Consider the following 57,671-nt stretch of genomic DNA (forward strand, 5'->3'; position numbering starts at 1 on the left):
GAGCGGGCCGCAAAGGCAGCAAAACCTCCCCGGTTTCCAACAGGCAGCGGAAAAATTTATCCTCCCCCTTCACCTCAACCGCCCCCTGCCGGAACGGGATGCAAAGGTAAAGAGATCCACACAATTTCCAAACAACACTCCCGGTAAAAACACGGTAATTAGGGCCGCCCGGCCCAAGCCCCTGGAACAGAGGACGATTCTTTTCAGTCCCTTGGGCAAGGTGCGCCCGAAGAGAACATCAGGCTCCGGACGCGAAGTTCCAAAGATCAGAGAATTTGATGTAAGTGGCCTGCTCTGACTGAGGAATCTCTGATCAATGTGGCTAAGTTATTTCGGAGCGCACGCTTTAATCAATCCATATATGACCCAAAGCTCTCTGTTATATTAAGCATCACCTTGTTTACTTCTTATTCCACATTGCAGGAATGGGAACAGTTGTTGAAAGCCATTGTAGATTCTATTACCGATACTTCTTCTTGTCTCGGGAGGAAGTCTATCTACATTAGTTCAGATTAGAAATTTCACAGCTCCTGCTGTAAACAAAAGACACGCTTATTATATGCTTATTATATAGAGTGCCTTTCACTTCCAGCTTATGACTTAGTGCGCATCCTGCACGCCTATATATAAGAGCACATCTTAGAGAAGGGGGATGGTTCCTCCATTAGCCTAAACCTTTTCAGTTTCTACACCTCATTTATATATAAGAAGCTCCTCTTGCGGATTAATGGCAACGGGATGATTCCTGCATTTACCTTAAAAACACACAGGCAAACTTTATCCCTTTCATCAACTGTCACCTATCTATAACCCATGTATATTCACTTTATCTCCCGCTATTTTTCACCCGCCACGCTGTCTGCATAGTCCTGCAGATAGCTGTAGCGCGGCGTCAGCTTGCCAGCCTTTGCGATGGTGCCGCGCTCCAGCACACCCTCGGCGTCTCCGTTGAAGAGATGCGGGAACACGTGGTCGATCAACTGGCGCGCGAAATCGCGGGAGGCATTGCGTGGCAGCTCGCACGGCAGGTTGTCCACCGCCGTCACGGTTATGTTTTCCGGGCGGCTGTAAGCGGGCTCCCTCTCCCCTGTCTCCGGATTATAATCAAAGGCGGGCTCCGGTATGGTGGTAGCGCAGGTAGTTAAGGGAATGGAGCCGTTGATGTCGCAGGTAATGTCGGCGATGGTGTTGATCTTAAAATCCGGCTGGCGTGTCTCTTCCTCAGTGAAGAGCCTGGGCGCGCGCGGGTCCCAGAAGGCGCAGGCCAGCAGCAGGTCGGTGACGCGGGTGAACTTGCGGAACGTGCTCCTGTATAAGTGCGGGTTGGCGTAGAAATCCGGCGAGTCCCACACCTCCACGTCGGGGCGGGAGTTGTAGTCGCCGGAGCGCAGCTGGGCATATACCGGCTCCGCGAACTGCTTGTACAGGTAGTCGAACACGCTCACCTTCCGGATTCCCATCTTGTCCAGCACCTCCATGGCCCCGCCCGCCACGCGCCCGCCGCCAGTCACGGCAATCTTGATGGGCGGCAGCTTCACTTTAAAGTATTCTTCCTGCATGTCCTCCATCTCGTGGCACAAATAGGCAGGCTTCAGGTCATACAGCCCCCACTTTTTGCCATAGGTCAGGATGCCGTTGTAGGCGCCCACAATACCCGCGTAGCGCCCGAAGGCCACCAGCCGCTGCCCCTGCCGGTTGGTCAGGGTCTCGTAGTCGATCAGGGTGATGTGCCTGTCCAGGATGGCACGGAGCAGTTTGGCGTTGTGCGGCTGCTTTTTGATGGTGTGGGAGAAGAAGAAGTAGGTTTTGCCGGGGATAAGCTGCGCAATCGGCACCTCCTTCACACCCAGCAACACATCGCATTGGCTCATATCCTGCTGCACGGGTATGCCCAGTTCGGCAAACTCTGCGTCAGAGAAGCAGCAGATGTCGCTGGGCTGCTTCCATATCTCCAGCCCCGGGAACTCCTGCAGCGCCTCCACGCATTTCTTGGGCGTGAGGGGCACGCGCCTGTCGACTGGGATTTTCCCCTCCTTGATGATGCCAACCCTGATCCTGCTCATAAGCCGTGTTGAATTGTTGCGCCTGTCTCTTTGTTACGTTGGAAAGCAAAAAGGGCTTTTGCCTGTTATAGTCTCAAAGCCGCTTCAAGTATATATAAAGGCTCCATTACACTGCGGGCGAAAGCCCTAAGTATTTCGTTTTGATGCCTTAATATAATAAACAATTACTAGTACTTTTGTAGAAAATAGGAGGCTGGCGAAGGCCGTTGCCTCTGCCAGGTGCAGCCCATAATTCCCAACCCATATACTCCCGTTATGATTTTTAAAACCAAGCCTGCCGACGTGTTCAAGGAGCGCCACAACGGCCCTGACAAAAAGCAGATGCAGGACATGCTGAAGACCATTGGGGCCAGTTCGCTGGACCAACTGGTTGAGGAGACCGTGCCGGCCGCCATTCGGCTGAAGAGGCCACTGAACCTGCCGCCAGCGCTCTCCGAGAAGGATTTCCTGAACAAATTCAGCCAGATCGCCCGGCAGAACAAAGTATACAAATCCTATATAGGCCTCGGCTACAACGACACGGTTGTGCCCCCGGTCATCCTCCGCAACATCATGGAGAACCCCGGTTGGTATACGGCCTACACCCCCTACCAGGCCGAGATTGCACAGGGCCGCCTGGAGGCGCTCATCAACTACCAGACCATGGTGATGGACCTGACGGGCATGGAGATAGCCAACGCCTCTTTGCTGGACGAGGCCACTGCCGCCGCCGAGGCGATGGGCATGTTCTTCGCGCAGCGCAAAGGCTCCCGCAAAAACGCCACCCGCTTCTTCGTATCGGATCAGGTGCTGCCGCAAACAACAGACGTACTGTTGTCCAGGGCCACGCCGCTTGGCATTGAACTGGTATCCGGCGACCACCGCGAGGCGAACCTGGGGGACGAGACGCTATTTGGTGCGCTGCTGCAATACCCGGCTGCCGACGGCGCCATATATGATTATACGGATTTCATCAGCAGCGCGCACGCCCAGGACATGCTGGTGGCCGTGGCCGCCGATATCCTGTCGCTTACCCTATTAACCCCTCCGGGCGAGATGGGCGCTGATGCCGTGGTGGGAACGACGCAGCGCTTTGGCGTGCCCATGGGCTTTGGCGGGCCGCACGCCGGATATTTTGCCACAAAGGATGCCTTCAAGCGCGTGATTCCGGGACGTATCATTGGCATATCCGTGGATGCCGCCGGCGACAGAGCCTACCGCATGGCCCTGCAGACGCGCGAGCAGCACATCCGCCGCGAGAAAGCCACCTCCAACATCTGCACCGCACAGGTACTGCTGGCCGTGATGGCGGGCATGTACGCCGTGTACCACGGACCCCGCCGCCTGAAGTACATCGGCCTGAACACGCACGCCCTGGCGCAGCAACTGGAGAAAGGCCTGCGGGCGCTGGGTTTTGAGCAGCAGAACGGGCAGTATTTCGATACGCTGAAAATAGAGGCAGAGAGCCCCGGCCTGCAGCAGGCCATCCGGACAGAGGCCGAGGCGGCTGGCATCAACTTCCGCTACTTCGGGGATGCCAGCATCGGCATCTCACTCAATCAGAACACCGAGTTGCAGGACGTGAAGGATATACTGGCTGTGTTCGCGAAAGTGGCCGGCAAGCCGGCGGAGGTGTTGGATATAAATGCACTGCCGGAGGAAACGCACATTACCTGGGCCGACAGCCTGATCCGGAAGAGCCCATACCTGACGCACGAGGTGTTCAACAAGCACCATTCGGAGCATGAGATGCTGCGCTATATGAAGCACCTCGAGAACAAGGACATTTCACTGGTGCACTCCATGATTCCGCTGGGCTCCTGCACCATGAAACTGAACGCCACCGCCGAGATGATCCCCATCACCTGGCCTGAGATCGGACAGTTGCATCCCTTCGCCCCGGCCGACCAGACGAAAGGCTACCAGCAGATATTCGCAGATCTGGGGGCCTGGCTGTGCGAGATCACCCGCTTTGCCGCTGTTTCGTTGCAGCCGAACTCCGGCGCACAGGGAGAGTACGCCGGCCTGATGGTGATCCGCGCCTACCACGAGTCGCGCGGCGACCAGCACCGCAACGTGGCCCTGATCCCATCATCCGCGCACGGCACCAACCCCGCCTCTGCGGTGATGGCTGGCATGAAGGTGGTGATTGTGAAGTGCGATGAGAAAGGCAACATTGACGTGGCCGACCTGCGCGCAAAAGCAGAGCAATTTAAGAATGAGTTGTCGTGCCTGATGGTGACGTACCCGTCCACGCACGGCGTATATGAGGAGAGCATCATCGAGATCTGCCAAGCCATCCACGAGAACGGGGGCCGGGTATATATGGACGGCGCCAACATGAACGCCCAGGTGGGCCTTACCTCCCCCGCCCATATAGGGGCTGATGTTTGTCACCTTAATTTGCATAAGACCTTCTGCATCCCGCACGGCGGCGGCGGTCCCGGCATGGGCCCCATCGGGGTGGTGAAAGACCTGGCGCCGTTCCTGCCCGGCCACGCGGTGGCGAACATTGGGGATGAGAAAGCGATCAACGCCGTGTCCGCAGCGCCCTGGGGTTCTGCCTCCATCCTCCCGATTTCTTATGCCTATATTGCCATGATGGGGGGCGAAGGCCTGACAGAGGCAACCAAAGTGGCCATCCTGAACGCGAACTACATCAAGGCGCGCCTGCAGCAGCACTACCCGGTATTATATGTCGGCAAGAACGGCCGTTGCGCGCACGAGATGATCCTGGACTGCCGGGGCTTCAAGAAAGCGGGCGTGGAGGTGGAGGACATCGCCAAGCGCCTGATGGACTATGGCTTCCATGCGCCGACGGTGTCGTTCCCGGTGGCGGGCACGCTGATGGTGGAGCCGACGGAGTCGGAGGCGCAGGAAGAACTGGACCGGTTCTGCGACGTGATGATCTCGATACGGGAAGAGATCCGTGAGATTGAGGAGGGCAAAGCCGACCAGAAAAACAACGTGCTGAAGCATGCGCCGCACACGCTGAAAGCGGTGATGGCAGAAAACTGGGAGCGCCCATATACCCGCGAGAAAGCCGTGTTCCCGATGCCGTACCTGCGCGACAACAAGGTATGGCCCACCGTCAGCCGCATCGACAGCGCTTACGGCGACCGCAACCTGATCTGCTCTTGCGCGCCGGTGGAGGCCTACAACGAGGATGTCAGCCAAATGGCAGCCATATAGGGTATATAGGCACTGCTCCTGACCTCCTGCAAAGGATAGCTACACAGGGTGCAAAACCTTTAGTTTGACGGCCTCCGGAAATCTATTCCGGAGGCCGTCTTTTTTGGCTTGCGGACCGACTTAATGTGGCGAGCAAGGGCAGTTACTAATAACCTAAGTTGCTATTTACTCTCGTCGTTGAGATATGACCTATCCCTCCGAGGGAGGGATCTGCTCAGAAATGGGGGCATTGTTCCCCTCTTGGGAGGGGCAGGTTTCGCGTTATCAGAATTTGGGCAAGTTATATTTAGCAACTTGAGTTAATATATTGGCATATAGGCGTTGGGGATGCCTCTGCGGCGCACCCTGGCATGTTGGCCACACCTTCCAGATACCCTCTCAGAAACCTCATTTATATAACAATCACAACAATACTTGCCGATACTGCCCTTTATGGCCGAGCCATACATGTAAATTATTGCATATCATCAGAATTATCTTTAACTCATATACGCCTCCTGCACGAAAGTTCCCCCTCCTTTTAAAATTCATAAAAGCAATTTTCTCCCTGGCTACAGGCAATCTTATTCTTAAAGCATCACAAGGCTTACTTTCAATCCTTAAAATTGTGCCCATTTAATTTAAACTGCGTCCTTACGCAGGAACGCAGGAGCTAAGTCCTATTGGTATAGTTATATATAATCACGCCCATCTAATAATAAAAACCAAATGGTATTGATTTATTTAATTTTTAAGCTTCAAAATAAATTTTAACAGAAAGTATATATATATTTAAATCCTTAAAGATGAATACTTAAAAGGCTATCTCTCCCGCGCGGTGGCATCACCATAACTGGAAAGGCCTTTAGTGAAAACGAGTTCAAGAATATCATCAAGCACAAACATCACTTTTAGTGTATGGCAACAACCTCTACCCGCCCTTTTTCCCTTCTTTTCTCCATCACCCTGTTTTGGTTTCTCCAGTTAGCGAACACTCATTTCCTATATGCGCAGGCAAATAGCGCCACCCCCTCGTTTAATGTCGATTTAACCGGGGCACCAAACGGCATCTGGGAATCCGGGAGTATTACCAGAAACGGACAGCTTTGCGGCATCGTTAGCAATGACAACTGTGTGCAGTTTATCATAACACTGGACAAAAACGCCGCAGGGCTGGAGTTCGAGATTGTGGACGGGCCCGTGCCTTCGGGCTCTATGGGATACCAGATAAACTGCGGCCCTCAGATACCGGTGGGGCAGCCCATCTGCGTGGACGGTACCGGGCCGCACGTGCTCTCGCTCTGTATGCCCGGCAATGCCAAAGGCAAATTCGTTATAAAGTCGATCGCAGCCTTCGAGCCGCAGACAGATGTTTCTGTTACAGCAGGCTGCAGCGCCGTGCTCCGGGCGCCTATCGCCTTCGAGCAGGCTTCCATTACCTGGACAGACCTGACCGGCGGCGGCAAGTACATGAGTTACCTGAGTTTCCCGAATGGCAACGCAAACCCTGTCGTTACCTCCGACGCCAACCCGCCCGCGTATGTAGATTACCAGGTCTGTGGCAGATCGGTGGCTTCTCCCTGCTCTACGCTGCCTTACTGCGATGTGGTGCGGGTTTACTTTTACCCGCCGCCCGTGGTGACGATAGGTCCCAACCCGGCCATTATCTGCCCCGGAAGCAGCGGCGTGGAACTGGTGGGCAGCGTGACGGGTGGCGACGGCAACTTTGCATACATCTGGACAGACGGCAACGGCAATGTGGTAGGCGATAAGCTGAGGTACACGGCCACTGCTGTCGGAACCTACGAACTGGAGGTGCGGACAAGCAACTACCCGAACTGCCAGAAATTTTCAGCATCGGTGAATGTTGTTTCCGACCTGGCTGTAAATGCCGGGCCGGACCAGTTGGTCTGCTCTTCGGGCATTGTGCAGCTGTCGGGCGCGGTAACAGCGGCAACCGGAGGGATCTGGAGCGGTGGAAGCGGGGCGTTCTCGGACAGAACGAACCTGAATGCCATATATACGCCTTCTGCGGCCGACTTGAGTGCAGGCGCTGTACGGTTAACCTTAACTTCTACGGGAAACGGCTCGTGTACCGCTGTAAGGGATGAGGTGCTGATCACCTTCTACGCGATGAATGTGAGCCTGACAGGCACAGCAGTGGTCTGCAACGGAACGCTCGGAAGTATATCGGCAAAGGCAACGGGCGGGCAGGGGGTCTTGTCTTACCGCTGGGACACCGGGGAAACTACCGCGGCCATCAACAACAAACCGGCTGGCACCTACTCCGTTACCGTCAGCGACGGCAACAGCTGCGCTGTTACAAAAACATTTACGATTACACAGGTAACGGGGCCTTCTGATCTGGCCGCATCCCTGAAAGCCTCTACCTGCGGCAACCCGAACGGGGAGATAACCATAACCGGTGCAACAGGCGGCACGGCTCCTTATACCTATAGCAAAGACGGCACAAACTTCACGAGCGCCACTACCTTCGCAGGACTGCCCGCCGGAAGCTACACCATCACGGTGAAAGATGCCAACGGCTGTTCCTTCGCGAAAGCCTTTTCCCTGACGAACATCGCCGGGCCCACGGCCGTGTCGGCTACGGCAGAGCCAGCCAGCTGCCAGAACAACGACGGGCGCATCACCGCTGGTGCCGTAACAGGGGGCACGGCACCTTATGCCTACGCCGTGGATGGCGTGAATTTCCAGACCTCCGCCACCTTTACGGGCCTCGCCGCAGGCACCTATATGGTAACAGCCAAAGATGCAAACGGCTGTTTTATCACGACCGCTGCCACCGTCACCACCGATGTACCGACCAGCTTTACCAGTTCCGCCACTTCCTCTACCTGCGGCAGCAACAACGGGGAGCTCACCGTCACGGGTGTGACAGGCGGTTTCGCACCTTACACTTACAGCAAAAACGGCACAAGCTTTCAGGCGTCTGCCACTTTCACGGCATTGACAGCGGGCACTTATACCATAACGGTGAAGGATGCCAGAGGCTGTATCGTGGCCAAGCAGGTGCAGGTGACGAACATCGCCGGTCCGACAGACTTAACCGCTTCCGCCCAGTCCTCCACCTGCGGCAGCCCGAATGGCCAGGTAACAGTAAGCGCCGTGGCTGGCGGCACCGCTCCTTTTATATATAGCATCGACGGCGCCAACTTCCAGAGTTCAGGCACTTTCCAAAACCTGTTGGCTGGTACCTATACCCTCACGGCGAAGGACGCCAATGGCTGCTTGTATGCGGAGCAGGTGACAGTGACGGATATCGCCGGGGCTGCTTTCACCGCTACGGCGCAGGCCTCTACGTGTGGCAGCAGCAACGGGCAGATCAGGATTGGCACCGTAACCGGCGGCACGGCGCCCTTCTCCTACAGCAAAGACGGCGTTACCTTCCAGACCGGAACCACGTTTGCTGCGCTGGCGGCAGGAGATTACACCATCACCATTAAGGACGGCAACGGGTGTCTGTCCAAACAATCTGTAACCGTTAACAACATTGCCGGGCCGTCTGATGTGGCGCTTGCCCCCACCTCCTCCACCTGCGGCAGCCGCAACGGCAGTGTCAAAGTGGGCGCGGTGACAGGCGGAACGGCGCCTTTTATATATAGCCTCGACGGCTCATCCACTTTCCAGACCGGCACGACTTTCAGCGCCCTTCTCGCAGGCGAGCACACCCTCACGGTGAAAGATGCCAACGGCTGTATCATCTCTAAAAAAGTGGTGGTAAGCAATGTGGCCGGACCTTCGGATTTGGCTGCCTCCAGTAAACCCTCTACCTGCGGCAGCCCTAACGGCATGTTGACCGTGACGGGTGTTAGCGGAGGAACAGCGCCTTATTTATATAGTAAAGATGGCACAACCTTCCAGTCCTCCACCGCCTTCGCAGGCATGGCGGCGGGCACCCACACCCTCACGGTAAAGGACGCCAACGGCTGTACCTTCAGCGGGGCCTTCACCATCACCAACATCGCAGGGCCAGCGGCTGTCACAGCCACCTCACTCCCTGCCACCTGCGCCGACAATGACGGCTCCATCACCGCCGGAACGGTGACGGGCGGCACCGCTCCTTTTATATATAGCCTCGACGGAGCCAGTTTCCAGACGGAGAAAATCTTCGCAGGCATGGCATCAGGCAGCTACACCCTCACGGTAAAGGACGCCAACGGCTGCACGGTCGCCACATCCGTTACCGTTGGCCTGCATGTGCCGACGGCCTTCACCCACACTTCCGTCTCCTCCACCTGCGGCAGCGCCAACGGCGAGCTGACGATTACCGGCGTAACAGGCGGTGATGCCCCCTATCTCTATAGCCTGGATGGAAACGCGTTCCAAGCATCAGGAACTTTCACAAACCTGCTGGCGGGCACCCACGCGGTTACCGTAAAAGATGCCAACGGCTGTACGTATGCCGCGCAGGTGCAGGTAAACAACATCGCAGGCCCAACTGATTTAGCGGCATCGGTTAAAGCCACCACCTGCGGCAGCCCCAACGGCGAACTGAGGATAACGGGAACCAGCGGCGGCACGGCTCCTTATGTGTACAGCCTGAACGGGGCACCTTTCCAGGCTGCTGCCATTTACACCGGCTTAGCCGCCGGTAACTACCAGGTGCGCGTGCAGGATGCCAATGGCTGTATCTATGCAGAAAGTGTGCTGGTGCCGAACGTGGCCGGGCCTGCTTTCATCGCCACGGCGAAGGCCTCCACCTGCGGCAACGCTAACGGCAGCATCACGGCAGGCACGGTAACCGGCGGCACCGCTCCCTTTTCCTACAGCAAGGACGGCAGTACCTTCCAGACCGGAAATACGTTCGCGGCGCTGGCGGCTGGCAACTATACCATTACCATCAAAGACGCGAATGGCTGTACGTTCAGCAGCTATACAGCGGTACAGAACATTCCCGGCCCGGCCGACCTGGCGCTGTCATCGCTTCCTTCTTCCTGCAGCAGCGCCAACGGTAGTATTTCGGTCGGCGGCGTATCGGGCGGCACGGCTCCTTATACCTACGCCATCAACGGCAGGCCTTTCCAGAGCGCCACGACCTTTGCCTCGGTATATGCAGGGGAGTATACGGTAACTGTGAAGGATGCCAACGGCTGTACCTTTGCCAAACAGGTAACCGTGGGCAACATCAACGGTCCGTCTGCCTTAGCGGCCAGCGGCACCTCCTCCACCTGCGGCGCCAGCAACGGCATGTTAGCGATAACTGGTGTAACCGGTGGCGTTGCTCCCTATGCCTTCAGCAGGGACGGCACAACTTTCCAGTCCGCCACCACCTTCTCAGGCCTGGCGGCAGGCTCCCACATCCTCACCGTGAAAGACGCCAACGGCTGTACCTTCGTTAAGACCTTTACCATCACCAACATTGCAGGACCAACAGCCGTAGCGGCTTCCTCACTGCCTGCCACCTGCGCCGACAACGACGGCAGCATCACAGCCGGAGCAGTAAACGGCGGCACGGCGCCTTTTATATATAGCGTTGACGGCTCCAATTTCCAGGCAGAGAAAATCTTCGAAGGACTGGCATCAGGCAGCTACACCCTCACCGTGAAGGATGCCAACGGCTGTACGGCTACTGCTTCTGTTACTGTGGGCAAGAACATCCCCACCAGTTTCACCTCCTCCACCGTCTCCTCCACCTGCGGCAGTAGCAACGGACAACTGACCATTACGGGCGTGACTGGCGGAATGGCTCCTTATATATATAGTATCGACGGGGCAACTTACCAAAGCGGTTCCACCTTCGCAGGGCTGGCGGCAGGCTCCCACACCATCACTGTGAAAGACGCCAACGGCTGTACGTTTGCCGCGCAGGTGCAGGTAAATAACATCGCTGGCCCATCCGACCTGGCGGCCATTATGAAATCCTCCACCTGCGGCAATAGCAATGGAGAGCTTACGGTGACGGGCGTAACAGGTGGCGCCGCTCCTTACTCCTACTCCATCAACGGGGCAGCCTTCCAAAGCTCCGGCACATTTGCGGCGCTGGCCTTCGGCACTTACACTGTTTCGGTGAAGGATGCGAACGGCTGTTTATATATAGAGGAGATAAGAGTGACGGACCTTGCTGCGCCAACCTTCACCGCGACGGCACAGGCCTCCACCTGCGGCAGCGCCAACGGCAGCATCACCGTCGGCAACATCGCGGGCGGCACGGCTCCCTTCCTGTTCAGCCGCGACGGCGTAACCTTCCAGGCAGCAACGGCCTTCAGCGGACTGGCGGCGGGCGCTTACACCCTCACCGCGAAAGACGCCAACGGCTGCCTCCGCACGGTGGCCGTGGAGGTGGGGAACATCGCCGGCCCGACAGACTTTGCCCTGACCACGACCTCCTCTACCTGCGGCAGCAACAACGGGGAACTCACCATCACCGGCGTAACCGGCGGAACAGCACCTTATACCTACTCCATCGACGGAACCGGCTTCCAGAGCGGCACCGTCTTCAATAACATGCTGGCAGGCGAGTACACCGTAACGGTGAAGGACGCCAACGGCTGCACCATCAGCAAAGAAGTGACACTAAGCGATATAGCCGGACCAGCCAACCTCACCGCCAGTCTAACCTCCACCACCTGCGACGCCAGCAATGGGAAGTTGACAATAACCAGTGTGACAGGCGGAACAGCACCATACACCTACAGCAAAGACGGCGTGAACTTCCAAGCCTCCGAGACTTTCACTGCCTTGGTGGCCGGACAGCACACCATCACGGTGAAGGATGCCAACGGATGTAGGTTTGTAAAGACCTTTACTATCACCAACATCGCCGGACCGACAGCTGTCGCGGCCTCTTCGCTGCCCGCCACCTGCGCCGACAACGACGGCTCCATCATGGCCGGAACGGTGACGGGCGGCACGGCGCCTTTTATATATAGCCTTGATGGCTCCAGCTTCCGGACAGAGAAAATCTTCAGTGGACTAGCTTCAGGCACCTATACCCTCACCGTGAAAGATGCGAACGGCTGCACGGCAAGCAGGGAGGTTTCGGTAACGAAGAATGTGCCGACGGCCTTCACCCACACCACCGTCTCCTCCACCTGCGGCAGCGCCAACGGCGAGCTAACGATTACCAGCGTATCGGGCGGCACCGCTCCCTATATATACAGCATCGACGGCACCAGTTTCCAATCCTCCGCTACCTATACTGCCCTGGCGGCGGGAATGTACCGGATAAGCGTGAAAGATGCGAACGGATGCGCCTATACCGGAACCGTGCAGATCAGCAACATCGCAGGTCCTGTGTTCACGGCGGCGGCGCAGGCCACCACCTGCGGCAGCCCCAACGGCAGCATCACCATCAGCAATGTTTCCGGCGGCACAGCTCCTTATATATTTAGCAGGGATGGGGTGAACTTCCAGGCCTCCACCGCCTTTAACGGGCTGCTGGCAGGCGACTACACGATCATCGCCAAAGACGCCAATGGCTGCATCAGTTCCGCTGCCGTGACCGTACAGGACATCGCCGGGCCAGACACGTTTGAGCTGGTCGCTACGGCAACCACCTGCGGGGCCAGCAACGGCAGCATCACCGTAGGCGCGGTGACGGGCGGAACGGCCCCTTATCAATATAGCCTTGATGGCTCCAATTTCCAGAGCGCTGCTTCTTTTGCGGCCATCGCGGCTGGCGAACACTCCGTCACTGTGAAAGACGCCAACGGCTGTACTGTAAGCAGAAGAATCACGGTAGAGAACATAGCCGGCCCTTTGGATATGACAGCCAGCAGCACCCCCTCCACCTGCGGCGCCAGTAACGGAGAACTGGAAGTGACAGGCGTAACCGGCGGAACGGCACCCTATATGTTCCGCCTGGGCGGCGCTCCTTTCCAGTCTGCCACCACCTTTGCGAATATAGCAGCCGGAGCGTACGCTGTTACTGTCAGAGACGCCAACGGCTGTACCTTCGTTAAGACCTTTACCGTTTCCAACATTGCCGGGCCAACGGCTGTCGCGGCCTCTTCGCTCCCCGCCACCTGCGCCGACAACGACGGCAGCATCACAGCCGGAGCAGTAAACGGCGGCACGGCGCCTTTTATATATAGCGTTGACGGCTCCAATTTCCAGGCAGAGAAAATCTTCGAAGGATTAGCCTCCGGCAGCTACACCCTCACCGTGAAGGATGCCAACGGCTGTACGGCTACTGCTTCTGTTACTGTGGGCAAGAACATCCCCACCAGTTTCACCTCCTCCACTACCGCCTCCACCTGCGGCAGCAACGATGGAGCACTGACTGTCACGGGCGTGACCGGCGGAACAGCCCCTTATCTATATAGCATCGATGGCGCGACCTTCCAAAGCACCACAGCCTTTACCGCGTTAAGCGCCGGTGCCTACACCATCACCGTAAAAGACGCCAAGGGCTGTACGTATGCAGGCCAGGTGCAGGTAAACGACCAGGGAGGCCCGGCTGATCTGGTGGCAACTGTGAAAGCCACGACCTGCGGCAACCCCAACGGCGAAATAAACATCGCCTCTGTCAGCGGCGGAACGGCGCCATATAGCTATTCCCTGGACGGCGCCAATTATCAGAGCACCGCCACTTTCGGTGCCCTTGCTGCAGGCTCTTATCAGTTAAGCGTAAAGGATGCGAACGGCTGTTTATATATAGAGGAGATAAGAGTGACGGACCTTGCTGCGCCAACCTTCACCGCGACGGCACAGGCCTCTACCTGCGGCAGCGCCAACGGCAGCATCACCGTCGGTAACATCGCGGGCGGCACGGCTCCCTTCCTGTTCAGCCGCGACGGCGTAACCTTCCAGGCTTCGACAACCTTCAGCGGACTGGCGGCGGGCGCTTACACCCTCACCGCGAAAGACGCCAACGGCTGCATGCGCACGGTGGCCGTGGAGGTGGGGAACATCGCCGGCCCGACAGACTTTGCCCTGACCACGACCTCCTCTACCTGTGGCGACAGTAATGGCAGTATTATGGCCAGTGCGGTGAGCGGCGGAACAGCACCTTATACCTACGCCATCGACGGAACCAGTTTCCAGAGCGCGGCTATGTTTGAGAGCGTGCTGGCTGGCGAGCACACGGTAACCGTGAAGGACGCCAACGGATGCACCGTCAGCAGAAAAATCACGGTTGACGATGTGGCCGGACCAACGAACCTTGCCGCCAGTCTAACCTCCTCCACCTGCGGCGCCAGCAACGGCACGTTAACGATAACTGGTGTAACCGGTGGAACAGCTCCTTATATATACAGCAGGGACGGGGTAAACTTCCAGGCCTCCGAAACTTTCAGCACATTAATGGCCGGGCAGTATGCGATCACCGTGAAGGACGCGAACGGCTGTACCTTTGTAAAATCGTTCACGCTGGAAGATATAGCAGGCCCTACGGCCATCGCGGCCACCTCACAGCCTGCCACCTGCGCCGATAATGATGGCAGCATCAGCATGGGCAGTATAACTGGGGGCACCGCTCCTTTTATATACAGCATCGACGGCTCCAGCTTTAAGGCAGAAAAAGTATTCGCCGGGCTTGCATCAGACACCTACACCATTACCGTGAAAGACGCGAATGGCTGTACAGTGAGCCGGGAGGTTTCGGTAACGAAAAATGTGCCTACGGCTTTCACCCATACCACCATTTCCTCTACCTGCGGCAATAGCAACGGACAGTTCACGATAAGCGCTGTGCAAGGCGGAACCGCTCCTTACCTATACAGCAAGGACGGCACGACTTACCAGAGCACTGCTACTTTCGCGGCACTGGCTGCTGGTACATACGCGGTAAGCGTGAAGGATGCCAATGGCTGTATCTATACCGATGAGGTCCGGCTAAGCGATGCATCGGGCCCGGCTTTTACGGCCACGGCCCAGGCGTCTACCTGCGGCAATAGCAATGGGCAGGTAACAGTGAACGGGGTAACCGGCGGCACAGCACCGTTTATATATAGCATCGATGGGGCGAGTTTCCAGGCTACGGCTACTTTCAGCAATCTGGCAGCCGGAACATATGATATCACCACCAAAGACGCCAACGGGTGCAGCACGATAAAGACAATTGAAGTAGGCGATATCGCGGGACCGAGCCAAATGGATTTACAGGCAGTCGCCTCTACCTGCGGCAACAGCACCGGGAAAATCAGCATCAGTGGTGTCACCGGTGGCACGGCACCTTACCGCTATTCCATCAACGGCACCGACTATCAGACGGCGACGGTGTTTGAGGCGCTGGCAGCGGGAGAGTATACGGTAACCGTGGAAGACGCCAATGGCTGTACCTTTGCTGAGAAAGCAGTGGTGGAGAACATCAACGGCCCGACCGGCTTTACCGCCAGCAGCACTTCCTCCACCTGCGGCAACAGCAACGGCAAGCTGGAGGTGACAGGCGTGACCGACGGCGTTGCGCCCTATGCCTTCAGCAGGGACGGCGGCACATTTCAGTCCGCCACCACCTTCTCAGGCCTGGCGGCAGGCTCCCACATCCTCACCGTGAAAGACGCCAACGGCTGTACCTTCGTTAAGACCTTTACCATCACCAACATTGCCGGACCAACAGCCGTAGCGGCTTCCTCACTGCCTGCCACCTGCGCCGACAACGACGGCAGCATCACAGCCGGAGCAGTAAACGGCGGCACGGCGCCTTTTATATATAGCGTTGACGGCTCCAATTTCCAGGCAGAGAAAATCTTCGAAGGATTAGCCTCCGGCAGCTACACCCTCACCGTGAAGGATGCCAACGGCTGTACCGCTACTGCTTCTGTTACTGTGGGCAAGAACATCCCCATCAGCTTTGCCTCCTCCACTACCGCCTCCACCTGCGGCAGTAGCAACGGACAACTGACCATTACGGGCGTGACCGGCGGAATGGCTCCTTATATATATAGTATCGACGGAGTGAATTTTCAGGATTCTGAGACTTTCACTGCGCTCGCTGCAGGGCAGCATGCCATCACGGTGAAGGATGCCAACGGATGTACGTTTGCCGCGCAGGTGCAGGTAAGCAGCATCACCGGTCCGTCCGGCCTGGCTGCCACCGTGAAGCCCGCTACCTGCGGCAATAGCAATGGCGAAATTAACATCACCTCTGTCAGCGGCGGAACGGCACCTTACATGTATGCGCTGGATGGCGGCGGTTACCAGGCGGTGGCTACTTTCACGGCGCTGGCAGCCGGGGAATACGCGGTAAGTATAAAAGATGCGAATGGTTGCGCCTACACAGAGAAGGTGCAGGTGGAGAATGCCTCCGCTCCAACGTTCACGGCAGCGGCTCAGGCCGCTACCTGCGGCAACCCCAACGGCAGCATCTCTATAAGGGATATAACCGGCGGCACAGCCCCCTATGCCTACAGCAAGGACGGTACGAGCTACCAGGCCTCCGCCACCTTCCAAAACCTGGCGGCCGGTATATATAACGTCTCAACCAGGGATGCCAACGGCTGCCTGCGCACGGTAACTGAGGTGGTAGAGAACATTGCCGGTCCGACAGCCTTTGAACTGGCTTCTGCTGCCGCCACCTGCGGCGAAAGCAACGGCAGTATCACCTTCGGTACTGTGACCGGCGGCACGGCTCCTTACACCTACTCCATCAACGGAACCAGTTTCCAGAGAACGGCTACCTTCGAAGCAGTAGCAGCAGGCACTTACACCACCACAGTAAAAGACGCGAACGGCTGTACCGTCACGAAAGAGATAGTGATCGGCGACATCGCCGGTATCACAGATTTCAGAGCGTCGGCATCGCCCTCTGCCTGCAGCGCCAACACCGGCAGCATCACCGTAGATGCGGTGAATGGCGGAACGGCGCCATATGTATACTCGCTGGACGGGGTGAACTTCCAGGCGGCGGCCACCTTCACGGCGCTGGCTCCACGGGAGTACAGGGTATATGTGAAAGACGCCAGCGGCTGTAGCACATCTGCCACGGTTATTATAGACACTAATGCCCCGGCGGAGGCAACGCTTACAGCCACGCCATCAGGCTGCGCCACCAGCAACGGCACCGTCACGGTGGCGTCCGTAACCGGCGGCACAAAGCCATATGCCTACAGCATCAACGGTAAGGCCTTCCAGACGGCGACGCAGTTCGGGAGCCTTGCGGTTGGCAGCTATACTATCACCATCCGGGATGCGGCGGGCTGCACGCTCACGCGCACGGCGGAAGTGGGAAGCACGGGAGGAGCCTCGTCCTTCACCGTAAGCACCACCAATGCCGGCTGCGGCACGGCAAACGGGCAGCTGACCATCAGCAACGTCAGCGGTGGCAAAAGCCCTTACACCTACTCCATCAGCGGCGGCAACGTCCCTTTCGGCGGCACTCCGTTCCAGTCCAGTAATTCCTTCGCCAGCCTCACCAGTGGTAATTACAATGTGACGGTGAAGGATGCGGAGGGATGCACCTATACCCAGACAGCGACTGTCAAAGGAGCGCAGCCGCTGACAGTTCCGCAGGTGGAAGTCATACATGCGGGCTGCGGCCAGAACAGCGGTCGGGTACTTGTTGAGGGTGTGACAGGCGGCACGGCCCCTTATACCTACTCACTGAATGGCGTGAGTTTCCAGGTCTCCACCACCTTTACCGGTGTGGCTCCGGGCAGGTACACCCTTACAGTGAAGGACGCTGGCAACTGCAGCATCACAGCCCAGGTGGTGGTGGAGACGGCGGGCAGCAGGTTGGCAAGCGTGCAGGATGAAAGCTGCTTCGGGGCGGCCGACGGCGCGATTGCCATCGCGGCGACGGGCGTAACCGGCCAGACAGAATACAGCATTGACAACGGCGTAAGCTTCCAGAAGAGCGCGACGTTCCCGAACCTGCCGCAGGGCGTTTACCAGGTCATCACCAGGTTCTCGCCTACCTGCATCATTACCATCGGGAAAGTGGAGGTGAAAGGACCGACGGAAATCAAGGCCACGGTCACGCCGCTCACCAAAGCCATCGGGCAGGACAACTCCGGCAGCGCCTCCATCACCAGGGTAGAAGGCGGTGTGGCACCCTATAGCTACCAACTGGACAACGGCAGCTTTACCACCGCCACAGACCTCAGCAACCTGAGCGGCGGCACGCACACGCTGCTGGTGAAAGACGCCAGCGGCTGCACCACCGAGATCACCTTTACTATCGATGCCATCACCGAGATCGAGATCCCGAACGGCTTCTCCCCCAATGGCGACGGGCTTAACGACACATGGGTGATCAAAAACCTGGCGCTCCTCTACCCGCGCTGCAGGGTGATGGTGTACAACCGCTGGGGCAGCCCGGTGTTTGAGTCCTACGGTTACACCAGCGCGTGGGACGGCACCTTCAACGGCAAGAGGCTTCCGGACGGCACCTACTACTGCATCCTTGAGCTGGGCGATGGCCAGGCCCCGCTGAAAAAGTCTGTCACCATCATGCGCTAACCCCGAGCACGCTCTTATTTATCTTTTATGAAAAAGTTTAGCATACTTGTTTTGTTTACCCTGCTGGCCTCGGCTGCGGTTGCCCAGCAGAAAGCCCTGTACAGCCAGTACATGACCAATTATTTCCTGCTCAACCCGGCCGTGGCGGGCTACGGCAAAAACCTGAACGTAAAAGCCGGCTACCGCAACCAGTGGGTCGGCTTTGAGGGTGCCCCTTCCACTTTTTACGTGAGCGGGGAAGCCGCCCTCTTCCAGAACGGGCGACGCAGCAGGCGCAGGAACCAGCCATACCACGGGGCCGGGGGGTATATATACAAGGACATCACCGGCCCGACCAGCCGCACCGGCGTGCTGCTGTCGTATGCCTACCATGTGCCGCTCAACAGAACCGTCTACTTCTCGTCAGGCCTGTTTGCGGGGGTGCAGCAGTATAATTTTAATGCCGATAAGATTCAGATGGCGGATGGCTCGAATGATCGCGACCCGGTGACCAGCGGCGGCAACCAGACCTCCTTTTTACCGGACCTGAGCGTGGGCACCTACCTGCACTCCGACCAGTTCTTCGCTGGCGTCTCGCTGTTTCAGGTGCTGGGGAACAAAATTTTTGAGTTCGACAACTCGAAAGACGCCAGCCGGCTGGTCCGCCACCTGTTTGTGTCCGGGGGATATAACTTCGACATCAACCGAAACATTACGGTGGCCCCCTCTGTACTGGTCAAGTACGTGGACCCCGCTCCGCTGCAGGCCGACATCAACGTGAAGGGCATATATAATTTCAGCAAAAGCCGCCGCCGGTCGGCCTACGACGACAAGGTGTGGGTCGGCGCCTCGTACCGCACCCAGGACGCCCTGGTGGCCCTCTGCGGTTTTCAGTTTATGGAGCAGTACGAGTTGAGCTACTCCTACGACATCACCGTATCCCCCATCCGGCACCACAGCGCCGGATCGCACGAGATCATGGTCGGCTTCCGCGTGAAATAAACCAGCCTCTCTGGTTATCTGCCGAAAAACAACTTCGCAGGCTTTATTTTCAAAGACCTTCAACCGCTTGGTTTTGGAGGTCTTCTTTTTTAATTTCATTCCTGCAACTGCCAGTCCGTGTGCTGCGATAGGTGTGACAATGGGATGGAGCGCAGCGTGCTCCGTGGCGGGCGAAAGGCGGGGCGCTACAACAGGCAAGCCATATAGCGCGTTACAAGATGTACCACCTTATATATAAATGAAGCGCGATAAAATTGACTCCACGCCCCCCGGCCTCTTTTGCCTCCTGTTGCTCCTGCTGGCCCTGAGCGGCTGTGCGCGGCTCCCGCTGGCCGACGTGCAGTATACATACGACCACGGTATCAACTTCAGGAAATTCCGGACGTTCTCCTGGTACAAGGCAGAGGTGCCCACACCCGTGGCCGGCGGCGCTGGTCCGCAGTTCACGACGCTGATCGACGACCGTGTGAAAAGGGCAGTGGCCAGTGAGTTGGTGAAGCAGGGGCTGACACTGGTGTTCGACGAGGAGCCCGACCTGCTGGTGGCTTACGACATTGCCGTGGACACTGCCCAGCTTGTGGCGCAGGACTACAACCTGGCGCCGGGGTATGGCTACGCCTACTGGTACGGCTACCGCTATCGCTACAGCTATACTGGTGTGCCCAACTACAGGAGCATAGAAAAATACGACATCGGCACACTCGTCGTCGACCTCATCGACCCTGACACCAACCAGTTGATCTGGCGCGGCTGGTTAGACGCCGACATCAACCCTACCGCCCTCGACGACTCCTATATCTCCGTGATAGTGGCCAGCATCATGTCGCAGTTCCCGCCCACGCCGGATGCTACCAGGTAGGTAGTTCGCTGTTTGTTTAGTGCTTTTTGTGGGTTTTATATATAAGCGGCGGTGGAATATATAGCCGCTCTTTATATATAGCCTATAGCTGATTATATAAGTATGGGGACAGAATTAGTTTAAATTATAAAAATACAACTGTCATTCTGAAAGAAACTTGGTAGAAGGGAGGTTAAGCTTATGCGGCTCGCCCACAAGATCCTCCTTACAGGATGACAAAATAAGATAAACCAATTCTGTCTCTATACTTACAGACTCCTACAAATTATAGCTCACCCGGATGCCACCGTAGAAGCTACGGTCGGTGGCGGGCTGGAAGAAGCGGCCACCGAAGGCGTTCAGGTCGTTGCCAAGGCTGTATTTTTCGTCCGTCAAGTTATCGGCCCCGCCGAAGATGTCCAGCCCGAGGCGGCCTGCCAACTGCCGTTTATATCCCACGCGCGCACCCAAAACAAGGTAAGCATCGGAGTAAACGGTGTTCTCGTCGTTCAGCGGAATCTCATCCACATAGTTTGCGGTGGTATATAAGTAAAGACCTGGCTTAGTGAGGACATCTATACCTGCTGTGGCGGTGTGCGGTGCCACGCCTGTCAGTTTGTTGCCGGACAGCACCATGTCGTCGCGCTGGTACTCTTTGAAGCGGAAGTGATTGTAGGTATAGCTGCCCCACACGCGCAGCTGGCTCAACGTGAGCCGCGCATCGTCAATAATCATATAACCCAGCATAGTTTCGATACCTTTCTGCGAAGTGGACCCCACGTTTCTGAACACCGCCACACTGGAGATGTCCTGCCGGCTTACGATGGTCTCGCTGAGGCGGAAGTAGAACCCCACCACATCAAACGTGAGGCGGCTTTTCAGGGCAAACCCGCGGATGCCTGCCTCGTAGTTCACCCCTTTCTCCGCTTCCAAATTCTGGTTCAGCGTACCCTCCGAGGTCAGGATTTCCTCTTCGGTGGGAGGCGAGAAACCGGAGCTCACGCTGGCATGCACCGACACCTCGTTGGTGAGGCGCTTGAGCAAGGCCACCCGCGGCGACAGCACCGCTTCAAAGTCACGGATGTAATTGTAGGGTCCGCCGCTCGTGGCCTGCGCCAGCCGCGTAATGTCGTACTGCGTATCGTTCAGGCTCAGGGCGACGGTGGCGATGATGTCGGCGGGAAGTTCCAGTTCGGCCTGGGCAAACGCAAAGCCTGTTTTGGAGACAATCTCGTCGTCTGAGCGGAGCGAGTCGGGGCTGCCGCCCTGATTCTCGTAGGTGCGGGCCACCTCCAGCCCACGCTGGAACTCACCCCCGAAAGTATAAGTAGTGGCGATGCTGCCGATATGGCTCTTGTTCACAAAGCTGGTGCGGCCGCCAAATTCCTGGTAAGCGTTGCGTTCGTAATCGGTGTTGAACGGGTGGTCCTGGTAGCGGTGCGACCCGTAGATAGCGGTGGTGTTTTGCCAGCTGTCGCTGAACTGGTACGCCTGCTTCACCCCAATGTTGATGGCTTCCTGGTTCATGGAGGCGTTCTGGGCCACGCTCCCGAACACGCCGCCCCGGGCCTGGCGCGGGTTCTCGTCGTATTGTTGGCGCGTGAGGCCGCCCGGCAGCTCGTAATACAGGTTGGAGTAGAGGATGCTGGCGGCCACCGTTTGCCTGTCGGATATATAAAACTCGGGGGAGATCAGGAGTACGTGGCGGTCCAGGGCAGACTGATCGCGGTAGCCGTCGTACTGCTGGCGGCTGTACTGCACCAGCAGGTTGCTTTTCTCCGAGCCTGAACTGGCCGTGGCAGCATAGCGCCGCAAGCCATATGACCCGGCAGTGGCGCCGACCTCCAACTGGCTTTTTCCGGCCTCGGCGCGTCGCGGCTCCAGCAGGATGGTGCCACCGGTGCCCGCGCCATATATGCTGGCGGTAGGGCCTTTCAGAATCTCCACCTGGCTGAAGTTGGCCGCATTGAGCAGGTTGAGTTGCGTGACGCCGGTGGCTTCGGTCAGCGGGATACCGTTGTAGTAGAGTTTCACGTTCCGGATGCCGTAGGGCGAGCGCAGTGAACTGCCCCGAATGGAGATGCGGTAACTGGCAGGGGCCCGTTCCTCCATCCGCACGCCCGGCACCGTGTTGATGGCCCGCACCAAAGAACTCTCATCGAACCGCTGCAGCACCTCGCTTCCCACCACGCTCAGCGCCCCGGCAGTCTCCAGCAGGGGCCGGTTGGTCTGGTAGCCCGTCACCACCACCTCCTGCAGACTGGCGCCCGTGGGTTGCAGCAGCACGCGCAGTTCCCGCCCCTCCGAAGGGATGGCAAGGCTCTGCGTCCGGTAGCCCAGGTAGCTGAAGCTCAGCCGCCGCGCCGTCTCCGGCACCGTCAGGCCAAATCCGCCCGTCTCGTTGCTGACGGCCTGCTCGCCGCTGCTGGCCGTTATGGTCACGCCCTCCAGCGGCAGCTCGCTCCGGGCGTCCAGCACCTGCCCGCTCACGAGCCGCTGGGCCAACAGCGCCTGCGGCAGCGAAAGCACCAGGAAAAAGAGAACTATAGTATATAGAGGTAAGGGCAGTTTCATCGGAACGTTTTAAAATCAATCTCCCAAACGCGGGAAGCAGCGCAAAGTTTGAGACCAGCGGCAATCACCTTTCAGAAGGCAATGTGTTAACATCCTTTTATATATAAGGTTTTGCCTCCAGGTTATATATGATTTTGTTTTGAGCAGCGTCTGGAGATAAATATATAGCCCCGAGAGTTGATATGCTACAAGGGCTGTCGGTTCGATGAAAAATTTAAAAGCAGGAAGTAGGGTGGCCCTTTATATATTACAGCTATATATAAAATGACAGCGCTGCCGCTCAAAACAAAAAAAGCCCGGCAGAAACCGCCGGGCTTTTTCACAAAATAAGGGTGATTGTTTGTGTTTAATTGTTGCTTAGAATCTTGAACTCGGTGCGTCGGTTCAGTTGGTGTTCTTCCTCAGAGCACTGCACACCGTCGCCACAGCCGTTCACCAGCCGCGTTTTACCGTAGCCTTTCGCAGTCAGCCTGGCTCTGTCTATGCCTTTCGACACGAGATAATCCACAGCGGACTGGGCTCTTTTCTCGGACAGCACCTGGTTGTAGTTCTCGCTCTCGCGGCTGTCGGTGTGGGAGCTCAGCTCAATCTTAATGCTGGGGTTGCTTTTCAGCAGCATCACCAGTTTGTCAAGCTCCTTGGCAGCGTCCGGGCGGATGTCCCACAGGTCCAGGTCGTAGTAGATGTTCTCCAGCACGATGGCTTTCTCCACCTCGTTCCTGTCGAACAGCAGCGCCACCGCTACGGTGTCAGGGGCCGTGGCCGGTATCTGCGCCACCGCCCGTGTGTTCAGGAAGCCTTCTTTGGCACCCGTAAAGGTGTAGGTGTTGCCTGCCCTGCCGTCCATGAAGTACTTGCCTCCTTTGTCGGTTGTCACCTCCGTAGTGTCTTCAGCAGCTTGCTGCGCCACCACCACTTTTGTTCCCGGAAGCGGCTCCTGCACCGTGCGCTTCTGCGCGTTCTGCTTGCGCTCCAGGGTAGTGATGGCCAGCACCACCGGCTTCTGCAGAATCGTGAAGGTGTAGATATCGTCGGTCCCGTTCTTTGCGTCGCGGTTCGAGGACAGCAGGCCCTGCTCGCCCGGCTCGGTAAACATGATGCCGTAATCGTTTTTAGGTGAGTTCACCGGATAACCCAGGTTCCGGACCGCACGCCAGTTGCCCCGCGCACCCTCCGCTGAGAAGATGTCCAGGCCGCCCATGCCGATGTGGCCGTCGGAGGCGAAGAACAGCTTACCGTTGGCATCCACGTAAGGGAAGCTTTCACGGCCAGGCGTGTTCACGGTGGTGCCAGCGTTTACAGGCTCTCCCCAGCTGCCGTCGGCTCTAAGTTCGGTATAGTAGATGTCCGTTTCGCCCATGCCGCCGGGCATGTCTGAGGTAAAATACATCACTTTGCCATCGGGCGTCAGCGCCGGGTGGCCCACCGAATACTCCTCCACCTTGTTATATTCAAACGGCTTGATGTTGCCCCAGCTGTCGCCCTGCTTCTCCGCCATAAAAATCTCGAGCCTGTTGAGGTGCTCCCTGTCCTCTGAGCCGGGGGCCTTCACCCAGCTGGTGGGGTCGGTGTTCACGGGCAATTTTCTTGACACGACATGCGTGCGGGTAAAGTACAGCATTTTGGCATCTTCTGCGGCTGCGGCCGTGCCGTTGTGGTAGTCGGCGTTGATGACATCTTCCAAAGCCGTCGGGTTTCCCCAGTTGCCCTGCACATCCCGCTCTGCCGTGAAAAGCTGCAGGTAAGGGCGGCCCGTCCAGCCATATATGGCCGTCTCGTCCTTCTCTGCTTTCAGGCCCCTGTCGGAGGTGAAGATAATGCCTTTGTTGCCGTAGGGCATCGGGCTGAAGTCGGAGAAGTTGGCGTAGTTGAGCACCTGCAGCGGCTCTACCTTTGCCACGGGCAGCTGGCTTACCCACTTCGTGGCATATGCGGAGGCCTGCATCAGTTCCTGCGCCTGCTCCGCCTTGTCCGGCATCTCCTCGCCCCAGCGCATATACTGCTCCCGGGCCTCGGCATATTTGCCGTTGCTGCGCAGCGCCTCGGCGTAGTGGTACAGGTTCATCGGCTCGCGGCCCGGTATGGCCACTACCTTGGCGTACCATGTCTCGGCCAATTGCGTCTGGCGCGTGAGGCGGTAGGCGTCGGCAATGCGGACGGCTGTCTCCAAATCCGGCGTGCGTTTCTGCACGGCCTCCTCATACTCGTTCAGCGCCAGCGCGAACTCGTAGTTTTCATAATATTTGTTCGCCTTGCGCAGCGACGACTGGCCGTTGGCCAAAGGCGCTAAGCCTAACATTGCCGCCACTACGAGGCACAAGGGTGTGTATTTGTAGTTCATAGGTATAACCGCTAAAAATTAAAAGTACTGTGGTGTCAGCATTTTCGTGTCTTTTCTCTTCTTGAAGAAGTAGTAGCCCACCGACACTTCGTGGGTGTTGAAGCCTCCGAGGCCGTTCAGCATTTTATCGTAGGCATAGCCCACGCGCAGGGTCTTCAGCACCTGCAGCTCGGCAATCATGGCCACGGCCGTACGCTTGGTAATGCCCTCGCCCTCGGCACCGCCGAACAGCTCCATGCTGGTGCGGTAAGAGCTGCCCAGCCACAGCCGGTCGCTCAGCAGCACAAAGGCATTCAGGTCTATGTTGGCCGGGGCATGGAAATCCTCCTTCACCAGCACACTCGGCTTAAACTTGAGGAAAGGGCCCACATCAAACACATAGCCTGTGGTAAAGTAAAAGTGGCGCTCAGGCTCTATCTGCTCCATGTCTTCGTACTGCACCAGGTCGGAGGCAGACAGGCCCGCATAAAAACGGGGAGTGTGGAAATAAGCGCCCAGCTTAACGTCCGGCTTGATGGAAGTCTCTTTGCCGGATGGAATGGAGGGGTCGCCCTCAATACCCAGTTTGGAGCCGTCCATGGTGTACTGCACCAGGCCGGGGGCTATGCCCAGGCTCATGACGGCGTTCGCGCTCAGGGGCAGCTTTACGGCGGCATTGGCATACACGCTGAGCGTGCTCTGCGCGCCGATTTCGTCGCGGGTCATGCCCAGGCCCAGGCCAAGCCTGTTGTTGGCCACCACGCCGTCCAGCGCCAGTGCCTGCGTGTTAGGCGAGCCTTCCACGCCCGTCCACTGCGAGCGGTGCAAAACATTCAGGTTCAGCACGTTCTTGCTGCCGGTATAGGCCGGGTTAATCCCCATGCTGTTGAAAATGTACTGCGAGTACTGCGGATTCTGTTGGGCGCTGGCCGCCGTTGTAAACAGCAGGGCCAGCAAAAAGTAAATTATTTTCATTTTCATTGAAGTTTCAGATTTGACCACCACTGCTTATCGGAAGAGGGTTACATACCCTGTGAATTCTTTCACCACGCCCTCGCACACGGTTACCCTCGCCTTGTAGAAGTAAGTGCCCTGCTCCAGGCTATTGCCGCTCCAGTCGTTTCCGTAGTTCTTGGTTTTGTAGACCTCAGAGCCCCAGCGGTTGAAGATGGTCACTTCGCTGTTCGTAAACTTGTCCAGGTTTCTGATGACCCACGTATCGTTGTTGCCGTCGCCGTTCGGGCTAAAGGCCTTCGGGAAGCTGAGCTGGCCGTCGGCAAGGGAGATGTCGATGCTGGCGCTGGCGGCAAGGCTGCCGCAGGTGCCGTTGAGGGCAACCACCGTTACCTGGCCAGTTGCCGTAGTGCTCTCCGCCTTTACTTTGATGGTGCTGGTTCCCTGCCCGGCGGTGATGGTGAAACCGGCAGGCACCGTCCAGGTGTAGCCTGTTACGCCCGGCACAGCATCTACGCTGTAAGTAAGGCCGTCGCACACGCTGCTGTTGTCGTGGATGGTGGCTGGCATAAGGGGCGGCTCCGAGATGGTTACCGCCAGCGTAGTGGCACTGCCGGTGCCACAGCCGTTGGTACCTTTCACGCTGATGGTGCCTCCGGCAGTTCCGGCTTTTACCTGAATGGTGGCCGTTCCCTGTCCGCTCACGATGCTCCAGCCAGCTGGCACTTCCCATGTATATTCCGCTCCCGCCTCCGGGTTGGCGAAGGTATAAGTCAGGTTCTCAGAATCGGCGCATACCGCTGAGTTACCGGTAATGCTGGCCGGGGCAGCCGGAGCTGTTGTGCCTTTCACGGCCAGCGTAGCAGCCTCTCCGTCGCCGCATTTGTTCGTCACTGTCAGCGCCACGTTACCGGAGCCGCTGCCCGCCTCCACACTGATGGTCGGGGTGCCCTGGCCGCTTTTGATAGTCCAGCCCGCAGGCACGGCCCAGGTATAGCTGGTGGCGCCTGCCACCTGTGCGGTGCTGAAGGCAAGGGTGGTGCCCACACAGCTGCTGGTGTTACCCGTGATGGTGGGCTTAGCCGGTTTGGCAGACACGCTTACCTGGAGTGAGGTGGCAGCGCCCGCGCCGCAGCTGTTGCTGCCACTTACAGCGATGGTACCGCCCGCGTTACCGGCTTTTACCGTGATTGACCGCGTGTTCTCTCCGGAAACAATCGTCCAGCCGGTGGGCAGGGTCCAGGTGTAGCCTGCCGTGGCACCGGTTACCTCTGCAACGGTATATGTCGTCTGTGAGCCGGCACAGACATCACTGCTGCCGATGATGGCAACGGGGGCGGCTGGTTTCGGGGCGACAGTGATTACTTTGGTGGCCGCCTCTCCGAACAGCGCGCAGCTGTTTTTCGCTCTCACGGTCAGTGTGCCTCCTAGGCTGTTCTCCGGCACCGTCACAGTTACCGTAGCCGTGCCCTGTCCGCTCACTATCGCTACCCCTCCGGTTACGCCCCACTCATATGTGGCGTCGTCGCCCAGGCCGGTGGCGGCATAGGTATACGTTCCGCCGTTCGCACATACGGAGGCTGTGCCACCTGTAATGGTTGGCTTGGCTGGCGCCCCGGTCAGCTGCACTGCCAGGCTCGCGCTGGCTTTGGTGCCGCACTGGCTCTCAACCGCTACGCCGATCACGCCGGGCAGTATGCTGGTGCCTGCGTTTACAACAACAGTGTTCTGCTGCTGCGATACCAGCGTCCAGCCATCCGGCAATGTAAAGACATAGGTGGCCCCGATAACCGGGGTGGCGGTATAGGTTATGTTCTGAGAGCTGATGCAAAGGCTGGCTTGCCCGGTCAGGGTTATTGCCAGGGTAGGGCAACTCACCGGAATGATAACTGTGTCTTCGTCATTATCAGGGTTAGTGTCTTTATTGGGATTTTCACCAGGATTCTCACCAGGAGTCTCGCCGTTGCCGCCGTCGCTGCCATCAGGCTGGGATATAACGGCTATGTTGCGGATGGTGCCAGATTTTTCGATGCGGGCTACCACAGTCAGGGTGGCGGTTGCGCCTTTGGCGAGGTCGCCCACCTGGTATATGCCCGTCACCGGGTCAAAAACACCCTGTGTTACCGTGCTGCTTATATATACCAGCCCGGCAGGGAGCTGCTCCGTTACGATAACGTTGCCTGCCGCATATGGGCCCGCATTGCTGGCTACGATGGTGTAGGTCACAACATCGCCTACAAAGTATGGTCCGTCGCTCACCGCTTTTGTGACGCTCAGGTCATAAGACTCCACTGGCACCACAATCGGGTCTTCGTCGCTGTTGTCGTCCGGGTTCGGGTCGGGGTTGTCGCCCCCAATGTCCACGCCGTTCGTAATCTGTCCGGCCGCCGTCACCCGGAACACCAGCGTCAGTGTCAGGCTCTCCTGGTTCGCCATCTCACCGATTGTCCAGATGTTGGCCGCCGCGTCATAGGTGCCGCGCTCAGGTGTGGCGCTTACGAAGGTGAGGCCCGCCGGGAGTTTCTCCTTCACCTCAACGCCGAATGCCCCGCCCGGTCCGTTGTTCGTGGCCGTGATGGTGTAGGTCACCTCGGCGCCTACCGTCGGTGCCGCGTCATCTGCCACTTTGACTACCGTCAGGTCCGACTCGATGGTAACAGGAAGGTAAATGATGTTGAAGTCGAGGTTAACAGCGCCTGCGAGCGAAATAGCACGCCCGTTGATGCTGGCGCCCCGGTTTAAAGTAATGTCGTTTTGGGCAATAATGTTGCCCAGAAAAGCGGTGGAGGCACCCAGCGTGACATGCTTGCTCACCACCCAGTACACGTTCTTCGCCTCGGCGGCGTTTGTCGTGCTCACGCTCGGCGTGGGGTTGGGCACCGTGGGCGGGGATACCGCGAAGTTTCCGTCGATGACAAATATAAACAGCGCGTTCGGGTCGCCTTTGCCGTCCAGCACCAGCGACCCGTTCAGGGCAGCATCGCCGTTTATTTTATATACCCCCGGATTAACCACCTGGCGTCCGCCCAGCGGCAGGCTGAGCGGCCCGGTAGCGGCTTTGCCGCTCAGGTTGTCGAAGGCAGCCCGCGCATGTTGCTGCGCCTCGGCGGCAAACTCATTCCCTATCTCCTTCCGGCCGGAGATGAACAGGTATTCCTCCCCGATGATGGTGCTGCCGGCATGGATGCCCACGTTGCCCTCAATGCCGGTAATCTCATTGGGGTTGTTGTTTATCTGGGTGGCCGCCAGCACGCCGAAGCTGGTTGCCCGCCCGAGGATCGGGTCTGACTGCGCGAAGCTAAGGGTGACGCTCGCAGCCAGAAAGAGGTAGCTCAAGAGTAAAGTTCGAATCATAGGAATATACTTACAAGAATTATTGATTCATTAAACACCGAAACAACTGTAACCTTATATATAAATATATGGCTAACAATATTAATTACTCTTTTTTCTGAATTATGTTGCCTGGCAAGGCAGGTTTTTCCAGATAAATATAAAATAATCTGAATATATTGATTTGGGTCCTATATAAGGTGCCTATTTTACTTGGTAACCGGCCTGCTTTTAAGGGAGTTTGGATACTAAAGACTGACAATTTTAAACAAAAATACTGATATTTATATATAAAGGGATAAAATATATAAGATATATAAAATATGCTGTTTCGAACAGGCTAAAAAGGAGGTTTCCAGCGGGTTATGCGACCGCGCGCAACAGTGACTGGCAAAGGCAGTGCAACAAAAAAGCCCTGCCGCAGATTCTGCGGCAGGGCTTTTCTCCTCTATCGGAGGCTATATAGGATTACACGTTCACGTGGCGTTCGGCGTGGTAAGAGGAGCGCACCAGCGGGCCCGACTCCACATACTTGATGCCCCGGTTCAGGCCCTCCTCGCGGTAGTGGGCGAACAGGTCGGGGTGGATGAACTCCGCCACCTCCAGGTGCATCTTGGTTGGCTGCAGGTACTGCCCCAGCGTCAGGATGTCGCAGCCGTTCGCGGCCAGGTCGTCCATTGCCTCGTACACCTGCTCGCGCGTCTCGCCAACACCCAGCATAATGCCGGTCTTGGTGCGCTTGCCATATTCCTTGGTGCGGCGAATCTGCTCCAGGCTGCGCTCATACCTGGCCTGCGGCCGCACGCGGCGGTACAGAGCCTTCACCGTCTCCATGTTGTGCGACACCACCTCCTGCCCGGGGGAAATCATCGTAATCAAGGCGTCCCAGCTTGCTTTCACATCCGGAATCAGGGTTTCAATGGTCGTGGCGGGCGAGAGCAGCTTTACCTGTTTTACCGTTTCATGCCAAATGGCGGCGCCACGGTCTTTCAGCTCGTCGCGATTAACGGAGGTGATCACAGCGTGCTTCACACCCATCAGTTGGATGGCCTCCGCCACGCGGCGCGGCTCATCCTCGTCGTACTCGTTGGGTCGGCCGGTGGCCACCGCGCAGAACGAGCAGCTGCGGGTACACACGTTCCCCAGTATCATGAAGGTGGCCGTGCCCGCGCCCCAGCACTCGCCCATGTTGGGGCAGTTGCCGCTCTCGCAGATGGTGTGCAGCTTATATTCGTCTACGATGCTTCTTACTTTGGCGTACTCCTTCCCGACCGGCAGCTTTACGCGCAGCCAATTGGGCTTACGGGGCTGGCCCAGCGCGTTCAGCCCCTCGGGCGTGGCGTTGGGCTGTATAACCGGAAGTGTCATTAATTCATCCATGGTGCAAAGATAGGAGTTATGCGTGAAGAGGCTGCCGCCCGGGCCAAAATAAAAACGCGCGGATTCGCCTTCTCAACGATTTGTTTTCTTAACAAAGGGCTGGCACCATTTGTTCGGCGGCAGCTTACTCGCGGCTGCCGTAATAGAGGTTGAGGTACACCGAGGTGAAGGTCTTTTTGTTGCTGGCGTTGGGGATGATGATGGGCGTGCTGGCAAATCGCTCCACCACAAAGCCCACCTCAATGCCCGCGATGCTCTCGCGGTAGCGGCCGTACTCAAAGCTGAGGCCCGCCTTCAGATGCACTCCCGGCTTCAGCTTCATCTCGCCCAGCCCCCTGAACACGTTGTCGCTGCCCATGATGTAGTCGCGGTCCAGGTGCTTGCTGGGGTCGTACTGCTCGGTGCGGATGCTGGTGCCCTGGCCCCCGTAGTTGTAATCTATATAGTAAGGCACGAGCAGGCCGAGCGACGGGCCCACTGCCGCCAGCGCATTCACCTGCACCCCCGACTCAGGCGCCTTCTTGAACAGCACCAGCTCGCGGCCATAGCGCGGCCGCACCACAAAGAGGTAGTTCTGCTTGCCGTACACAAAGGCCTCGCCCGAGAGGGGGCTGAATTCGCGGTTTTCCTTCGGGTGCTTCACCTCCACTATCTCCAGGCCGCCAAACTGGTACATCCGGTCGCTCATATAATAAGAGGAGCGGACAAAGGCTCCGCCAATCAGGCCGCCGTTGGAGTTGAAGTTGACACCGTAGCTCAGCTCGTTCTGGAAGCTCTCATCTTCCTCGGACTGGGCTGTGGCCGGGGCGGCCGCCAGCAGCGCGAAAGCAAGCAGCAGTATAAGGGGTCGGACCAAGGATGTGTGTTTTAGATTATATAAAACTACGTAACTTTACGCTGATTTCAAAAACAGAGTTTATACCTATGGCTACCATAAAAAGCACGTACAAGGGGGACTTGCGCACTGCTGCCCGGCACCTCGCCTCCGGCAACACCATCATCACCGACGCCCCCGTCGACAACAACGGCAAGGGCGAGGCTTTCTCGCCCACCGACCTGGTGAGCGCCGCCCTGGGCTCCTGCATGATGACCATCATGGGCATCGTGGCCAACCGCGCCGACATCGACATCGACGGCATGGGCATCGAGATAACAAAGATAATGGCCGCGGAACCCCGGCGCATCGCCGAGGTGGTGCTGCACTTTACCATGCCCGCCGGCAAAACCTACTCCGACAAGGAGAAGGCGATGCTGGAGAACGCCGCCCGCACCTGCCCGGTGGCCCTCAGCCTGCACCCGGACGTAAAGCAGACCATCAGCTTCCAATACTAAACGCCCGGCGGCGCGGCGGCAGTATATATAACCGCTACGCCGCCACTTTTTTCTTCACGGCGTCCACCCCGATGCCCATATGGGAGGCGTCGTAGGTACACACGCCGTCCTGCACCAGCAGCAGCTGCGGCGACTGGTGCTGCACGTGCAGCACCTCGGCCACTTCGTTCGACACGGGGCGGTAGCGCAGCAGGTCCAGGTAGTAGGCCTTCACGTGGTCCAACCCGGCACCGTCCCACTGCCGCTCAATGCGGCTTTTGGCGGTGGCGCTGATGGAGCAGGAGGTGCTGTGCTTGAAAATCACCACCGGCGTCTCTTTCGATTCTGCGATTACTTCGTCCAACTGCTCTGTGCTTGTAAGCGGATGCCAGTTCATATATAAATATCCTTTCTCGTCGTTCGGTTAATTGCTTTTCTTTTCCCGCTTGTGCTTTCGCTTTTTGAAGATCCAGGCCCGCTTCACAGGTTTGCCGCTGTCGTTAAACCTGTAAACGGACCGTTCGTCCTGCTTTAGCCGCTTGCGGGCCGCCGCTCCCTTCCGGAAAGTATAGGCGTTGGTGTTGAGGTGCGTCTCTTTGTAGACAGGATCGGCCTGCTCTGCCTCTTTCAGCGATTTGCGCATTTCCCGCTCGTGCCGCTCGTGCGCCGTAAAGCTGATCTGCGCGTAGCCCGGCAGCGCCAGAAACAGGAGCAGCGTCAGGCATAGCAGCGCTGTTTTCGCCACTTTCCTGGTGTATGCGCCTTCTCCTGCCTTCCCCATCATAAGAGATTATACTCCTCCTGAAAAAAGTAGTTTCCCCTGCCTACCATATATGCCAGCCTCCTTTCTTCACCCTTCCATTCTTGTCGGTGGGCACTTTCACGGCCTCGAACCCCTGTCCTCCCTGTGTCTCCATCTTCACGCGGTTGCGCTTGCCGGTGGGCTTGGGGCAGGGAATGCCCTTGCGCTGGCAGCCGCTGCCCAGCACCAGTGTCAGGCAAAAGGCGGTTAGGAGAAGGGGGCATAGGGTGCGCATGAGGCTTTGGTTTTAAAAGTTCTTATATAGCTTATATATAATATTAAGTAAATTATAGCTTAATAGGCCAACATTTCCTCAACTTTCTGGCGGAGGCGCTGCTTGGGCAGAAACTCCTGCTCCAGCGGCGGCGCAAAGGGCACGGCCGTGTCGAGGCTGGCGACGCGGGCCACGGGGGCGTCCAGCAACTCAAAGCAGTGCTCGCCAATCCAGGCACTAATCTCCCCGCCTATGCCTCCTGTTAACGTATCCTCGTGCAAAATCAGTACACGGCCTGTCCTGTCCACCGCGGCGCGCACGGCCTCTTTGTCCCAGGGCAGCAGCGAGCGCAGGTCCAGTATATATAGGCTGGCATCAGCTAGCTCCTGTTGCAGCTGCTGCGCCCAATGCACGCCCATGCCGTAGGTGATGATGGTGAGGTCATCTCCTTCTGCCACGGTGCGGGCCTTGCCTATCTCCACGGTATAATAAGCATCGGGTATCTCCTGCGAAATGGCGCGGTACAGCAGCTTGTGCTCGAAATATAGCACCGGGTTCGGGTCTTCGATGGCGGCGTTCAGCAGGCCTTTGGCATCGTAGGGCGAGGAAGGGTACACCACTTTGAGGCCGGGGGTGTGGAAAAACCACGCTTCGTTGCTCTGCGAATGGAACGGGCCTGCCGCCGCGCCCGCCCCTGTCGGCATGCGCACCACCACATCGGCGTGCTGGCCCCAGCGGTAATGGCTCTTGGCCAGGTTGTTCACGATCTGGCTGAAGCCCGCGCTCACAAAGTCCGCGAACTGCATCTCCACCATGCTCTTTTTCTGCCGCACCGACATGCCCAGCCCCACGCCCAGTATGGCCGACTCGCAAAGTGAGGTATTACGCACGCGCTCTTTGCCGAACTGGTCTACGAAGCCTTCCGTCACTTTGAACACGCCGCCGTATTCGGCAATGTCCTGGCCCATCAGCACCAGTTCCGGGTAGCGCTCCATGCTCTGGCGCAAAGCATCCGATATGGCATCCACGAAACGGCGCTCCGTTTTCGCTTCTGAAGCGGGCTGGATGACCTCCTGGTCGAAAGGCTTGTACATATCCTCCAACTCTTGCTGCGGGTTGGCTGCGGGCATGGGCGCGGCAAAGGCGGCCTGTAAACCGTTTTCTATCTCGGTTCTCAGCTCCGCTTTGATATTTTCCATCACCTTCTGCGTCAGGATCACCTCGTCCAGCAGGTACTTTTCAAAGTTCTCCACCGGGTCTTTCTTCGCCCATTTCTCAAACAGCTCCTGCGGCACGTATTTGGTGCCGCTGGCTTCTTCGTGGCCGCGCATCCTAAAGGTGATGGCCTCGATCAGCATCGGGCGCGGGTTCTTGCGGATACTGGCCGCCGCCTGCCGCACGGTATGGTACACCTCTATGATGTTGTTGCCGTCCACCTGCAGCGCATCGATGCCGTAGGCCGGGCCTTTGTCGATGAACTGCCCGAACTTAAACTGCTCGCTGCTCGGCGTGGACAAGCCGTAGCCGTTGTTCTCAATCATAAAAATAACCGGCAGGCCCCACACCGCCGCCACGTTCAGCGCCTCGTGGAAATCGCCCTCCGAGGCCCCGCCATCGCCGCTGAACACCAGCGTCACTTTCTCTTTTTTCTCCAGCAGGTCAGCCAGCGCAATGCCATCGGCTACAGCCAGCTGCGGCCCCAGGTGCGATATCATGCCTACAATATGGTGCTCGTTGCTGCCGAAGTGGAAGGAGCGGTCGCGGCCCTTGGTGAAGCCGGTTTCCTTGCCCTGAAACTGGGCAAACAGCCTGTCCAGCGGCACCTCGCGGCTCGTGAAAACGCCCAGGTTGCGGTGCAGCGGCAGGATGTATTCGTCTTTCTCCAAAGCCAGCGCCGACCCGACGGATATGGCCTCCTGACCGATGCCCGAAAACCACTTGCTCACCTTGCCTTGTCGCAGCAGCACCAGCATGCGCTCCTCAATCAGGCGCGGCTTCAGGATGGCGCGGTACAGGCTGATCAGTTCGTCCTCGGTATAGTCCTTGCGATTGTAGTTCATCTCTGAAAAAAGAAACCTTGTGGTAATGTGGCAAGTTACTATATCAGCGCATGACCTGAAATTTATGCCGCTAATTTTTAATTTTGTTGAAATTTAGACACAAGACGTTAGACTCAGGACACAAGACTTATATATGGATGAAGCAAGATTTCTTTCTTGATAGTCTTGTGTCTCATATCCTGTGTCCTGCGTCCATTCAAAAACATGATAGACTTCAAAGAATTTACCCTTGGCAACGGCCTGCGCGTGATCGTGCACGAAGACCACACCAGTCCCATGGCGGTGCTGAACGTGCTGTATGACGTAGGCTCCCGGGATGAAGAAGAGGCCCATACCGGTTTCGCGCACCTGTTTGAGCACCTGATGTTCAGCGGCTCCAAAAACATACCGGTATATGACGAGCCCCTGCAGCGCGTGGGCGGCGAGAACAATGCCTTCACCAGCCCCGACATCACCAACTATTACCTGTCGCTCCCGGCGCAGAACATCGAGACGGGCTTTTGGCTGGAGTCGGACCGCATGCTGGAACTGGCTTTCAGCGAGAACGGCCTGGAGGTGCAGCGCAAGGTGGTGGTAGAGGAGTTTAAGCAGAACTACCTGAACCAGCCGTACGGCGACGTGTGGTTGAAACTGCGCCCGCTGGCCTACAAGGAGCACCCGTACAAATGGGCGACCATCGGCAAGGAAATCTCTCATATAGAAGAGGCGACGATGGACATCGTGAAGGGTTTCTTCCGGAAGCACTACTCTCCGAGCAATGCCATTTTGGTGGTGGCGGGCAACGTGACGTTTGAACGGGCAAAAGAACTGGCCGAGAAATGGTTTGGGCCGATTCCTGCCGGAGAGCGATATGTGCGCAACAACCCGAAGGAGCCAAAGCAAACGGAGCCGCGCGTGCTGGAGACAAGCGCCGACGTGCCGCTGAGCGCCATATATAAAGCCTACCATATGCCCGCCCGCACCGAGGCCGACTACTACGCCGTGGACCTGGTCAGCGACATCCTGGGCAGGGGGAAGTCGAGCAGGCTATATGAGAAGCTGGTGAAGGAGCAGAAGCTGTTCAACTCTATCTCGGCATCGGTTTCCGGCTCGGTGGAACGCGGGCTGCTGGTGATACAGGGCAAGCTGAACGAAGGCGTGGACCTGCGGGAGGCCAATGCGGCCATCGAGGCCGTGAACCGGGAACTGATGGAGCGACTGGTGGACGAGGAGGAACTGAACAAGGTGAAGAACCAGGCGGAGACGTCTATCGTGTTCTCGGAGATCGAGCTGCTGAACCGCGCCATGAACCTGGCCTACTGCAAGCTGCTCGGCGATACCAACCTCATCAACCAGGAGGGCGAGAAGGTGCAGGCCGTGACGCCGCAGGATATCCTGCGCTGCGCCAAGGAAGTGCTGGACCCGAACAACTGCTCTACCCTGCTATATAAAGCAGAGAAAAAGAAGGCAAAGGCGGAGGCTGTCTGAATCAGGATTGGCAGGATGAAAGCATCCTGCCAATCCTGATTCAGACAGTGTACATCCCGCAACCTTATACACCCAAAGTTTGTATATACAAACATTATCCGTACCTTTGTACGCACAAATGACGTCATGCGCATAGAAGACGAAATACATCAGAGGGAGTTCAAGGATGACTACCGCCGCCTGCTGACAAACCTGCTGTTCACCAATAACTGGCTGAACCAGCAGCTCATGCCTTTCTTCAAAGACCTGGGCCTGACGCTGCAGCAGCACAATGTACTGGCCATCCTGCGCGGGCAGCATCCCGAACCCGTATGCTTCGGCGACATCCAGAACCGGATGGTGGACCGCAACTCCAACGTGACGCGCCTGATTGACAAGCTGATAGAGAAGGGCTACGTGACCCGCGACATCTGCCCGTTCAACCGCCGCATGATTGAGGTGCGCATCACGGAACCGGGGCTGCGCAAGCTGCAGCAGGTGGATGACAACTTCCCGAAGCTCTTTGCCAAGCTGCACAACCTGACACAGGAGGAAGCCGTTTTGGCAAGCAACCTGCTGGACAAGCTGCGCGGATAATCTGCTTTTTTACCTATATATTTGTATATACAAGTAATGTACAAACCTAAATAACTGACTATGAAAGACATTCAGATAAAAGACGCCACCATACCGGCGCTTGGCTTCGGCACTTACCAACTGGAGGAAGAAACAGCCCACGAACTGGTGACCGCCGCCCTTGCCACCGGCTACCGCCACATAGACACCGCCCAGATGTACCGGAACGAGGAGGCTGTAGGCGCAGCCATCAAAGAAGCAACGGTGGCCCGTGAAGAGGTTTTCCTGACGACGAAGGTGCTACCTTCCAACCTCGCAAAAAAGACCTTTCTGCTCTCGGTGGAGGAGAGCCTGCAAAAGCTGAAGACAGACTACGTGGACCTGCTGCTGATTCACTGGCCCAATGCGGAAGTGCCTGTGGAAGAATATACAGGCGAGCTGGTGAAGGCGCAGGAAAAGGGTTACGCTAAACATATCGGCGTGAGCAACCATACTACGGCGCTGCTCGACAAGGTCCTGGCCACGGGCGCCAACATCATCACGAACCAGGTGGAGTACCACCCTTTCCTCAACCAGGACAAGCTATACCATTACCTGCGCGCCCACGACCTGACCCTGACGGCCTACAGCCCGATTGCCCAGGGAAAAGTGATGGGCAACGCTACTTTAAAAAGCATCGGGGAGAAACACGGCAAGAACGAGGTGCAAATCGCGCTCCGCTGGCTCCTGCAGCAGGACGGGGTGCTGGCCATTCCGAGGTCTTCGAAGGAAAGCCATATGCGATCCAACTTCGATGTCTTCGATTTTGAGCTGACGCCCGGGGAGGTACAGCAGATTGACAGGCTGAAGCAGGAGAACACGCGCCTCGTGCATCCCGCCTGGGCCCCGGCCTGGGACTGAGGCAATTTTGAATAAAGAATTTTGAATAACTGAATAGTTGCGTTACCGAGAGGTACCCTGCTGATACTTGATAAATGATAACTGACAAATGGAAAAGCAACCACTATTAAAACCGATAACACTACACGACCTGGAGTTGAAGAACCGGGTCATCATGGCCCCGATGACGCGAAGCCGCGCCGACAACGCAGGCAATGTGCCCAACGACATCATGGTGACCTATTACACGCAGCGCGCCGGCGCAGGACTCATCATCACGGAGGGTTCACAGATTTCGAAGCAGGCGGAAGGATATATAAACACACCCGGCATCTATACCGAAGAGCAGGTGGCAGGCTGGAAGAAAGTAACGGAGGCCGTACACGCCGAAGGCGGCAAAATCTTCCTGCAGTTGTGGCACGTAGGCCGCATGTCGCACCCCGATTTCCAGGGCGGCGACTTGCCCGTGGCTCCTTCCGCCATCAACCCGAACGCCAAGTCTTTCACGCCCCAGGGCTTCAAGGACACGGTTACGCCGCGCGAGCTGACCGTGCCTGAAATCAGGCAGATTGTGCAGGACTACAGAAAAGCGGCGAAGAATGCCATGGCCGCAGGCTTCGACGGGGTGGAGATACACGCCTCCAACGGCTACCTGCTGCACCAGTTCTTTGTGAGCACCGCCAACGTGCGCACCGATGCATATGGCGGCTCCAAAGAGAACCGGGCGCGCATCCTGTTCGAGGTGCTGGAGGCGGTGAAGGAAGCCGTTCCGGTAGAGCGCATCGGCATCCGCCTGAACCCGAGCCTGCACGGAGGCTTCGGCATTACCGTGAACGAGGACACCATCCCGACCTACGACTATATCATTGAGAGGCTGAACAACTACCAACTGGCGTACCTGCACCTGACGGAGGCTTCGCCCGCTACGTACGAGGTGCCGTTTATAGAGCCACATATAGCCAAACGCTATCGCCCTGTATATAAAGGCAACCTGATGATCAACGGCGGCTTTACGCAGGAAAAAGGAAACGAGGTGATCGAGGCAGGCGATGCGGACATGGTGGCCTTCGGGGTGCCGTTTATCGCCAACCCGGACCTGCCGGAGCGCTTCGCCCAAAACGCGGAGCTGCAGGCGGCCGACCAAAACACCTTCTACGCACCAGGTGTGAAAGGCTATATAGATTACCCATCGCTGGCAGAAGCATAAGCCTGCGTTATATATGGCCCAGCAAAACAGCCAGCCGCCGCAAGAGGCGGCTGGCTGTTTCGTTTGTGGCAAGTGCGGGCGCAGGGCAAAGCTTTATGTATCAAAAACAAGGCAATGTTTACCTATTTCAGCACAAATTAAGCTACTTTTACTTTTTGCATCCTGCCGCTGAAGGGCGGCGCGAGCGGCTTAAAGCAAGCGTACAACTATGAAACTGAAAATAAGAACCGGCTTCGGCTACGATGTACACCAGTTGCAGGAAGGGCTTGATTTCTGGCTCGGCGGCATCCGGGTGCCGCACACGCACGGGGCGCTCGGGCACTCCGACGCCGATGTGCTCATCCACGTGATTTGCGATGCCCTGCTGGGCGCGGCGAACATGCGCGACATCGGCTTCCACTTCTCCGACAAAGACCCCAAGTACAAGGGCATCGACAGCAAAATCCTGCTGCGGGAGGTGGTACACCTGCTGGCGCTGGAAGGCTACGAAATCGGAAACATCGACTCCACCGTCTGCCTGCAGGAGCCGAAGGTGAACCCCCATATCCCGGCCATGAAAACATGCCTGGCAGAGGTGATGGGCATCCCGGAAGAGGATATCTCCATCAAGGCCACCACCACCGAGCACTTGGGCTTTGTGGGCAAAAAGGAAGGGGTGGCCGCTTTTGCAACTGTTTTGATACAAAAGCAGTAGGTAACGGGGCACCGCTCCCGACACCCCTGTACCTGCGCCTTTACCTTTCGCTTGGCGCGGCGATGTGAAACAAACACCTTATCCAACCAATGGTATATATGAAGCGATACATTTATGGTTACGTGCTGCTGGCCGCCCTCGGGTTTGGCTGCGCCAAGACGCCCGCAACTTCCACTACCTCCACCACCGAAACCAGCACACCCGCCATCGTGACCGACACAGCCGCGCTCAGCGAAGCCGCGCCGAAATACGCCGCTACCGTCACCGCCGCCGACCTTTCCAGGCACCTCACCATCCTGGCCTCGGATGAGTACGAAGGCCGCAACACCGGCGAGAAAGGCCAGAAAATGGCAGCCGAGTATATTTCCCGCGAGTTCCGCGAAGACGGCCTGGCCGGGCCTGTCAAAACTAATTCTGCCAACCCCTACTACCAGACTTTCGAATTGGAAAAGAGCATGTGGGGCGATGGCTATATGACCGTTGGGGAGGAGAAATACCTGATGATGAAGGATTTCTTCGTGCTGGGCAACACTCCTTTCCAGACCGAGCAGGCCGTGGACGTGGTGTTTGCCGGGTACGGGATTGATGACGCCAACTACTCGGACTACACCAACCTGGATGCAGAGGGAAAAGTGCTGGTGGTGCTGGCCGGGGAGCCCAAAGGAGCTGATGGGAATTACCTGGTGAGCGGCACCGGCAAAGCCTCCGACTGGGGCAACGACTACCGCACCAAGCGCAACGCCGCCACCGAGCACGGCGCCAAAGCCGTGATGATTGTGACGGGCACCAACCCAGGCGAGTTCAACAGTCTGACGCAGCGCTACAAGGCCTATGCCAACCGCCCGTCCCTTGGCTTGAAGAGCAGCGCCGAAAACCCATCCGCAGCCACCATCTTTATATCGCCGGTGGCGGGCGCGGCCTTGCTGAGCACCACCACCGAGAAGCTCCTGAACTACAACAAGCAGGTGGCCACGGCCGGTAAGCCCGTTGCAGCCAGCTTCACCGCCGCCAAGGACGCCAAGATCATGACGGAGCGCATATCTGACCCGCTGCCAACCGAGAACGTGCTGGGCTATATAGAGGGCACCGACAAAAAGGACGAGGTAGTGGTGCTGACGGCGCATTACGACCATGTGGGGATGGACACCACCCTGCAGGGCGACCAGATATATAACGGCGCCAACGACGACGGCTCGGGCACGGTGGCGGTCATAGAAATAGCCGAGGCGTTTGCCCAGGCCAAGAAAGACGGCTACGGGCCGCGCCGCAGCGTGCTGTTCATGACCGTGACGGCCGAGGAGAAAGGCCTGCTGGGCTCGGAGTATTACTCCGCAAACCCGGTCTTCCCGCTGGAGAACACAGTGGCCGACATCAACATCGACATGATCGGCCGCATGGACACGGAGCATGAGAAAACCAACAACAGCAACTACATCTACTCCATCGGGGCCGACAAGCTATCTTCGGAACTGCACGAGATAAACGAGGCGATGAACGGGAAGTACGTACACCTGGAGCTCGACTACACTTACAACGATGAGAACGACCCGAACCGCTTCTACTACCGCTCCGACCACTACAACTTCGCCAAGCACGGCATCCCGATCGTGTTCTACTTCAACGGCGTACACGAAGATTACCACCAGCCCTCCGACGAGGTGGACAAGATAATTTTTGAGAGCGCCGAGAAGGTGGCAAGGCTGGCGTTCCACGTGGCCTGGGAGCTGGCCAACCGCGAGAACCGCATCGTGGTGGACAGCAACAAGAAATAGTTTTGAATTACGAGTTCGGAGTTTTGGATTCCAACTCGGAACTCGTAATTCGTAATTCCAACAGTATGAGTAAACTGAAACAGTTTCTGCTGGATGCAGAGGCAAAGTCCTTCGACCAGGGCCACCGCGCCACCATCCGCTTCAACATCGGCAAGTACAATGCCGCTGTGCAGCGCGGCCTTACCCAGTACACCGACCACGAGCTGGCCCGCGAGCGCGGCTCTTTCATAAAAACCAACGCCATCAACAACCTCGACAAGTACCTGATGGAGTTCGAGGCCAACTTCACGGCCCGGGGCGGCAAGGTGATATGGGCCCGCGACGCGCAGGAGGCGCTGAAGGAGATCGGTGAGATCATGAAGCGCAAGCGTGCCCGCTCGGTGGTAAAGTCCAAATCGATGACGACGGAGGAGATACACCTGAACGAGTACCTCGAGAAGAACGGCATCGAAACGGTGGAAACCGATCTGGGCGAGTACATCGTGCAGTTGGCCGAGCAGCGGCCCTACCACATCGTGACGCCGGCCATGCACATGTCCAAAAAAGACATCTCGGACCTGTTCGTGCGCAAGCTCGGCATCCCGCCCACCGACAACGCCGAGGAACTGGTGGCCGTGGCCCGCAAGCTGCTGCGCGAGAAGTACACCGCCGCCGAGGTGGGCATCACGGGGGGCAACTTCCTGATTGCCGACGTGGGCGGCATCGCCGTGACGGAGAACGAGGGCAACGCCCGCCTCTCCACCACCTTCCCCAGAACGCACATCGCCATTGTGGGCATCGAGAAGATGATTCCGTCTATCATGGACCTGGACCTGTTCTGGCCGCTCCTGAGCACCAGCGGCACCGGCCAGAACGTGACCATCTACAACACCATCCTGACGGGGCCGCGCCAGCCGAAAGAGAAAGACGGCCCGGAGGAGATGTACGTGGTGCTGCTCGACAATGGCCGCACCGACCTGCTGGCGCTGCCCGAGAAGCGTGAGGCCCTGAACTGCATCCGCTGCGGCGCCTGCCTCAATGTGTGCCCGGTCTACAAAAACATCGGCGGCCATACCTACGAGAGCACGTACAGCGGCCCTATCGGCTCCGTGATCACACCGCATTACAACGGCATGGCCGAGCACAAACACCTGAGCTTCGCCAGTTCCCTTTGCGGGGCCTGCACCTCGGTGTGCCCGGTCAAGATAAACATCCACAACCTGCTGCTGCTGAACCGCAAGCAAAGCGTGGACGAGGGGCTGGCCGACAAGCAGGAGACCACAGCGTTTAAGTTCTGGCTGAAGGCGATGAAGAGCCGCACGCTGCTGAACCTGGCCCCGGCCTTTGCCAAGAACTTCGTGCTGAAGCAGGTGCTGAAAGACACCTGGAGCAAACGCCGCGAACCGCTGCACGTGCCGCCAAAGTCGTTTAACCAGCTTTGGAAAGAGCGACGGAAATAAAGAAAAAGCCCGCTATATAGGAGGCCATACAGAAAAGGCCGCCGCAGGTAACCCTGCAACGGCCTTTTCTGTATGGCCTGGCCCGTGGTTTATATATGGGCAGGGCTGCAATCAAAACTTGCCTGCACAGCAAACGCCCGCACCCGGGCAGCCGGTACGGAAGAAGCGGGAAAGCAGCAGGAGGCCTGGCAGCCTCCCCCGCTGGGGCTATATCAGAATCTGGCGGCTGATGCTCTCGTCCAGCGAGATGAGCGTTTCGGTGCGCTGCACGCCTTCCAGGGCCTGCAGTTTCTCGTTCAGCACCTCGCGCAGGTGCTTGGTGTCGCGGCAGATAAGTTTGGCGAACATGCTGTAGGTGCCGGTGGTGTAGTGCAGTTCCACCACCTCCGGAATGGCGCGGATCTGCTCGACGGCCTCCTTGTACTCGGAGCCTTTCTCCAGAAAAACCCCAATGAAAGCGCAGATGTCGAACCCTACGGCCGAGGGGTTGATCAGCAGTTGCGCCCCCTTCACCACGCCCATTTCGTTCAGTTTCTTCATGCGCACATGTATCGTACCGCCAGACACGTTCAACTCCTTCGCGATATCGGTATAAGCACGCGTCACGTCCTGCATGAGCAGCCTTAAGATCTGCTTATCCAGATTATCGATTTCATAATTCATATGCTCCTATACTTGCTAGTATTAACAAAGTTGCAAATATAACACCATTTTCTTAAAAATCTAACAACAGCTAAAAATTCTATTTGTTGATTTTATAACTAAGCACTATATTTGTTACCTTTGTGCATAGCAAACAGTAAATATTTTACCAATTTAGCAAGAATATGGAGCAACAAACAACAGCAGCGTCAACGGCACTAGATGCTACACTAGGCCACCTGGGCCGGGCAATTCTACCAAAAGTGCTACAAGTGCAGCAAGGTATTGTTCGCGCCACGCATGAATTCATGTTCAAGAAGGGACTGACGCAGCTTATGCCGCTCATGCTCTCCCCCATCACAGACCCACTGAACCACGGGGTGGTCGATGCCTCCATACAGTATGCCGAGCAGCGCTGGAGCCTCACCAAGTCCATGATTTTCCATAAGCAGCTGGCCTTACTCAACCCTGCGCTCAACAGCCTGTACATCATTTCGCCTAACGTGCGCCTTGAGTTCGCGGACCGCGCCGACACCGGCCGCCACCTGTTCGAGTTCACGCAGATAGACTTCGAGTTCAAAAACAAGGACCGCTTCTATGTGATGGAGTTCATGGAGGAGCTGGTGAACTTCATCTTCGACCGCCTGAACAAAGAGCTCCCGGAGCTGCTGCTGGAACTGCGCGGGGAGCTGCTGCCGCAGTACGAGAAGTGGCCTGTATACCGCACCGAGAAGTTGGAGGCTGCGCTGGGGCCGGATTACGAGCACCTGAAGTCAGAGGAGGCCACCAGCCCGTTCTGGCTGCTGAACCACCGCCGCGAGTTCTACGACAAGGAGGACCCCAAAAGCCCGGGCACTTACCTGAACTATGACGTGATCTGGCCTGAAGGCTTCGGCGAGGGCCTGTCTGGCGCGGAGCGCGAGAACGAGTACAACCAGATAAAGAAGCGCATGGCCGAGGTAGGCACTAACGAGGAAATTTTCAAAAACTACCTGGAGATAGCCAAAGAGAACGGCCTGCCCAAGACTGCCGGCGGCGGTTTTGGCGTGGAGCGCATGACGCGCTTTATATGCCGCCTCAAAGATGTGAACGAGGCGACCGTTTTCTCGCGCAAGCCTTTTACCCAGGCTATTTTCTAAACTGCACCCAAACGGCCGCATTTACTTGCGCCAGCATATATGATATATGCATTTAAAAAGCCCGCTGCCACACAGCGGGCTTTTTTATTCGGCACCCGCGGCAAACCGCCCCCCGACATATTGCCGTAGTAGGATAGGGTTGTAAACAGAAATCATAGATACCTATCCCACATTCGTAATCAATTGTATGCCTATGCTCACCGGACGCGTCAACGCACCTGAACTATATACAGAGTCTGACTGGCTCAACACCAACCGCAACTGGTCTATCAAAGACTTTAGAGGGAAAATTGTGCTGCTCGATTTCTGGACTTTCGGCTGCATCAACTGCCAGCACATTGTGCCGGACCTGAAGCGGCTGGAGGAGGAGTTTGCCGATGTGCTGATGGTCATCGGGGTGCATTCCGCCAAGTTCGACGCCGAGAAGCAGAACGAAACCATCGGACAGGCCATCCGCAAGTTCGGCATAACACACCCGGTGGTGAACGACGCCAACTACAGGCTCTGGAACGAGTACGGCATCCGGGCATGGCCCACGGTGGTGCTCATCAACCCAAACGGCAAAGTGGTGGGCCAGCATGCGGGCGAGGGCGTGTACAACACGGTGCAACCCTATATCCAAAAGATGGCAGAGGAGTTTGCGCAGGCGCTGAACCGGGACCCGATTGATTTGCATATGGAAGAAAAGGCGGAGCGGTCGGCACTTTCCTTCCCCTCTAAGCTCCTTGCCGACACCGAAGGCCATCTGTACCTCTCCGACAGCGGGCACAACCGCATCCTCAAGCTAAATCCGGAGGGCCAGGTGCTGGACGTGATTGGCAGCGGCAGGCAGGGTTTTGAGAACGGCGGCTATGCGGAGGCTTCCTTTTACGAGCCGCACGGCATGGCGCTCCACAACGGCAGTTTATATATAGCCGACGCCAAAAACAATGCCATCCGCAAAGCAGACCTGGCGCAGCGGCAGGTGAGCACCGCCTCCGGCACCGGCGAACTGGAATATTATTTCAAGGACAGCAAGATTGGCGTGCCCGTCAACCCAAACAGCCCCTGGGATTTGCTGGCGCTCGGTAACAATTTATATATAGCCAGTGCTGGCAATCACCAGATCCTCCGCATGGATATGGGAACCGGACAAGTGTACCGCTTTGCCGGCAGCGGCCGCGAAGCCCTCACCGACGGGCTGCTGCTGGAGGCGGCCTTCAACCAACCGAGCGGGCTGGCCAGCAACGGCAACGTGCTATATATAGCCGACGCCGAAGCCAGCGCCATCCGGACCCTGAACACAGACTCGGGCATGGTGCTCACGCCGCTGGGCCGCGGCCTCTTCGATTTTGGGGATGTGGACGGGCCTGTAGACGATGCACTGCTGCAGCACTGCATGGGCGTGGAGATTATCGACAGCGATGTATATATAGCTGACACCTACAACGGCAAGATAAAAGTGCTGGACCTGAGCCGCCTGCGCGTCCGCACCCTGGCCGACGGCCTCAGCGAACCAAATGACCTCCTCTTTTTGAACGGACAGTTGTGGGTAACCAGCACCAACAGCCATCAATTGTTCAGAGTAGATTTACATACCGGGGAGAAGGAAGAGGTCGTGGTCCGGTTTTGAGCTCATATATGAGTTATATATAAAAGTAAGTATACTTCAAGTCTATGACTTGAAGTATTGGAATTCCTAAACTTCCACTTTTACACCTTTACCTCCGCCTGCTCCTGAGTGAGCGAGGAGCGTAGCCTGCGGAAGAACTTGAGCATCACCTGGAAAATGGGGCTTTGGATGAGACTGAAGAAGAACGTAGCGACAAATACAGGCCCGCCCAGGAAGTAGCCAATCACCAGCACCACCAACTCCACCACAATGCGGGCACGGCTGATGGATAGCTTTGTCCGGTCGGAGATGGCGAGCATGAACCCGTCGCGGGGGCCGGCACCGATGCCGCCCGCCACATACAAACCGCCCGCTATGCCAGCGATCACGATGGCGCAGGCCAGCAAAAGGTAATCTATATAGGTGTGGCTGGCATCAGGAAGGAAATCAAGCCACAGGAATAGATCCATGAACGGGCCTACCAGCAGCGCGTTGCCAAACGTGCCGATGTTGATGTACTCGCACTTCACGAACCAGGTAACGCACACCAGCAGCAGGCCCAGGAAGATGCTCCAGGTGCCGATGGTGAGGCCAAACTTCTGAAACAGCGCCACGTTCAGCACCTCCCAGGGGTGCAAGCCGAGGCACTTCACCTTCACGGCCATGGCGTTGCCAAAGCCGAACAAGATCAAGCCCAGGAAAAAGAATGTATAGGATATAACCCGGTCGCGCATTTCCGTTTCGCCTGTTGTCGCGGCGCTATATGTTCAAACAAAAGCGCCGCAAGAAAGCAAAATTATCCCGAAACGTCTTTGAAAAGCGGGCGAACTGCTGCGCCTGATTTAGTTAAACCTGTCACAAGCCGGTCCGAAGGCATATGCCTCTGGCTGCACGATCAATAGATATATAATTACGCCGCAGCCTGTTGCGCCAGCTGGCTTTTTACGCGCAGGGCCTGCTGTATATGGCGCTCCTCGTGCAGCACCACAAACTCCAGCGCCTCCCCGATGCGCAGCTTCAGCAGTTTGAAAAACTCCACCGGAACCGCTTTTTTGTGCAGGTTGGCTTTTTTTGCGTTCTGCAGCAGGCGCAGCAACTCGGCCTGATGTTGTTCAAACTCCTCCACGGTGGCACGGCCCAGGCTGCTGTTGATCGGGTTCATGTGCTTCACGGTTTTGTGCTTTTTCGTGTTCTGCGGCCGCACCATCTCCAATGACTTTTTGCCAAACCAGCTGTAGCTGATGCCCTGCACATAGGTGCCGTCGGAGTTGTTCTCAATGGCTTTGGCGAGGGCCGGGTTATAGTAGCGGCTGTAACGGTTCAGGTGCTCGAGGCACTCCAGGATGCTCCAGCTGTCGGGGTTGGTTTTGAAATTGAGCGAGGGCAGGGCCAGCGGGGCCAGGTCGGTGGCCACTGTCTGTTGCAGGCTGCGGATGGACTGGGTCAATTGCTCTAAGGTGCTCATAGTGGTCGTTGTTTTATGTGGTAGAGCAAAGGTATTTTGCACGCCGCTCCCAATCCTTGACGCCAATCAAGATTTACACCTTCAGGCGGCTCAGCGTCTCGGGCGACATGCGCAGGTAAGAGGCGATATACTTTTTGGGGATGTGCTGAAACAGGTGCGGGCTCCGCTGCATTACGCGCTGCAGGCGCTGCTCCGGCTCGGGCAACAGCAGGTCCACCTCCCGCTCTATCTTGCCCACCAGCGCTTTCTCCAGCTCCTGATACCAAAACTTTTTGATATTGGGCTGCTGCGCCATCAGCTGCATGAAATCTTTTTTGCTGATGCCCAGCAACTCGCTCCTTCGCAGCGCCTGTATATAGTAGGCAGAGGGTTTGGCGTCCACGAACGAGGGGAAGGAGACCAGCAGGGTGTTGGAATAGCCAAAGCCCACGCAGATTTCCTCGTCGGGCAGCGGGAAGTAGATGCGCAGCGCCCCGCTCACAACAAAGTACAGCCCCTGCTCCACCTGCCCCTGCCGTATCAGGAAGTCGTACCGGTTCAGCTGCACCCGCTTTTTCCAGAGCGGCACAAAGGCGTCTATATCCTCGGGGGTGAGGAAAGGGACTTGCTGGAGGAGGGTGCGGAGCATGGGGTTGTATTAATTTACAATGGCAAGTTTTAAGTGTTGGGGCTGTTTATTATACCACCTGATAGCATTGGAGCAAACACCTTTCATGAAAATATTTAGATCTACAAGGTCAGAACCGTCACATATATTCTCTGATGGCCTGAAATTAGATTTAGCGTGAACCACTTTGTTCCTGGTATTGTAAATAATCTTCCCTACCATATTGCTGGCCACTTTCAATTTTTGTGGTTCTGTTGAAGAGTTTAATTGTTTTTCCCCAATAGCACTGTAAACCTTCCTTTTAATGCTTTCAGGTAAATCTTCAAAGTGGTCAATTAAATTGAAGCATACATTGAAAGTAGACTTGATCAGTTCTTCATCTTTGAACCTGCTGCGGACTGATTCGGCTAAATCAAAAACAGACTTAATGTAGTCTCCATTTTCAAAGTTTCTCTTTGCCACTTTAAGCTTTTCACGCATTAATTCATGTGCCTCAATGCTGACCACAACAGGCGCAAAGTGTTCCAGTATCTTATAAAAGTTCAGAAACTTTAGTTCAGCTTCTTGAATTTGAATAGCTGAAACAAAAAGTCTCATGCCTTCATTATATGGTTCAATACACTTTACCTTTTCTACATGTCCAATCAAATCTTCCTCATTTTCAGATTCTCCATCATGATCTTCATAATCGAAAAGTGGAACGCTAATCTCTGATAAGTTTAGAGCTACTCCTGTACTATCAGCAATCTCGAAAATGTATGAGTTTACAATATTTAGTTCTTGCTCGTGCGATAGAGGGGCATTACTATATGTATATCTAACCTCAACAGCTAAATATGGTGAAGATATCACCCAAAAGCCATTATAGATCTCAAGCTTTGTAGCAGCCAAACCAACAAAGAATGAATCTTTTACAACATCAAGTTCAATACCTTCCTTTAATATAGTTTTTAAATTATATAATTTCTTAAGTAGATATTTATTGTTGGTAACATTTGAGCTTACGATATAGTATCTTCTGTTTTTTGTTCTGATCAAACCAGGATTGATTATCTCAAATGATTTTATTTCGGGTGAAAGCTCAACAAACTCTTCTAAAGACATTTTATGATGCTCTTCTTCTGAAGGAAAAAGAATCAAAACATATTGAGTAGAGGTGTCATCAAGATCTTCAGGATCAGATCCAATTCCTATTCTGGCAAACGGATCACGCCCTTCATTAAACCAACGGTAAGTGGTTTTGATATGATCAATAATTTCAAGACACAAGGAGTAGTTAGAATCTTTAGTTTCTTCCATAGTAATGTATGGTAAAGGATAAAGAGTTTATAATTTAAATAGATAAATATAAATATTTTTATATTTATCTATTCCCCCTACCGCTTCACCTTAAACTCTTTAAACCCGGCTAGTTCCGTCATCTCCTTTACCTCCACCTTCTCTACCTTGGCTTTGCGGGGGCCCTGGTGCGCCCACTGCTCCAGTTGCTTCAGGGCGGCGGGGGTGCCTTCGGCTTCTATATAGACGGTGCCGTCTTTCTCGTTCTGTGCAAAGCCCGTGATGCCAAGTTCGTGGGCCTTCTCTCTGGTGCTGGCCCTGAAAAAGACGCCGTGTACCTTGCCGTACACCCGGATGGCGATGTGTTTGATGGGATGGCTCATATGCGATGGTCTTTAGCTATATATCCCACAAAACGGACGGGGCCGCCGCAGGTTCTAAAAACAGGGTGGGTGTCGGCTATATATACCCGTGGCCGCACAACACATATAAGCGGGTCGCGCGGTGTAAGTGGCAGAATGTGGGGCACATGTTTTGCCGATGCTTCCATCAGAGGCGGTAAAGTTTTATATTTGATGCATTCATGCCCTAAACCTGCAGCTATATGATTTTGAAGCGGCTCACCCTTTTTCTGTCTTTGTTTTTCGGCACGCTTGCCTCCATCCCCTCCGCTTTCGCCCAGCAGGTGCCGGACTCGACGGGCACGCTGCCGCCTTTTCTGCAGCAGGACAGCCGGCACTGGGTCGATTCTGTTTTCGCCACCCTCACGCCCGACGAGCGCATCGGCCAGCTCATCATGCTGGCGGCCTACTCCAACCGCGACAGGGCCTTTGAGGACACACTCGCGCAGCAGATCATCAAATACAACGTAGGGGGGCTTGTGTTTTTCCAGGGCGGGCCGGGCCGGCAGGCGCACCTCTCCAACCGCTACCAGGAAATCTCGAAAGTGCCGCTGCTCGTGGCCATGGACGCCGAGTGGGGCGTGGGCATGCGCCTCGATAGCGTGCTGAAGTTCCCGTTCCAGATGACGCTCGGCGCACTGCCCGAAGACACGCTGCTATATGCCATGGGCAGGGAAGTGGCCTATCAGTTCAAGCGCCTGGGCATGCACGTCAATTTCGCGCCGGTGGTGGATGTGAACAACAACGCCGATAACCCGGTAATCGGCTTCCGCTCTTTCGGTGAGAACAAGTACAACGTGGCCCGCAAGGCCGCCGCCTATATGCGCGGCATGCAGGACAACGGCATCATCGCGGTGGCCAAGCACTTTCCCGGCCACGGCGACACCGACGTAGACTCGCACCTCGACCTCCCGAGCATCTACCAAAGCGCCAAACGCCTCGACACACTGGAGCTATATCCCTTCCGGCACCTCATGAAGCAAGGCCTCGGCGGCGTGATGATCGCCCACCTCAACATCCCCTCCCTCGACACCACCACCAACCTGCCCTCAAGTCTTTCGAAACCGGTTATTACCTCGCTTCTGAAGGAGAAACTCGGCTTTGAAGGGCTGGTTTTCTCCGATGCCATGAACATGAAAGGCGTCACCAAGTTTTACCCCGGCGGCTCAGCCGATGCCCTGTCGCTGATGGCGGGAATGGATGTCCTGGAGTTTCCCGAAAACATCGACTCCAGCTTCAACGCCATTAAAATGGCCGTAGACAGCGGCCTTGTTTCGCAGGAGGCGATTGACGCGCGGGTCAGGCGTGTGCTGGAAGCCAAGTACTGGGCAGGCCTGAATAACTATAAACCAGTAGATCCCCAGCACATTTACCAGAACCTCAACAACCCGCAGGCGCAGTATATAAACCGGACGCTGACGGAGAACGCCGTAACGGTGCTGCAGAACAAAGCCAACCTGATACCCATCCAGCGCCTCGACACGCTCCGGGTGGCGGCGCTGGCCATCGGCACCACCAAGCCCACCGCTTTCCAGGCGAAGCTTGCCGAGTATACGGCCATTGATACGTTCTTCCTGCCCGCCAACAGCTCCATCGACAGCCTGTACAGCATGAAGGAGCGCCTGAAAGGCTACAACACCATTCTGGTGGGCATACACGACGTGGGCACCAGGCCTGCGACTGACTATAGCATCACGCCTGAAGAGGTGGTATTTATAAAAGAGCTGGCGCGCGGCAACGTGAACGTGATCATGAGCATTTTCGGCAACGCCTACTCCGTTTCCAGGTTCCGGGAGCTGAAGGACATCAATACGCTCATCATGGCGTACCAGGAAACGCAAAACACGCAGGAGGTAGCGGCCCAACTGATATTCGGCGGCTCGGCGGCTACAGGCAAAATGCCCGTGACGGCCACGCCTGCCTACGATTTAAAAACCGGTCTTGCCACGGAGGCGGGCCTGCGCTTCCGGTACACTTACCCCGAGGCTGTGGGGCTCGACTCCAAAGATTTCAGCAGGATTGACACGCTGGTGAACCAGGCCATCGCGGCCGGGGCCATTCCGGGGGCGCAGGTGCTGGTGGCGAAAGACGGGAACGTCATCTACCAGAAATCATTCGGCTACCATACCTACGAAAACGAGGTTCCGGTACAGAACACCGATCTCTACGACCTGGCCTCCATCACCAAAATCAGCACCTCGCTGGCGGCCCTGATGAAGCTGCAGAGCGAGGGCAAGTTCGACTTTAACAAGCGCCTGGCCGATTACCTGCCCGAGTTTGAGGGATCGAATAAGGAAGACTTAACTTTCAAGGAGATGCTCACGCACCAGGCAAGGCTGCAGGCCTGGATACCGTTCTGGAAGGAGACGGTGCGGAAAAACGGGAAGTTTAAGTGGCGCACCTTCAAGGCCGATTCCTCGGCCCGCTTCCCGGTAAAGGTGGCGCAGAACCTGTACATGCACCGCAAATACGACAAAAGGCTATATAAAGCCATCCGCAAATCGCCGCTGAACGCGCAGCCCGGCTACGTGTACAGCGACCTGTCCTTTTACCTGTACCCACTGATTGTGGAGCGCATCACAGGGCAAAAGTTTGAGGATTACCTGCGCGAGGAGCTATATAAACCACTGGGCGCCACCACGCTCACCTTCAACCCGGAGGACCGCTTCCCCAAGTCGCGCATTGTTCCCACCGAAATCGACACGCTGTTCCGGAAGCAACTGCTGCACGGCACGGTACACGACGAGGGCGCGGCCATGCTGGGCGGCATATCCGGCCACGCCGGGCTGTTCGGCACTTCCAACGACCTGGCCAAACTGATGCAACTCTACCTGCAGAAAGGCGAGTACGGCGGTGTCCGCCTCCTGGATGAGGATGTGGTGGAGACCTATACCAGCTGCCAGTACTGCCCCGACAACCGCCGCGCCCTCGGCTTCGACCGCATCAACTCACCCTATATAGAGAACGGCAACGCTGCCAAAAGCGCCAGCCCCGAAAGCTTCGGCCACTCCGGCTTCACCGGCACCTTCACCTGGGTCGACCCAAAATATAACCTGGTGTATGTGTTCCTCTCGAACAGGGTGTACCCCACCCGCGAGAACAGCAAGCTGTATGATTTAAACACGCGCACCAAAGTGCAGCAGGTGATATATGATGCCATTGAAGCGGCTGGCAAAGGCAAAAAAGGCGCGGCGCAGAAGTAGCCCCCTGTTCTTAGCCGATTTATATATAAAGCGTCCGCTGCCATATATGGCAGCGGACGCTTTTGTTTTAACGCATTATACCAGTATCAAATGGTTTTTACATATCTGTCCAACCACCCCTGCCCCTCCTTGGACAAGGAGGGGCAGGGGTGGTTGGAACATGCCCTCGCAGCGCGGGCATGCGCAAAATCTAATTGATAAAGGTATAAGTTCTTCATCAACTCTGCTCCGCATCCTGCTCACAGGCCTGTTTCACAACCTCCAGTTGATCCTCATTAATCCACCCCATTTTCACGGCGTGCCGGGCGGCAGAAAGCGTTTCTTCCACCAGTTCCATTTCCACGCCCTGCGCCCTCACCTTTTCAGCGATACCCCGTACTTCCGCATCACGCTTGTCCGGCGACACATCGCGGATGTAGATGCCGAGGATGCGCCCCGGATACTCCTGCACAATGTGCTGGTACACCTCCGGGTCGTGCTGTCCGCTGTCGCCGATGCAGATAAACTTCAGGTTGGGGTACGTGTCGAGGATATGGCGTATCTTCTCGCGCTTGTACTCCGCTTCACTGGTCTCGAACTCGCCGCGGTCCAGGTTGGCGCCTTTGTCGCGGAGCAGCAGGGGGCCTTCCGGAATGTCGTGTGATTTGAAGAACCTGACCAGCAGGTCGAAGAGGTTCCACTCGCTGCCCGACACAAAGAAGAGCGGGTTCTGCCCCCGCTCGTCGTTGCCTTTGCAAAGCGCCCGCAGAAAGCCGGCGATACCCGGAAAGGGGCTGCGCTCCAGGGAGTTCTTCAGCAGCGCCAGCTTCAGCCGGCCCAGGAAGTGCGTAACCTTGGATACCAGCACCGTGTCGTCGATGTCGGAGATGATGCCGAACTCCACGTGTGTCCCCGGCGCAAATATATAGGCCTCTGCCTCCAGGTGGTCGCCGTCTGTTTTCTGCTCCAGCAGGCGCAGCTTTATTTTGTTGCCGGTGGTACTATAGTCTATCGGCGTATCCGTCCTGAACTCCAGGTTAAAATAGCCTTCCCCGTCCGTCACGACCTCCTGCTCCTGCCCGGCAAAACTGGCCTTCAGCCTGATGCCCGGTATCTCATCCGACTCGTAGCGCTTGTAGGTGTTTTTGAGGTGCGTCAGCGGGCCGTCCCCTTTCCTCGACTGCTCCAGTTTTTCGTCTTCCAGCACCCTCCCCTTCACGTATATATAATTCTCATTACCGAAGCCGTAGTAGGGCATAATGTTAATGGGCTCCAGCAGGTGCAGTTTATCCTTTGTCTTGAACTTCGCCAGCGACAGGCCATGCTCCACCTGCTCAATAGCCGCCAGCAACCCCTCTTTTGCTGTCTGTTTTATGTTCGCCATGAATTGTATTTTATTTTGTTTGAACGGATTACAGCCGAAGGAGTTGAACACGGATGCGAGGGGTGCAAGAACATTTCCTGCCGTTGCGTTTGTTCTATGGATAGCATGTGGCGGCAGTCATAAACCGTAGTTACATTGGGGCGCACAGCCCTTATTTATATATAGGAAGGGGAATTGCCATGTCATTACTATTTAACGATTTCAGGAGCTGGGAAAAACACTGCGCCGAAACAGGCCAGCCGCTGTACCAGCCCGTGCTGGCATACGAAATTGAACAGAAAGGCCGCACCGAGGATTATATCTGGGAGAACATCGCAAAGGCCTACGATGTGATGACGGATGCCGTGCAGACCGGCCTCACCGAAAACATGCAGAGCCGCTCGGGCATGGTGAACAACAGCGCCAAGAAGGTGGCAAAATCCTCTGTCACGGTGCTGTCGCCGGAGTTTCAGATGCTGGTGTCTCGGGCGCTGGGGGCCAAGGAGGTGAACTCGTGCATGGGCCGCGTGGTGGCGGCCCCGACGGCGGGTGCCTCGGGCATATTGCCCGGCACCCTCACCACGCTGCAGGAACTACATGGCCTGGACGATAGGAAGATACACGAAGGCTTGCTGGTAGCGGCGGGCATCGCGCTGATCATTGAGCAGAACGCCTCGCTGGCCGGTGCCGTGGGCGGCTGTCAGGCCGAGACCGGCAGCGCGGCGGCGATGGCGGCCGGTGCCATCGTTTACTGCCTGGGCGGTTCTGTGGACCAGGTGTTCACGGCAGTGGCCATTACCATCCAGTGCATGCTTGGCCTCATCTGCGACCCGGTGGCGGGGCTGGTGGAGGTGCCCTGTATTGTGCGCAACGCCAGTGCGGCTGCCATCGCCTTTTCGTCGGCACAAATGGCCATCGCTGGCGTCAACGCTGTTATCCCGGTTGACCAGTGCGTGGCCGCCCTCGGCGAGGTTGGCGAGAGCATGGAGCGCAAGTACAAAGAGACAGCCGAAGGCGGGCTGGCCAACACGCCAAGGGCGCGCGAGATAGAGAACTTTGTGCTGGTGCAGGATGTGGAGATCCTTCCGGACGAAGACGCGGAATAGGCACAGGCTATGTATGAATGGCAGGAAACTACAGCAGTTTCCTGCCATTCATAAATAGGCGAACTCCCGCAATTTGTATTTGTGAAGTGATCTCCACACTAAACAGCTTCTGCATATATGATGTGCATTTATATATGCAGAAGCTGTTTTCCCATACTGCGATACACGCTTTGGTTCAGGCGCGGGGCATATATAACCGCTGCCCCGCTCTGCTCCAAAGCGCCGGAGGCAGACAATCCCGCGTTTTTGTTGTAAATTTGCCTAAACAGCTGCAGCTATGGCAGAAAACTACATATCTGACTTCGGAACCATCCTGCTCTTCCTGATCGGGAGTGCCATCTTCGTGATGGTAGGCCTGCTCACGAGCAGGCTGATTCGCCCGAATAGGCCCAACCCGGAGAAGCTGACCACCTACGAGAGCGGCGAGGAACCGATTGGCAATGCCTGGGTGCAGTTCAACCCGCGGTTTTATGTGGTGGCGCTCATCTTTATTATTTTTGATGCGGAGCTGGCGTTCCTGTTTCCGTGGGCTACCGTGTTCGGCCGCCGCGATTTAATAGAAGCCACCAACGGGGCCTGGGGCTGGTTCTCGCTCATCGAGATGTTCATCTTCATCGGCATCCTGGTGCTGGGCCTCGCCTACGCCTGGGCCAAAGGCCACCTCGACTGGATAAAGCCGCAGCCGGTCATCCCCCAAAGCCGCTCCAGAATCCCGATGGATATATACCAGCGCGTAAACGAGCGGCAATATGGCCCGAACAAAAAGGCACCGAGTGAGGAACAGAAGGCATTGGATTTATAATAACATAAAATGTTATCTCGACCAGGGGGAGAGATCTGTTCACAGACCGTTTAGATTTCTCGCAAAGGCTCGAAATGACAGAAAGTTTCTCAATTAGAAATCTTGAGGGTTGCGTTTGGCTCGACACTCTGACGAAAATCATATATAAACATCACCCGATATGGAAGCAAAGACCGGAGAAGGCGGCATTGTCATCACGAAGCTGGACGACCTGTTGAACTGGGCGCGCCTGACCTCGCTGTTCCCGATGGGATTCGGCCTGGCCTGCTGTGCCATCGAGATGATGGGCGCCTATGCCTCCGCCTACGACCTGGACCGGTTCGGCATCATCCCGCGTGCCTCGCCGCGCCAGTCGGATGTGATGATTGTGGCCGGCACCGTTACCTTTAAAATGGCCGACCGCGTGCGCCGCCTCTACGAGCAGATGCCGGAGCCGCGCTACGTCATTTCGATGGGCTCCTGCTCCAACTGCGGCGGACCTTACTGGGAGCACGGCTACCATGTGGTGAAAGGCGTGGACCGCATTATCCCGGTAGATGTATATGTGCCCGGATGCCCGCCAAGGCCAGAGGCGCTGATTGGCGGTTTTCTGCAGTTGCAGGAAATCATCCGGAAAGAGACCATCCGGGCGCCCAGAGCCGTGCAGCAAATCATGGCCAGGCGCGCGCAGCAGGGCCAGCCCGTCGCCGATGCCGATAAGCATACTGCTTAATTCATCAGTATTCAGTATTCAGTTATTCAAA

General features: G+C 56.7%; 36 protein-coding genes. 18 read left to right on the forward strand and 18 right to left on the reverse strand.

What is annotated here, in order from left to right; genetic code table 11:
• Window positions 1-836: 836 nt before the first annotated feature.
• Window positions 837-2,063, reverse strand: a complete 1,227-nt coding sequence (locus GSQ62_RS09790) for an NAD(P)-dependent oxidoreductase (RefSeq protein ID WP_161889325.1) — start codon at window positions 2,061-2,063, stop codon at window positions 837-839.
• A 255-nt stretch (window positions 2,064-2,318) separates the two neighbouring features.
• Here GSQ62_RS09790 and gcvP point away from each other — a divergent pair, with 255 nt between their 5' ends.
• From gcvP to GSQ62_RS09810, 4 genes are all read left to right on the forward strand, one after another.
• A complete protein-coding gene (gene gcvP, locus GSQ62_RS09795; protein ID WP_161889326.1) occupies window positions 2,319-5,234 on the forward strand; it encodes an aminomethyl-transferring glycine dehydrogenase in 2,916 nt (971 codons plus the stop codon).
• An 897-nt stretch (window positions 5,235-6,131) separates the two neighbouring features.
• Window positions 6,132-18,572 (forward strand): gliding motility-associated C-terminal domain-containing protein, encoded by a 12,441-nt coding sequence (locus tag GSQ62_RS09800; RefSeq protein ID WP_161889327.1) that lies wholly within the window; start codon window positions 6,132-6,134, stop codon window positions 18,570-18,572.
• 27 nt (window positions 18,573-18,599) lie between these two features.
• Window positions 18,600-19,553 carry a PorP/SprF family type IX secretion system membrane protein gene (locus GSQ62_RS09805; RefSeq protein ID WP_161889328.1) on the forward strand — a complete coding sequence of 318 codons (954 nt, stop codon included), beginning with the start codon at window positions 18,600-18,602 and terminating at the stop codon, window positions 19,551-19,553.
• A 238-nt stretch (window positions 19,554-19,791) separates the two neighbouring features.
• Window positions 19,792-20,412 (forward strand): DUF4136 domain-containing protein, encoded by a 621-nt coding sequence (locus GSQ62_RS09810; protein ID WP_161889329.1) that lies wholly within the window; start codon window positions 19,792-19,794, stop codon window positions 20,410-20,412.
• 258 nt (window positions 20,413-20,670) lie between these two features.
• Here the strand turns inward: GSQ62_RS09810 and GSQ62_RS09815 are convergent, their stop codons facing one another.
• The 6 genes from GSQ62_RS09815 to GSQ62_RS09840 form a co-directional block, all read right to left on the reverse strand.
• The gene (locus tag GSQ62_RS09815; RefSeq protein WP_161889330.1) at window positions 20,671-22,965 is read right to left on the reverse strand and encodes a TonB-dependent receptor; all 2,295 of its coding nucleotides are present in this window, start codon (window positions 22,963-22,965) and stop codon (window positions 20,671-20,673) included.
• 346 nt (window positions 22,966-23,311) lie between these two features.
• Entirely contained in the window at window positions 23,312-25,306 is a 1,995-nt protein-coding gene (locus GSQ62_RS21085) for an OmpA family protein (RefSeq protein WP_161889331.1), read from the reverse strand.
• An 18-nt stretch (window positions 25,307-25,324) separates the two neighbouring features.
• Entirely contained in the window at window positions 25,325-26,260 is a 936-nt protein-coding gene (locus GSQ62_RS09825) for a PorP/SprF family type IX secretion system membrane protein (RefSeq protein WP_161889332.1), read from the reverse strand.
• A gap of 33 nt (window positions 26,261-26,293) precedes the next feature.
• The gene (locus tag GSQ62_RS09830; RefSeq protein ID WP_161889333.1) at window positions 26,294-29,593 is read right to left on the reverse strand and encodes an ice-binding family protein; all 3,300 of its coding nucleotides are present in this window, start codon (window positions 29,591-29,593) and stop codon (window positions 26,294-26,296) included.
• A 447-nt stretch (window positions 29,594-30,040) separates the two neighbouring features.
• Window positions 30,041-30,952, reverse strand: coding sequence for a lipoyl synthase (gene lipA, locus GSQ62_RS09835; protein WP_237587130.1), 912 nt, complete (start codon window positions 30,950-30,952; stop codon window positions 30,041-30,043).
• A 124-nt stretch (window positions 30,953-31,076) separates the two neighbouring features.
• Window positions 31,077-31,808, reverse strand: coding sequence for a hypothetical protein (locus GSQ62_RS09840; RefSeq protein ID WP_161889334.1), 732 nt, complete (start codon window positions 31,806-31,808; stop codon window positions 31,077-31,079).
• 68 nt (window positions 31,809-31,876) lie between these two features.
• On the opposite strand from GSQ62_RS09840, the gene GSQ62_RS09845 reads away from it, so the two are divergent.
• Window positions 31,877-32,284 carry an OsmC family protein gene (locus GSQ62_RS09845; RefSeq protein WP_161889335.1) on the forward strand — a complete coding sequence of 136 codons (408 nt, stop codon included), beginning with the start codon at window positions 31,877-31,879 and terminating at the stop codon, window positions 32,282-32,284.
• A gap of 34 nt (window positions 32,285-32,318) precedes the next feature.
• Here GSQ62_RS09845 and ytxJ read toward each other — a convergent pair whose 3' ends face one another.
• Genes ytxJ through GSQ62_RS09865 form a run of 4 tightly spaced genes read right to left on the reverse strand, consistent with a single transcriptional unit; the run spans window position 32,319 to window position 35,339 of the window.
• On the reverse strand, window positions 32,319-32,660 hold the full coding sequence (ytxJ, locus tag GSQ62_RS09850; RefSeq protein WP_161889336.1) for a bacillithiol system redox-active protein YtxJ: 342 nt from the start codon (window positions 32,658-32,660) through the stop codon (window positions 32,319-32,321).
• 27 nt (window positions 32,661-32,687) lie between these two features.
• Window positions 32,688-33,047, reverse strand: coding sequence for a hypothetical protein (locus GSQ62_RS09855; RefSeq protein ID WP_161889337.1), 360 nt, complete (start codon window positions 33,045-33,047; stop codon window positions 32,688-32,690).
• A 40-nt stretch (window positions 33,048-33,087) separates the two neighbouring features.
• Entirely contained in the window at window positions 33,088-33,300 is a 213-nt protein-coding gene (locus GSQ62_RS09860) for a hypothetical protein (RefSeq protein ID WP_161889338.1), read from the reverse strand.
• A 59-nt stretch (window positions 33,301-33,359) separates the two neighbouring features.
• Window positions 33,360-35,339 carry an alpha-ketoacid dehydrogenase subunit alpha/beta gene (locus tag GSQ62_RS09865; RefSeq protein ID WP_161889339.1) on the reverse strand — a complete coding sequence of 660 codons (1,980 nt, stop codon included), beginning with the start codon at window positions 35,337-35,339 and terminating at the stop codon, window positions 33,360-33,362.
• 204 nt (window positions 35,340-35,543) lie between these two features.
• Between GSQ62_RS09865 and GSQ62_RS09870 the strand changes: the two genes are divergently transcribed.
• The 7 genes from GSQ62_RS09870 to GSQ62_RS09900 all read left to right on the forward strand — a co-directional run bounded on the left by GSQ62_RS09870 (window position 35,544) and on the right by GSQ62_RS09900 (window position 43,352).
• Entirely contained in the window at window positions 35,544-36,806 is a 1,263-nt protein-coding gene (locus tag GSQ62_RS09870; RefSeq protein WP_161889340.1) for a M16 family metallopeptidase, read from the forward strand.
• Window positions 36,807-36,932: 126 nt separating this feature from the next.
• Complete coding sequence (locus GSQ62_RS09875; protein ID WP_161889341.1) at window positions 36,933-37,382, forward strand: MarR family winged helix-turn-helix transcriptional regulator; 450 nt, start codon at window positions 36,933-36,935, stop codon at window positions 37,380-37,382.
• A gap of 60 nt (window positions 37,383-37,442) precedes the next feature.
• Window positions 37,443-38,261: an aldo/keto reductase gene (locus tag GSQ62_RS09880; protein ID WP_161889342.1), complete on the forward strand. Its 819-nt coding sequence runs from the start codon at window positions 37,443-37,445 to the stop codon at window positions 38,259-38,261.
• A gap of 88 nt (window positions 38,262-38,349) precedes the next feature.
• Complete coding sequence (locus GSQ62_RS09885; RefSeq protein WP_161889343.1) at window positions 38,350-39,447, forward strand: alkene reductase; 1,098 nt, start codon at window positions 38,350-38,352, stop codon at window positions 39,445-39,447.
• A 208-nt stretch (window positions 39,448-39,655) separates the two neighbouring features.
• Window positions 39,656-40,141, forward strand: coding sequence for a 2-C-methyl-D-erythritol 2,4-cyclodiphosphate synthase (ispF, locus tag GSQ62_RS09890; protein ID WP_161889344.1), 486 nt, complete (start codon window positions 39,656-39,658; stop codon window positions 40,139-40,141).
• Between the two features lie 98 nt (window positions 40,142-40,239).
• Complete coding sequence (locus GSQ62_RS09895) at window positions 40,240-41,913, forward strand: M28 family peptidase (protein ID WP_237587131.1); 1,674 nt, start codon at window positions 40,240-40,242, stop codon at window positions 41,911-41,913.
• Window positions 41,914-41,978: 65 nt separating this feature from the next.
• Window positions 41,979-43,352 carry a LutB/LldF family L-lactate oxidation iron-sulfur protein gene (locus GSQ62_RS09900; RefSeq protein ID WP_161889346.1) on the forward strand — a complete coding sequence of 458 codons (1,374 nt, stop codon included), beginning with the start codon at window positions 41,979-41,981 and terminating at the stop codon, window positions 43,350-43,352.
• A gap of 207 nt (window positions 43,353-43,559) precedes the next feature.
• Here the strand turns inward: GSQ62_RS09900 and GSQ62_RS09905 are convergent, their stop codons facing one another.
• Complete coding sequence (locus GSQ62_RS09905; RefSeq protein ID WP_161889347.1) at window positions 43,560-44,015, reverse strand: Lrp/AsnC ligand binding domain-containing protein; 456 nt, start codon at window positions 44,013-44,015, stop codon at window positions 43,560-43,562.
• 164 nt (window positions 44,016-44,179) lie between these two features.
• Between GSQ62_RS09905 and GSQ62_RS09910 the strand changes: the two genes are divergently transcribed.
• The gene (locus tag GSQ62_RS09910; RefSeq protein ID WP_161889348.1) at window positions 44,180-45,133 is read left to right on the forward strand and encodes an asparagine synthetase A; all 954 of its coding nucleotides are present in this window, start codon (window positions 44,180-44,182) and stop codon (window positions 45,131-45,133) included.
• A gap of 187 nt (window positions 45,134-45,320) precedes the next feature.
• Complete coding sequence (locus GSQ62_RS09915) at window positions 45,321-46,745, forward strand: thioredoxin-like domain-containing protein (protein WP_237587133.1); 1,425 nt, start codon at window positions 45,321-45,323, stop codon at window positions 46,743-46,745.
• 80 nt (window positions 46,746-46,825) lie between these two features.
• Here GSQ62_RS09915 and GSQ62_RS09920 read toward each other — a convergent pair whose 3' ends face one another.
• The 5 genes from GSQ62_RS09920 to GSQ62_RS09940 all read right to left on the reverse strand — a co-directional run bounded on the left by GSQ62_RS09920 (window position 46,826) and on the right by GSQ62_RS09940 (window position 50,457).
• Window positions 46,826-47,458, reverse strand: a complete 633-nt coding sequence (locus GSQ62_RS09920) for a YczE/YyaS/YitT family protein (protein WP_161889349.1) — start codon at window positions 47,456-47,458, stop codon at window positions 46,826-46,828.
• Window positions 47,459-47,634: 176 nt separating this feature from the next.
• Complete coding sequence (locus GSQ62_RS09925; protein WP_161889350.1) at window positions 47,635-48,189, reverse strand: DinB family protein; 555 nt, start codon at window positions 48,187-48,189, stop codon at window positions 47,635-47,637.
• Window positions 48,190-48,262: 73 nt separating this feature from the next.
• Window positions 48,263-48,817: a Crp/Fnr family transcriptional regulator gene (locus GSQ62_RS09930; RefSeq protein ID WP_161889351.1), complete on the reverse strand. Its 555-nt coding sequence runs from the start codon at window positions 48,815-48,817 to the stop codon at window positions 48,263-48,265.
• A gap of 9 nt (window positions 48,818-48,826) precedes the next feature.
• Window positions 48,827-50,095, reverse strand: a complete 1,269-nt coding sequence (locus GSQ62_RS09935; RefSeq protein WP_161889352.1) for a hypothetical protein — start codon at window positions 50,093-50,095, stop codon at window positions 48,827-48,829.
• Window positions 50,096-50,172: 77 nt separating this feature from the next.
• Window positions 50,173-50,457 (reverse strand): acylphosphatase, encoded by a 285-nt coding sequence (locus tag GSQ62_RS09940; protein WP_161889353.1) that lies wholly within the window; start codon window positions 50,455-50,457, stop codon window positions 50,173-50,175.
• 221 nt (window positions 50,458-50,678) lie between these two features.
• On the opposite strand from GSQ62_RS09940, the gene GSQ62_RS09945 reads away from it, so the two are divergent.
• Window positions 50,679-53,678 carry a glycoside hydrolase family 3 N-terminal domain-containing protein gene (locus tag GSQ62_RS09945; protein WP_161889354.1) on the forward strand — a complete coding sequence of 1,000 codons (3,000 nt, stop codon included), beginning with the start codon at window positions 50,679-50,681 and terminating at the stop codon, window positions 53,676-53,678.
• A gap of 217 nt (window positions 53,679-53,895) precedes the next feature.
• Here the strand turns inward: GSQ62_RS09945 and GSQ62_RS09950 are convergent, their stop codons facing one another.
• On the reverse strand, window positions 53,896-55,041 hold the full coding sequence (locus GSQ62_RS09950) for an App1 family protein (protein ID WP_161889355.1): 1,146 nt from the start codon (window positions 55,039-55,041) through the stop codon (window positions 53,896-53,898).
• Window positions 55,042-55,220: 179 nt separating this feature from the next.
• Between GSQ62_RS09950 and sdaAA the strand changes: the two genes are divergently transcribed.
• From sdaAA to nuoB, 3 genes are all read left to right on the forward strand, one after another.
• Window positions 55,221-56,126 (forward strand): L-serine ammonia-lyase, iron-sulfur-dependent, subunit alpha, encoded by a 906-nt coding sequence (gene sdaAA / locus GSQ62_RS09955; RefSeq protein ID WP_161889356.1) that lies wholly within the window; start codon window positions 55,221-55,223, stop codon window positions 56,124-56,126.
• A gap of 277 nt (window positions 56,127-56,403) precedes the next feature.
• Window positions 56,404-56,928 carry an NADH-quinone oxidoreductase subunit A gene (locus GSQ62_RS09960; RefSeq protein ID WP_161889357.1) on the forward strand — a complete coding sequence of 175 codons (525 nt, stop codon included), beginning with the start codon at window positions 56,404-56,406 and terminating at the stop codon, window positions 56,926-56,928.
• A gap of 160 nt (window positions 56,929-57,088) precedes the next feature.
• The gene (gene nuoB, locus GSQ62_RS09965) at window positions 57,089-57,640 is read left to right on the forward strand and encodes an NADH-quinone oxidoreductase subunit NuoB (protein WP_161889358.1); all 552 of its coding nucleotides are present in this window, start codon (window positions 57,089-57,091) and stop codon (window positions 57,638-57,640) included.
• The last annotated feature ends 31 nt before the right edge of the window (window positions 57,641-57,671 follow it).

Origin of the sequence: Pontibacter russatus (assembly GCF_009931655.1) — a bacterium.
Lineage (GTDB): Bacteria > Bacteroidota > Bacteroidia > Cytophagales > Hymenobacteraceae > Pontibacter > Pontibacter russatus.

Bases quoted from the DNA above. Each gene is read 5' to 3' on its own strand.
- GSQ62_RS09910 (WP_161889348.1), top strand. From the start codon at position 44,180: ATGGAGCAACAAACAACAGCAGCGTCAACGGCACTAGATGCTACACTA.
- nuoB (WP_161889358.1), top strand. From the start codon at position 57,089: ATGGAAGCAAAGACCGGAGAAGGCGGCATTGTCATCACGAAGCTGGAC.
- GSQ62_RS09805 (WP_161889328.1), top strand. From the start codon at position 18,600: ATGAAAAAGTTTAGCATACTTGTTTTGTTTACCCTGCTGGCCTCGGCT.
- gcvP (WP_161889326.1), top strand. From the start codon at position 2,319: ATGATTTTTAAAACCAAGCCTGCCGACGTGTTCAAGGAGCGCCACAAC.
- GSQ62_RS09855 (WP_161889337.1), bottom strand. From the start codon at position 33,047: ATGATGGGGAAGGCAGGAGAAGGCGCATACACCAGGAAAGTGGCGAAA.
- GSQ62_RS09935 (WP_161889352.1), bottom strand. From the start codon at position 50,095: ATGGAAGAAACTAAAGATTCTAACTACTCCTTGTGTCTTGAAATTATT.
- GSQ62_RS09870 (WP_161889340.1), top strand. From the start codon at position 35,544: ATGATAGACTTCAAAGAATTTACCCTTGGCAACGGCCTGCGCGTGATC.
- GSQ62_RS09875 (WP_161889341.1), top strand. From the start codon at position 36,933: ATGCGCATAGAAGACGAAATACATCAGAGGGAGTTCAAGGATGACTAC.
- lipA (WP_237587130.1), bottom strand. From the start codon at position 30,952: ATGGATGAATTAATGACACTTCCGGTTATACAGCCCAACGCCACGCCC.
- GSQ62_RS09945 (WP_161889354.1), top strand. From the start codon at position 50,679: ATGATTTTGAAGCGGCTCACCCTTTTTCTGTCTTTGTTTTTCGGCACG.
- GSQ62_RS09925 (WP_161889350.1), bottom strand. From the start codon at position 48,189: ATGAGCACCTTAGAGCAATTGACCCAGTCCATCCGCAGCCTGCAACAG.
- GSQ62_RS09845 (WP_161889335.1), top strand. From the start codon at position 31,877: ATGGCTACCATAAAAAGCACGTACAAGGGGGACTTGCGCACTGCTGCC.
- GSQ62_RS09895 (WP_237587131.1), top strand. From the start codon at position 40,240: ATGAAGCGATACATTTATGGTTACGTGCTGCTGGCCGCCCTCGGGTTT.
- GSQ62_RS09825 (WP_161889332.1), bottom strand. From the start codon at position 26,260: ATGAAAATAATTTACTTTTTGCTGGCCCTGCTGTTTACAACGGCGGCC.
- GSQ62_RS09920 (WP_161889349.1), bottom strand. From the start codon at position 47,458: ATGCGCGACCGGGTTATATCCTATACATTCTTTTTCCTGGGCTTGATC.
- GSQ62_RS09880 (WP_161889342.1), top strand. From the start codon at position 37,443: ATGAAAGACATTCAGATAAAAGACGCCACCATACCGGCGCTTGGCTTC.
- GSQ62_RS09950 (WP_161889355.1), bottom strand. From the start codon at position 55,041: ATGGCGAACATAAAACAGACAGCAAAAGAGGGGTTGCTGGCGGCTATT.
- GSQ62_RS09800 (WP_161889327.1), top strand. From the start codon at position 6,132: ATGGCAACAACCTCTACCCGCCCTTTTTCCCTTCTTTTCTCCATCACC.
- GSQ62_RS09790 (WP_161889325.1), bottom strand. From the start codon at position 2,063: ATGAGCAGGATCAGGGTTGGCATCATCAAGGAGGGGAAAATCCCAGTC.
- GSQ62_RS09940 (WP_161889353.1), bottom strand. From the start codon at position 50,457: ATGAGCCATCCCATCAAACACATCGCCATCCGGGTGTACGGCAAGGTA.
- GSQ62_RS09885 (WP_161889343.1), top strand. From the start codon at position 38,350: ATGGAAAAGCAACCACTATTAAAACCGATAACACTACACGACCTGGAG.
- GSQ62_RS09905 (WP_161889347.1), bottom strand. From the start codon at position 44,015: ATGAATTATGAAATCGATAATCTGGATAAGCAGATCTTAAGGCTGCTC.
- GSQ62_RS09930 (WP_161889351.1), bottom strand. From the start codon at position 48,817: ATGCTCCGCACCCTCCTCCAGCAAGTCCCTTTCCTCACCCCCGAGGAT.
- GSQ62_RS09830 (WP_161889333.1), bottom strand. From the start codon at position 29,593: ATGATTCGAACTTTACTCTTGAGCTACCTCTTTCTGGCTGCGAGCGTC.
- ispF (WP_161889344.1), top strand. From the start codon at position 39,656: ATGAAACTGAAAATAAGAACCGGCTTCGGCTACGATGTACACCAGTTG.
- GSQ62_RS21085 (WP_161889331.1), bottom strand. From the start codon at position 25,306: ATGAACTACAAATACACACCCTTGTGCCTCGTAGTGGCGGCAATGTTA.
- GSQ62_RS09900 (WP_161889346.1), top strand. From the start codon at position 41,979: ATGAGTAAACTGAAACAGTTTCTGCTGGATGCAGAGGCAAAGTCCTTC.
- GSQ62_RS09960 (WP_161889357.1), top strand. From the start codon at position 56,404: ATGGCAGAAAACTACATATCTGACTTCGGAACCATCCTGCTCTTCCTG.
- GSQ62_RS09810 (WP_161889329.1), top strand. From the start codon at position 19,792: ATGAAGCGCGATAAAATTGACTCCACGCCCCCCGGCCTCTTTTGCCTC.
- GSQ62_RS09865 (WP_161889339.1), bottom strand. From the start codon at position 35,339: ATGAACTACAATCGCAAGGACTATACCGAGGACGAACTGATCAGCCTG.
- GSQ62_RS09860 (WP_161889338.1), bottom strand. From the start codon at position 33,300: ATGCGCACCCTATGCCCCCTTCTCCTAACCGCCTTTTGCCTGACACTG.
- sdaAA (WP_161889356.1), top strand. From the start codon at position 55,221: ATGTCATTACTATTTAACGATTTCAGGAGCTGGGAAAAACACTGCGCC.
- ytxJ (WP_161889336.1), bottom strand. From the start codon at position 32,660: ATGAACTGGCATCCGCTTACAAGCACAGAGCAGTTGGACGAAGTAATC.
- GSQ62_RS09815 (WP_161889330.1), bottom strand. From the start codon at position 22,965: ATGAAACTGCCCTTACCTCTATATACTATAGTTCTCTTTTTCCTGGTG.
- GSQ62_RS09915 (WP_237587133.1), top strand. From the start codon at position 45,321: ATGCCTATGCTCACCGGACGCGTCAACGCACCTGAACTATATACAGAG.